This window comes from Galenea microaerophila (assembly GCF_054657255.1).
Window position 1 is genome coordinate 1 of sequence record NZ_BAAHWZ010000004.1, and the last position, 56526, is coordinate 56526.

General features: G+C 37.2%; 64 protein-coding genes (1 of these 64 only partly in view). 45 read left to right on the plus strand and 19 right to left on the minus strand.

Going from position 1 to position 56526, the window contains the following annotated elements; genetic code table 11:
* The 16 genes from ACYQ05_RS08240 to ACYQ05_RS08315 form a co-directional block, all read left to right on the plus strand.
* A partial coding sequence (locus tag ACYQ05_RS08240) for a hypothetical protein (protein ID WP_459820089.1) occupies positions 1–795 on the plus strand: 795 nt, incomplete at its 5' end.
* A 154-nt stretch (positions 796–949) separates the two neighbouring features.
* Positions 950–1384 carry a hypothetical protein gene (locus tag ACYQ05_RS08245; RefSeq protein ID WP_459820090.1) on the plus strand — a complete coding sequence of 145 codons (435 nt, stop codon included), beginning with the start codon at positions 950–952 and terminating at the stop codon, positions 1382–1384.
* Positions 1385–1662: 278 nt separating this feature from the next.
* The gene (locus tag ACYQ05_RS08250; protein ID WP_459820092.1) at positions 1663–2523 is read left to right on the plus strand and encodes a DNA-binding protein; all 861 of its coding nucleotides are present in this window, start codon (positions 1663–1665) and stop codon (positions 2521–2523) included.
* Between the two features lie 22 nt (positions 2524–2545).
* Complete coding sequence (locus tag ACYQ05_RS08255; protein ID WP_459820094.1) at positions 2546–3688, plus strand: tyrosine-type recombinase/integrase; 1143 nt, start codon at positions 2546–2548, stop codon at positions 3686–3688.
* An 85-nt stretch (positions 3689–3773) separates the two neighbouring features.
* Positions 3774–5333: an HD domain-containing protein gene (locus ACYQ05_RS08260; protein WP_459820095.1), complete on the plus strand. Its 1560-nt coding sequence runs from the start codon at positions 3774–3776 to the stop codon at positions 5331–5333.
* 9 nt (positions 5334–5342) lie between these two features.
* The gene (locus ACYQ05_RS08265) at positions 5343–6236 is read left to right on the plus strand and encodes a hypothetical protein (protein ID WP_459820097.1); all 894 of its coding nucleotides are present in this window, start codon (positions 5343–5345) and stop codon (positions 6234–6236) included.
* Between the two features lie 88 nt (positions 6237–6324).
* Positions 6325–6900, plus strand: coding sequence for a hypothetical protein (locus ACYQ05_RS08270; RefSeq protein ID WP_459820099.1), 576 nt, complete (start codon positions 6325–6327; stop codon positions 6898–6900).
* Between the two features lie 59 nt (positions 6901–6959).
* The gene (locus ACYQ05_RS08275; protein WP_459820101.1) at positions 6960–7445 is read left to right on the plus strand and encodes a metal-dependent hydrolase; all 486 of its coding nucleotides are present in this window, start codon (positions 6960–6962) and stop codon (positions 7443–7445) included.
* Entirely contained in the window at positions 7424–7930 is a 507-nt protein-coding gene (locus tag ACYQ05_RS08280; RefSeq protein ID WP_459820103.1) for a hypothetical protein, read from the plus strand. The genes ACYQ05_RS08275 and ACYQ05_RS08280 overlap by 22 nt, the downstream gene beginning before the upstream one ends.
* Before the next feature lie 85 nt (positions 7931–8015).
* Entirely contained in the window at positions 8016–8789 is a 774-nt protein-coding gene (locus ACYQ05_RS08285; protein ID WP_459820105.1) for a thioredoxin fold domain-containing protein, read from the plus strand.
* Between the two features lie 60 nt (positions 8790–8849).
* Positions 8850–9296 (plus strand): hypothetical protein, encoded by a 447-nt coding sequence (locus tag ACYQ05_RS08290; protein ID WP_459820107.1) that lies wholly within the window; start codon positions 8850–8852, stop codon positions 9294–9296.
* A complete protein-coding gene (locus ACYQ05_RS08295; RefSeq protein ID WP_459820109.1) occupies positions 9280–9843 on the plus strand; it encodes a S26 family signal peptidase in 564 nt (187 codons plus the stop codon). Before ACYQ05_RS08290 ends, ACYQ05_RS08295 begins: the two co-directional genes overlap by 17 nt.
* Positions 9813–10799 carry a conjugal transfer protein TraF gene (gene traF / locus ACYQ05_RS08300; RefSeq protein WP_459820111.1) on the plus strand — a complete coding sequence of 329 codons (987 nt, stop codon included), beginning with the start codon at positions 9813–9815 and terminating at the stop codon, positions 10797–10799. The genes ACYQ05_RS08295 and traF overlap by 31 nt, the downstream gene beginning before the upstream one ends.
* Entirely contained in the window at positions 10789–12723 is a 1935-nt protein-coding gene (locus ACYQ05_RS08305) for a DEAD/DEAH box helicase (RefSeq protein WP_459820113.1), read from the plus strand. The genes traF and ACYQ05_RS08305 overlap by 11 nt, the downstream gene beginning before the upstream one ends.
* Before the next feature lie 122 nt (positions 12724–12845).
* Positions 12846–13727 (plus strand): ArdC family protein, encoded by an 882-nt coding sequence (locus tag ACYQ05_RS08310; RefSeq protein WP_459820115.1) that lies wholly within the window; start codon positions 12846–12848, stop codon positions 13725–13727.
* A gap of 500 nt (positions 13728–14227) precedes the next feature.
* Positions 14228–14500 (plus strand): hypothetical protein, encoded by a 273-nt coding sequence (locus ACYQ05_RS08315; RefSeq protein WP_459820116.1) that lies wholly within the window; start codon positions 14228–14230, stop codon positions 14498–14500.
* Positions 14501–14614: 114 nt separating this feature from the next.
* Here ACYQ05_RS08315 and ACYQ05_RS08320 read toward each other — a convergent pair whose 3' ends face one another.
* Positions 14615–14890: a hypothetical protein gene (locus ACYQ05_RS08320; protein WP_459820118.1), complete on the minus strand. Its 276-nt coding sequence runs from the start codon at positions 14888–14890 to the stop codon at positions 14615–14617.
* Positions 14887–16677 (minus strand): type IV secretory system conjugative DNA transfer family protein, encoded by a 1791-nt coding sequence (locus ACYQ05_RS08325; protein ID WP_459820120.1) that lies wholly within the window; start codon positions 16675–16677, stop codon positions 14887–14889. Before ACYQ05_RS08325 ends, ACYQ05_RS08320 begins: the two co-directional genes overlap by 4 nt.
* A gap of 230 nt (positions 16678–16907) precedes the next feature.
* Here ACYQ05_RS08325 and ACYQ05_RS08330 point away from each other — a divergent pair, with 230 nt between their 5' ends.
* Complete coding sequence (locus ACYQ05_RS08330) at positions 16908–17195, plus strand: hypothetical protein (protein ID WP_459820121.1); 288 nt, start codon at positions 16908–16910, stop codon at positions 17193–17195.
* A gap of 158 nt (positions 17196–17353) precedes the next feature.
* A complete protein-coding gene (locus ACYQ05_RS08335; RefSeq protein WP_459820122.1) occupies positions 17354–18190 on the plus strand; it encodes a hypothetical protein in 837 nt (278 codons plus the stop codon).
* 310 nt (positions 18191–18500) lie between these two features.
* Here the strand turns inward: ACYQ05_RS08335 and ACYQ05_RS08340 are convergent, their stop codons facing one another.
* The 10 genes from ACYQ05_RS08340 to ACYQ05_RS08385 all read right to left on the minus strand — a co-directional run bounded on the left by ACYQ05_RS08340 (position 18501) and on the right by ACYQ05_RS08385 (position 27786).
* Entirely contained in the window at positions 18501–21368 is a 2868-nt protein-coding gene (locus tag ACYQ05_RS08340) for a conjugal transfer protein TraG N-terminal domain-containing protein (protein ID WP_459820124.1), read from the minus strand.
* A gap of 7 nt (positions 21369–21375) precedes the next feature.
* On the minus strand, positions 21376–23010 hold the full coding sequence (locus ACYQ05_RS08345; protein WP_459820126.1) for a conjugal transfer protein TraH: 1635 nt from the start codon (positions 23008–23010) through the stop codon (positions 21376–21378).
* A complete protein-coding gene (locus ACYQ05_RS08350) occupies positions 23007–23279 on the minus strand; it encodes a hypothetical protein (protein ID WP_459820128.1) in 273 nt (90 codons plus the stop codon). The genes ACYQ05_RS08345 and ACYQ05_RS08350 overlap by 4 nt, the downstream gene beginning before the upstream one ends.
* A gap of 15 nt (positions 23280–23294) precedes the next feature.
* On the minus strand, positions 23295–24308 hold the full coding sequence (locus ACYQ05_RS08355; protein WP_459820129.1) for a TraU family protein: 1014 nt from the start codon (positions 24306–24308) through the stop codon (positions 23295–23297).
* Positions 24295–24939 carry a hypothetical protein gene (locus ACYQ05_RS08360; protein WP_459820131.1) on the minus strand — a complete coding sequence of 215 codons (645 nt, stop codon included), beginning with the start codon at positions 24937–24939 and terminating at the stop codon, positions 24295–24297. The genes ACYQ05_RS08355 and ACYQ05_RS08360 overlap by 14 nt, the downstream gene beginning before the upstream one ends.
* Positions 24930–25319 carry an OmpA family protein gene (locus tag ACYQ05_RS08365; protein ID WP_459820132.1) on the minus strand — a complete coding sequence of 130 codons (390 nt, stop codon included), beginning with the start codon at positions 25317–25319 and terminating at the stop codon, positions 24930–24932. Before ACYQ05_RS08365 ends, ACYQ05_RS08360 begins: the two co-directional genes overlap by 10 nt.
* A 4-nt stretch (positions 25320–25323) precedes the next feature.
* Entirely contained in the window at positions 25324–25977 is a 654-nt protein-coding gene (locus ACYQ05_RS08370; RefSeq protein WP_459820134.1) for a thioredoxin domain-containing protein, read from the minus strand.
* Positions 25938–26234, minus strand: coding sequence for a hypothetical protein (locus ACYQ05_RS08375; protein ID WP_459820136.1), 297 nt, complete (start codon positions 26232–26234; stop codon positions 25938–25940). Before ACYQ05_RS08375 ends, ACYQ05_RS08370 begins: the two co-directional genes overlap by 40 nt.
* Before the next feature lie 19 nt (positions 26235–26253).
* Complete coding sequence (locus ACYQ05_RS08380) at positions 26254–26670, minus strand: hypothetical protein (protein WP_459820138.1); 417 nt, start codon at positions 26668–26670, stop codon at positions 26254–26256.
* 720 nt (positions 26671–27390) lie between these two features.
* Entirely contained in the window at positions 27391–27786 is a 396-nt protein-coding gene (locus ACYQ05_RS08385; RefSeq protein ID WP_459820140.1) for a hypothetical protein, read from the minus strand.
* 1968 nt (positions 27787–29754) lie between these two features.
* On the opposite strand from ACYQ05_RS08385, the gene ACYQ05_RS08390 reads away from it, so the two are divergent.
* Complete coding sequence (locus tag ACYQ05_RS08390) at positions 29755–30495, plus strand: recombinase RecT (RefSeq protein ID WP_459820142.1); 741 nt, start codon at positions 29755–29757, stop codon at positions 30493–30495.
* The gene (locus ACYQ05_RS08395; RefSeq protein WP_459820144.1) at positions 30492–31373 is read left to right on the plus strand and encodes a lambda-exonuclease family protein; all 882 of its coding nucleotides are present in this window, start codon (positions 30492–30494) and stop codon (positions 31371–31373) included. The genes ACYQ05_RS08390 and ACYQ05_RS08395 overlap by 4 nt, the downstream gene beginning before the upstream one ends.
* Positions 31374–32168: 795 nt before the next feature.
* Here ACYQ05_RS08395 and ACYQ05_RS08400 read toward each other — a convergent pair.
* Both ACYQ05_RS08400 and ACYQ05_RS08405 read right to left on the minus strand, forming a co-directional pair.
* Positions 32169–32486 carry a hypothetical protein gene (locus ACYQ05_RS08400; protein ID WP_459820146.1) on the minus strand — a complete coding sequence of 106 codons (318 nt, stop codon included), beginning with the start codon at positions 32484–32486 and terminating at the stop codon, positions 32169–32171.
* A gap of 63 nt (positions 32487–32549) precedes the next feature.
* Entirely contained in the window at positions 32550–32849 is a 300-nt protein-coding gene (locus ACYQ05_RS08405; RefSeq protein WP_459820148.1) for a hypothetical protein, read from the minus strand.
* Positions 32850–33561: 712 nt separating this feature from the next.
* Here ACYQ05_RS08405 and ACYQ05_RS08410 point away from each other — a divergent pair.
* The 8 genes from ACYQ05_RS08410 (at position 33562) to ACYQ05_RS08445 (ending at position 38483) form a co-directional block, all read left to right on the plus strand.
* Positions 33562–33759 (plus strand): hypothetical protein, encoded by a 198-nt coding sequence (locus ACYQ05_RS08410; RefSeq protein ID WP_459820150.1) that lies wholly within the window; start codon positions 33562–33564, stop codon positions 33757–33759.
* A 163-nt stretch (positions 33760–33922) separates the two neighbouring features.
* Complete coding sequence (locus ACYQ05_RS08415; RefSeq protein ID WP_459820151.1) at positions 33923–34666, plus strand: hypothetical protein; 744 nt, start codon at positions 33923–33925, stop codon at positions 34664–34666.
* 106 nt (positions 34667–34772) lie between these two features.
* Entirely contained in the window at positions 34773–35378 is a 606-nt protein-coding gene (ssb, locus tag ACYQ05_RS08420) for a single-stranded DNA-binding protein (RefSeq protein ID WP_459820153.1), read from the plus strand.
* 91 nt (positions 35379–35469) lie between these two features.
* Positions 35470–35847 (plus strand): DUF3037 domain-containing protein, encoded by a 378-nt coding sequence (locus ACYQ05_RS08425; protein WP_459820154.1) that lies wholly within the window; start codon positions 35470–35472, stop codon positions 35845–35847.
* Positions 35848–36042: 195 nt separating this feature from the next.
* Positions 36043–37050, plus strand: a complete 1008-nt coding sequence (locus tag ACYQ05_RS08430; RefSeq protein WP_459820156.1) for a DUF7146 domain-containing protein — start codon at positions 36043–36045, stop codon at positions 37048–37050.
* A 274-nt stretch (positions 37051–37324) separates the two neighbouring features.
* Positions 37325–37963, plus strand: a complete 639-nt coding sequence (locus ACYQ05_RS08435) for an AAA family ATPase (RefSeq protein ID WP_459820158.1) — start codon at positions 37325–37327, stop codon at positions 37961–37963.
* The gene (locus ACYQ05_RS08440) at positions 37950–38192 is read left to right on the plus strand and encodes a hypothetical protein (RefSeq protein ID WP_459820160.1); all 243 of its coding nucleotides are present in this window, start codon (positions 37950–37952) and stop codon (positions 38190–38192) included. Before ACYQ05_RS08435 ends, ACYQ05_RS08440 begins: the two co-directional genes overlap by 14 nt.
* 18 nt (positions 38193–38210) lie before the next feature.
* Positions 38211–38483: an HU family DNA-binding protein gene (locus ACYQ05_RS08445; RefSeq protein WP_459820161.1), complete on the plus strand. Its 273-nt coding sequence runs from the start codon at positions 38211–38213 to the stop codon at positions 38481–38483.
* Positions 38484–38510: 27 nt separating this feature from the next.
* Here the strand turns inward: ACYQ05_RS08445 and ACYQ05_RS08450 are convergent, their stop codons facing one another.
* Positions 38511–39602 (minus strand): DNA cytosine methyltransferase, encoded by a 1092-nt coding sequence (locus ACYQ05_RS08450; protein ID WP_459820163.1) that lies wholly within the window; start codon positions 39600–39602, stop codon positions 38511–38513.
* Between the two features lie 125 nt (positions 39603–39727).
* Between ACYQ05_RS08450 and ACYQ05_RS08455 the strand changes: the two genes are divergently transcribed.
* Positions 39728–40765, plus strand: coding sequence for a hypothetical protein (locus ACYQ05_RS08455; RefSeq protein ID WP_459820165.1), 1038 nt, complete (start codon positions 39728–39730; stop codon positions 40763–40765).
* 69 nt (positions 40766–40834) lie between these two features.
* Here ACYQ05_RS08455 and ACYQ05_RS08460 read toward each other — a convergent pair whose 3' ends face one another.
* Positions 40835–41122 carry an H-NS histone family protein gene (locus ACYQ05_RS08460; RefSeq protein ID WP_459820167.1) on the minus strand — a complete coding sequence of 96 codons (288 nt, stop codon included), beginning with the start codon at positions 41120–41122 and terminating at the stop codon, positions 40835–40837.
* Between the two features lie 62 nt (positions 41123–41184).
* On the opposite strand from ACYQ05_RS08460, the gene ACYQ05_RS08465 reads away from it, so the two are divergent.
* Both ACYQ05_RS08465 and ACYQ05_RS08470 read left to right on the plus strand, forming a co-directional pair.
* Entirely contained in the window at positions 41185–41874 is a 690-nt protein-coding gene (locus ACYQ05_RS08465) for a DNA/RNA non-specific endonuclease (RefSeq protein ID WP_459820169.1), read from the plus strand.
* Positions 41875–42168: 294 nt separating this feature from the next.
* Positions 42169–42963, plus strand: a complete 795-nt coding sequence (locus ACYQ05_RS08470) for a replication initiation protein (RefSeq protein ID WP_459820171.1) — start codon at positions 42169–42171, stop codon at positions 42961–42963.
* 6 nt (positions 42964–42969) lie between these two features.
* On the opposite strand, the gene ACYQ05_RS08475 is transcribed toward ACYQ05_RS08470, so the two are convergent.
* The 3 genes from ACYQ05_RS08475 to ACYQ05_RS08485 form a co-directional block, all read right to left on the minus strand.
* The gene (locus ACYQ05_RS08475; protein WP_459820173.1) at positions 42970–43116 is read right to left on the minus strand and encodes a hypothetical protein; all 147 of its coding nucleotides are present in this window, start codon (positions 43114–43116) and stop codon (positions 42970–42972) included.
* Complete coding sequence (locus tag ACYQ05_RS08480) at positions 43113–44174, minus strand: hypothetical protein (RefSeq protein ID WP_459820175.1); 1062 nt, start codon at positions 44172–44174, stop codon at positions 43113–43115. The genes ACYQ05_RS08475 and ACYQ05_RS08480 overlap by 4 nt, the downstream gene beginning before the upstream one ends.
* A gap of 329 nt (positions 44175–44503) precedes the next feature.
* Positions 44504–44704 (minus strand): hypothetical protein, encoded by a 201-nt coding sequence (locus ACYQ05_RS08485; RefSeq protein WP_459820177.1) that lies wholly within the window; start codon positions 44702–44704, stop codon positions 44504–44506.
* A 72-nt stretch (positions 44705–44776) separates the two neighbouring features.
* Here ACYQ05_RS08485 and traN point away from each other — a divergent pair, with 72 nt between their 5' ends.
* The 14 genes from traN to ACYQ05_RS08555 all read left to right on the plus strand — a co-directional run.
* Complete coding sequence (gene traN, locus ACYQ05_RS08490; RefSeq protein ID WP_459820179.1) at positions 44777–47134, plus strand: conjugal transfer protein TraN; 2358 nt, start codon at positions 44777–44779, stop codon at positions 47132–47134.
* Positions 47128–47898, plus strand: a complete 771-nt coding sequence (locus ACYQ05_RS08495) for a TrbC family F-type conjugative pilus assembly protein (RefSeq protein ID WP_459820181.1) — start codon at positions 47128–47130, stop codon at positions 47896–47898. Before traN ends, ACYQ05_RS08495 begins: the two co-directional genes overlap by 7 nt.
* 92 nt (positions 47899–47990) lie before the next feature.
* Positions 47991–48308, plus strand: a complete 318-nt coding sequence (locus tag ACYQ05_RS08500) for a hypothetical protein (protein WP_459820183.1) — start codon at positions 47991–47993, stop codon at positions 48306–48308.
* Between the two features lie 2 nt (positions 48309–48310).
* Entirely contained in the window at positions 48311–48604 is a 294-nt protein-coding gene (locus tag ACYQ05_RS08505) for a type IV conjugative transfer system protein TraL (RefSeq protein ID WP_459820185.1), read from the plus strand.
* 92 nt (positions 48605–48696) lie between these two features.
* The gene (locus ACYQ05_RS08510) at positions 48697–49263 is read left to right on the plus strand and encodes a TraE/TraK family type IV conjugative transfer system protein (RefSeq protein ID WP_459820186.1); all 567 of its coding nucleotides are present in this window, start codon (positions 48697–48699) and stop codon (positions 49261–49263) included.
* Positions 49253–49933, plus strand: a complete 681-nt coding sequence (locus tag ACYQ05_RS08515; protein ID WP_459820188.1) for a hypothetical protein — start codon at positions 49253–49255, stop codon at positions 49931–49933. The genes ACYQ05_RS08510 and ACYQ05_RS08515 overlap by 11 nt, the downstream gene beginning before the upstream one ends.
* Positions 49926–51263 carry a TraB/VirB10 family protein gene (locus tag ACYQ05_RS08520; protein WP_459820190.1) on the plus strand — a complete coding sequence of 446 codons (1338 nt, stop codon included), beginning with the start codon at positions 49926–49928 and terminating at the stop codon, positions 51261–51263. Before ACYQ05_RS08515 ends, ACYQ05_RS08520 begins: the two co-directional genes overlap by 8 nt.
* Positions 51256–51657, plus strand: coding sequence for a hypothetical protein (locus ACYQ05_RS08525; protein WP_459820191.1), 402 nt, complete (start codon positions 51256–51258; stop codon positions 51655–51657). Before ACYQ05_RS08520 ends, ACYQ05_RS08525 begins: the two co-directional genes overlap by 8 nt.
* Positions 51650–52234 (plus strand): TraV family lipoprotein, encoded by a 585-nt coding sequence (locus ACYQ05_RS08530; RefSeq protein WP_459820193.1) that lies wholly within the window; start codon positions 51650–51652, stop codon positions 52232–52234. The genes ACYQ05_RS08525 and ACYQ05_RS08530 overlap by 8 nt, the downstream gene beginning before the upstream one ends.
* A 3-nt stretch (positions 52235–52237) precedes the next feature.
* A complete protein-coding gene (locus tag ACYQ05_RS08535) occupies positions 52238–54919 on the plus strand; it encodes a TraG/VirB4 family ATPase (RefSeq protein WP_459820194.1) in 2682 nt (893 codons plus the stop codon).
* A 65-nt stretch (positions 54920–54984) separates the two neighbouring features.
* Positions 54985–55350, plus strand: coding sequence for a hypothetical protein (locus ACYQ05_RS08540; protein WP_459820196.1), 366 nt, complete (start codon positions 54985–54987; stop codon positions 55348–55350).
* Positions 55340–55774, plus strand: a complete 435-nt coding sequence (locus tag ACYQ05_RS08545) for a lytic transglycosylase domain-containing protein (protein ID WP_459820198.1) — start codon at positions 55340–55342, stop codon at positions 55772–55774. Before ACYQ05_RS08540 ends, ACYQ05_RS08545 begins: the two co-directional genes overlap by 11 nt.
* 91 nt (positions 55775–55865) lie before the next feature.
* On the plus strand, positions 55866–56156 hold the full coding sequence (locus ACYQ05_RS08550; RefSeq protein ID WP_459820200.1) for a DUF2274 domain-containing protein: 291 nt from the start codon (positions 55866–55868) through the stop codon (positions 56154–56156).
* 86 nt (positions 56157–56242) lie between these two features.
* Positions 56243–56526 carry part of the coding region annotated (locus tag ACYQ05_RS08555) for a hypothetical protein (RefSeq protein WP_459820202.1) on the plus strand (this coding region is incomplete at its 3' end). The annotated region continues 319 nt past the right edge of the window, so 284 of the 603 annotated nt are shown.

The following is a 56526-nucleotide window of genomic DNA, read 5'->3' on the forward strand; positions in this document are numbered from 1 at the left end:
GCCGGTAAAAATCCTAATATGGGTAAATATCAAGAAACATTGCAAAATAAACAGTCCATATTAGACTGCTCATCAAGACAATTTAGTGAAACTGAATCAAAGGGAAAAACAAGTCTTTGCTCTGACCCTAATCAAGTTGTAAATATTTTTGATAAAGATAATTCAGGGTGTAAAACCATTGAAACCTGCATTAATTCCATAGATATAACTAAAACTCATGAGACTTCATGTGTTATGGCTGTTAATACAGATAAAATAACTCAACATGATACTATTCCTCACCATACGTGCACAAAGCGTAAGGATTATAAGAAACAATGCAAAACTGTAACTGAAATAAAAGTGATAGAAGTACCCACTGATAAATGGCGGTGTGCTCCAAGCGATGCAGGTAAAAGATCGCCAATAAGAAGGTTTTTCCCTTTTTCAATAAACATAACATGTCAGCCCGATGGTAGAATTTATTATAATCAAATATTTTATGCAGATGGTACGCCATATTGGGTCAATTTTAATCAATATCTTGTTTTTGATAAAAATAGTAATGGTTCAATTAAACAATCTCATGGTAGATTATTATTAAAGCCTACTAAAGTAGATCATACAAGTCATTGTTGGTATGGATGTCCTAATAGACTTATGGCCCCTCAATCAGCAGCTTCATCTTCTAGTTTTACTCTTATATTTTATAATTATACTTTTGGTAATTATTATAGATCTACCGGAATTAAAATGATAAGAATGAAGAAAGAAAAAATCATTCAAACTACTTCAACCACTTGTAGCAATGAATAAATAAGCCTCATATGAAAAGCTTTCATAGTGTAAAATTGCTTACCTCCACGCAGCCCCCACATTTCGGGGGTTTTTTATTGGTTTAAATTTTTTTGAAATCAAGCAGATAAAGTGGTATTTTTAACTACATAGACCATTTGACAAGACTTACTTTATGAGCTTTTTAGATACAGCAAACATTAAGTTACACGCTAGAAGGCGTGAGCCGGATCTCGGTATTCTTGATTTGATTGTTGAGAAAATAAACAGTGAAAACAAGGGAAAGCCCTTTTCATCTGAATTTTTAACAACTTTAACAGGCAGTCAACTCAGTTTGAAAGCAGGGCAAAAAGTCATGCTTGAAGACGCAGAGCAAATCTTATCCAACCTTTCTGATAGCAATATTGAATGGTCAACTAAGTTTGGTAAAGGAAAACTATCTGTTCTGAAAGATTTTAAGATTGAAGAAGTCGAACATCCAAAAAAGCGCTTTAAAGCTATTGTGACTATCAGTTCTCAAGTTTTAACAATCATTAACTCTTTTTCAGGTTCTAAAAACATTCCTCACTCTGACGAAGAAGAAAAATTTCAAGAAGCAGAACATTTTTAGCGCAATCCCCCCTTCTTCTCACAAAGATTCATTTCTAACCTATTTTAGATTCGTTTTGAGTCTAAACCTTACCTCTCTTCTCTCTTTTCCTTATAAAAGGTTCGATAACTTTTAATTATCAAAACTATGAAAAAAATAGACAAGCAGTGGCATAATCATCAAATAAGTAAAAATCATCGCGCAAAATTACAACACAAATTGCGAACTTTATCGAACAAACATGTTCGATATTGTTCGTTTACATGTTAAAATATTTACGAAATGGTTAAGGAGCCAATATGACATCTAAAAATAAAACTACAGCTGAAATTCAACAGATTGTTGATCAGGCGCTAGATGAAATGTATGCCGCAGGAGAAAAACCAACAATCCGCTCATTGATTGAGCGTGTTGGAAGAGACGTAATTAGCAGCACGTCCACCGCAAGCAAATACAAAAGAAGTTATGAAGAAAGAAGAAGAGCAAAAGAGCAGCAGATTTTTAACAAAATCGGGTTCAGCCAAGACTTCACAGACGCATTTATAAAAGAAATTAATCGCTTTCAAAAAAATATCGAAAACCAGTGGGAAGAAGCCTTTAATGCCATTCATTCCGACAACATAGAATTGTCTGAAGAGCTTAAGAAAATGGAAGTTTTGCTCAAAGAGGAAAGGGAAAAAGTTTCTCAACAAACTAACGATATAAATGCACTTAAACAGACAATAAAAGAGCAAAAAAGAGACTTTGAATACGCCTTTTCCGAATTAGATAAAAATTTTAACCATCGCCTATCCCTTGCAGAAAAAGGGTTTGAAAATGAAATCACTAATTTCAAAATTAGAAATGAAGAGCTTTCCGACAAGTTAAAAAAATGTGAATTTGAGCTGGAATCTGCAAAAGAAGCGCTGATTAATGCGCAAGTTAAGATGAGTAAGCTCGAGAACATAGAAGCACAAAATGATGTGCTCATAGAAGAAAATAACAAGCTAAAAGGAAAGCTTTCCGAATTAGAAAAAAAATTTTCTTCGGTGTCAAAAGATGCGGAAATTTATCAGCTGCAAATGACGACCATGAAGGAATCGCACGAGAAAGAGTTGCGTTTGAAGGAGCGTGAAATTGAGATGCTGCAAAAAGTCATAAAAAAACTAGAAAAGAAGTAATTTGTTACAAGGGGGATAACTGATGGGCAATCTGATTTTAAATAATGCAGGTAAAAATCATGCGATTTCAACTATTTTGGAGGAGAAACATTCTCCTTCGTTTTCCCTATTAACAGAATCTATTGCGCCGAATACGTTAAGGGCGTATATTTCCGATTTGTCTATGTTTTGCTACTGGCTACTTGATGAAGAAATTCAGTATGACCAAGACAATCAAGTTATACAAAAGACAAACGATGAGATTGCTCAAATTATTTTATCAAGTCACGTTTCTGATAAAACGATTTGTAAGTATCTTGAAGAAGTGGCTTTTAAGTACAAGATTAGCACCATTAAGCGTAAGTTAGCGTCATTTTCGTGGGTTTTCGGGCAATTAAAGATTCCTGACCACACAAAGGCAATCTCGGTTAAGGATACTTATAAAGGGCTAAGAAAGTTGCAATCAAAATATATTGCAGACTTGGTGACTGCTGAAGAAATTAAACAAAGAGGATTGAAAGAACCAAAGAGAACGCCAGAAGATTTATCAAGAAAGCCTGCACTGGGATTTAGAGAGAGTTACTTAATCAAAATTATTCGCTTTATAGATTCTGGTGAACATAATTTTTGTGAAGCTAAGGTTTTACGGGATAAAGCATTGCTAACAGCTTGGTGGGCGGGCGCTTTCCGACGCAGTGAAATTGCTAATTTGCGTTGGGATTATTTAAATTTTTCGGAGCAAGGCGTTGTAATCACCCTACCCTTTTCTAAAACAGACCAAGCAGGAAAAGGGATTTCTAAAGGGATTCATTATGCAAGGCGTCATCCGGAATTATGCGCGACAACTCATTTATTAAATTGGTATCGGTTCCAAAAACATTCAGGGAGTAAATACGTTTTTTATCGTGTCTCACGGAAAAATAAGCTAATTTGGGAACGGGGTCCTCTAACAACTGTGGCGATTGTGCGCATTTTGAGACAGTACCTTAATTTAATTGGTGTAAAGGATAGCCGGCGGTTTTCTGGTCATTCACCTAGACGCGGTTTTGTGAGCGATGCTTATAAAGCAGGCGTTCCCACAAGGGAAATTCAAGAACAAGGGGGGTGGCGTTCTGAAGCAATGTTGAACCTTTACATTGAACAAGAGAGTGTTTTTGACCGCAATGCAACTAAACATCTGCTCTAAGTAGAAAGTAAATTCTTGTTTTTCTAAATTTTTACACTATAAACAAATGCTGAATATTCATTGCTAAAAATACTAGAGACCTATTATGCGGAAAAGTTTGTTGCGAGCTTTTTTAGTGCTGCTCGTTTTTTACTATTTTTTAGGGTTCGGATATTGGTTTTTTTCCAATGATCTGATTGAATCCTCTGCGCGTGCGATAGGCATTAATGAAGAAGTTACTGCCTATAATGCACTAGATGTATCTATCCAAGTCATAAAGCACCAAATCAAAGAATATAGCCTTATTATTCCTTCCCTGTTTGCTGGCTCTATCTTAGTTACATTATTTATAGTGCTCTATTTTAGATTTCGAGCACCACCTAAACATAAAAACGTTGATGGGATTTATTACAGTTTAGGTGAAGTTCCTACGCCTGCATGGCAACTGAAAGCTGAAAAGGCACAACTTGAATTTGAGGATGAAGCTTTATCTGAAAAATTTAATGAGCTTCCTGAAGTTTATCAAAATCTAATTTGTGAAATAGCCTACCTACTTTCCAAACACCAAGATGCCTACATTGGTGATGGGCACGGAAATACCCTCCTAGAACACTCCTTAGAAGTCTTTGAAAAAGCATTGCTTGATGAAAAAAATGATGACCCCTTATTACCTGTCATAGCATTGTCACATGATTTAGGCAAAATATTATCCCACGAAAAAATTGATGGTAAATGGGTTAGAAAAGCTTATCACGATAAACTTTCTGGTCTCATTCTTTCTGGTTTACCTAGCTTCAAACAACTTCCCTTTGAAGAACAAAGCTTGCTGCTTTTAGCTGTTAAATACAGTCACTCAAAAGCAGATATGCCCATTCTTCCTTCTAGTAAAGAACAAGACAGACTCCAACAACTTTTCTTTGAAGCTGTATCAATTGATAAAGAACAAACCAAAGAAGAGAAAGAAGAAGTTAAGAAAAAGCTTTCCCTAGAAGAATTATTTGAGAAAGAGTTTCATAGGATTATTTCTCAAATCCAGTTTCAACAATACGGCTTAGCGAAAGGTGAAAAAGCGGGGGGATGGCGAAACGGAGATTCTATTTTTGTCTTAGAAGTACACGTTAGGCAAGCGATAATTTCATTAGCGGACGCAGATTTAGTGGCTGCTGAAGGGGGCATGCACCGAGCTAAAGGCTCTATCCCCAACCTAACTAAAAAATTCATGGAGTATTGTAAGAAGAAGGGTTGGTTGATAGATGAATACAAAGGAATGGTGGCTAGAAATGGCTTATGGACAATAAAACCAGGAAAAATTGTCTTTAAAGGCGTTTTTTGGCTCAAATTACCGGAGTCAATGCACTTTCTATTACCAGAGAATGCTCCTTATGAGGTTGAGGTCTTAGAACCTACTCATGGAGATTTGAATCAAAAACAGAAGAAAACCGTTAGAAGAAAGCCAAAGTTGAAGCTTGATTTGAAAAAAGCTATTGAGAATGAGAGAAAACAAAATAGTGAAAGCTCAATGAAGGCTGACCAACAAAATGCTTCTGTTGAAGAAAGTAGTATTAATTTAGCGAAAAAAGATGAATCCGAAAAATTATCAGATGAAGAAGAGAAAAAACAGAAAAAAATGCGGGCTGTATCGGCAGCCTTAGGGATTCCTCTATAGGAGGTACTTATGGATGTCAATGTATTAGATAAGGTTTTTAACAGAATAGCCATTTCTATTGGTGGGAGCACTAAAGACGGCAGGAGTTTTCATGTTCCCATTGAAGATATTCATCAGATTATCTGGACGATGTACCTTGAAGGCAAATTTGATGGGTACAAGGGCAAATCAGATGATTTGAAGCACTTTTCTGGCTATGTCCGGAAAGTTGTTAGAAACCATCTAATACAAAGTTCCGAAGGGCGTAATTATAATTTTTGTATAACGGCGCCTTATATGCGAAACAAGAAAAAGAAAGAAGATTCCAGACCTAGTCTATATTGGGATGAAGCAAAGCCTAACAAGGGAACCTTAGGTGGTTCGACTATATCGGTAGTTGATATTGAATATGAAAATGTTTCAGTTGAAGATGACTTCAACCTATCTGAATTAGATGAAGTCCGTGAGTTTCTGCTAACAAAAATCGATGACGCACCACTTTTAAATGCTTTCTTGGTGCTTGGTTTCACGCCTATGGACTTCTTTTTTGATGAGCTATATAAAGAATTTATAAATAAGAATACAGGTAGGTATCCGAGGGAAAGTTACCACTATCAAATCCCTATCCTTCTCACAAAAATCATGAAAGAAGAGGTCGATAAAATCGATCCAGATAACGTCAATTTCCCTATATTTGCTGAAAAGAACCTTAAATCATCCCTAAAAATGATGATTTCCAATGAAAAAGAGTTTATTCGCGACGATGTTGTTGTCTCAATAAGCAACAAGCTTCATAAAGTTAAAGACGCCTTGACCAAAAAAGGGGTAGAGTCCAGAAAAGTGATGCGCTGGATTAGCTGGGCTTACGAATTCCCCGACGAAATCAACAATCAAATCCTTTCTATTAGACAGAAAAATCTGTAATTACCTTCTTTGCCGCAAGATTCGTTTCTCCTGTTCTTTCACTATATGTAGTGAGACCATTTTTTAGACAATTTGACGGGAGAAAAAAATGTATAACGAAGATCTAAGGCAAGAAGAACGCTTGGCTGTATTTGCAGCTAAGCAAAAATACGGAAAAAATCTTTCAATAGAATTAGAAGGAAAAATTAGGGCAAATGCCCGTAAAAATTTCCTTTCTCGATTTGTCTATGGAGGGGTAGTTTCAATACCCCTTCTAAGACAATGCAACTCCACTGAGACACAGGAGGCTAAAAAAGCCGCATCCACTGTCTCGGTGGAAGAAAACTTTGAAGACTTATCTTCTCTCTCAACGGGAGAAGATGAAACTCTAAATCTTGTCGCTAATGAAGAAATTAGTGACAAGATGCAAGAATTAGCCCCCGCCACTTGGGGGCTGATCAATGGGGACTTCACACCAGAAGAAGTCTCCAAAAAAAATGTTTTTGAGGAGATTATTTATCTCCTCTCAAACATTACAGATCTGCCAGGGAAAGAAATTCTTTCCTTGGCAGACGAGGCTGCGGGTTATCTCACTCGTAAGCCTCGGGAAGAAAATAAAAAAAATCCGGCTCCAAAAAAGGAGTCGGAAAAAAATCTAGAAGAGATTAATTATTGTCTCTTCTAAAAATTCAACCAGCCCGTCCTTGTGACGGGTTTTTCATTTAAGTGTGAGTGGTATAGAAAATGATCGGTCGAAATCATATTGTTTTTGGCGCCGGCTCTACTGTTTTAATCGGTAAAGCAATGGGGTTAGATTTTGCTCAAATTGGTGCGATGTTGCCCTTTTCCGTGTTGGGTTCGCTTCTACCTGACATTGATTTGATGCAGTCTCGGTTGAAGAAAAACTGGGTCATTAAGCTGCTTACATTGCCGTTTGTATTGCTTGGTCATAGAACGTGGACTCACAGTATTTTGGCACTATTGATAGTCAGTTTACCTATATTTTTTATGCCCAATGAGATGCTTAAATTGATGTGGGGAGGGATGATTATTGGGTTTGCAAGCCATTTAATCGGTGACTGGATGACACCAAAGGGCGTGCCGCTTTTTTATCCTATGAAGCAATCTTATCGCGCGCCTTTCACTTTTAAATCGGGTGCACTAGTTGAGTATATCGTTGCTTTAATTCCATTGCTTATGAGTGCTTTATGGACTTTTTATCTTCATTGATGGCGGCTTCACCAGACTTTGACTTAAGGGTTATCACTGTCGGCACTGCTTTGTTTGTTTTTCTCTTTACTCGTTACGTGCTTTTTCGTTTACCGCTTAGTTTTTTTTGGGTCACATTGATTGAATTACCCGGTACGATTCTGCATGAATGTTTAGGGCATTACTTGGTCTCTTTGCTATTAAATGGTCGCCCAATCAGATGCTCTGTACTGCCTACAAAATCAGAAGATGGGGGATGGCGATTAGGTTATGTAGTATCGTCAAATATTACTTGGTATAACGCAGTTCCTATTGCTATGGCACCACTAATTATATTTATACCAGCGCTTCTCTTTCCCCCTTCTAACATAGGTTCAGCATTGTTCTGGGGTCTTGTTATGAGCAGTGGAATTCCATCCTTGACTGATTTTAAAGTAGCCTTCAGCAATATTTTTTCAGTGATTTTTTACGGTTTTTTACTCTATTTCCTGTTTTTTTTGCCCTGAAGTCACTATTTTTAAGAAATTAAGAGATTCACTGCACTTTTATGTAGTGGCTCCCCTTTTTATCAATTTTTTAGAGGTACTTTTTATGCGAAAAAAATTTAAGTTGACACCATTTGCTATAGCACTTTTGGCTGCAAATTTGGCTTTCTCTTCTGCACAAGCTCAAGTGAAAACAGATGAACCAAAGCCAATAGAATTAAGCATGGAACAGATGTTAAACCTTCCTTTGAAAGTAAGGTTGCTTTACCAAAAAGGTGAATTAAAAATCTATCATATGGAAAAGCTGTCAGGCTCTCATTTAACAGCCTATGTTGGAAAAATAAATGGAAAACTTGGCGTATTTTATGCAGATGGAGACTACACAATTTTTGGGAATGTTCTAAACACTGAAGGTAAAAATCTAACTGTACAGTATTTAGAAAGATTTGCAGTACCCGTTACCTACAACCTCAACAACTTCAAAGCTAAAGAGATTAAATATGGGCACGGTAAGAAAGAAGTGGTGGTCTTTACTGACCCAATGTGCCCGCACTGTATTAAACGTGTACTTGTGGCGCTTAAAAAAGATAAAACGCTTCAAGATAAATACACTTTCCGTTTTGTAATGGTAGGGTTTGTTACGCCGATTTCAGATGAAATGGCTGAATTTATCTTAAAAGAAACAGACAAAGGTATCCCACTGCCTGACGCATGGGAAAAAGCATTAAAAATGAAAGACAAATTTCATGACCAAGGGAAAGTTCCAGTGATTAAGGAAAACTCCCAAAATGCTGCAAATGCTGGCATTAATCAAGTGCCTACTGTGTTAAGAAAAGACAAGAAAACTGGCAAGTGGGTAGAAGATAAAAGCATTTTCTAAAGCCACTTTCGACTAGTAATTTAAGGGGGGCATCCCCCTTCATTTCATAGGAGAGTATTCATGTTTGAGGGAAAGAAATCTATATTGCTGTTAGTTGGATTAGCACTGTCTGCTGCAACGATTTTTGGCGCTTATATGCTGTTTAATCATACTTATGTCAGTGGAAAACAGATGGTCATTATCGACCCAGTTAAAATTTCCAATGCGCAAAGAGCCTATGCTGCAAAAATCATGATGAAAAAAGGGAAAGACGATATTTCGCCAGATTCATTAGATAAGTTGTTTCAAATCTCAAAACATATGCACGAGATTATCAAAGAGCGCACAAAGGGAAAGATTGTGTTTGTTAAACAAGCCATTGTATCAAGTGATTTACCTGATATTACCGATGAAATCCTGAAGGCTGCCGGCCTTCCCACAAATCCACCTACTATTGATATTGGTAAAGCATTAGAGATGGCGCCTACTATGCTTATGGGAATGATGCCACATGAAAAACAAAAATAATTCGCCAACACTGAAAGAGAGAATAAATAATGTTGCTAGGGGTTTGCTCCCCTATGCCATTATTGCTTTCTTACTAGGCTTGGCATTTGAGCAGACACCTTACCGCATTACTTATAACATTACCCTGAGTGTGCCCAAAGGCTTTTATCTTTATGAGAAAGGTAACCGTAACATTACTTCTCATGAGGATTACGTTGTTTTCCAATACGTAGGTATTCCGCCTTATGTTGGGAAAAATAAGTACGTTGATTTGCGTTGGACGCATTTTATCAAGCAGCCTTTGGGGATGCCGGGGGATAAAATCCTTACTAAAGATTATGTCAATTACCGAATTGACGACGACAAATTAATTGAACTTAATAAAGCCAAAAAAGAGTTGCCTGTGGTGCAGCAGTTTGATGGCTCACCCTTGCCTAAAGACAAATACTTTATGGGTTCGCATAGTGATGTTGGTTTTGATAGTCGATACTTTGGATTAGTAGATAGAAATCAGATAATTGGGAAAGCATGGTTGTTATGGGAAGTCGATTTATCAAAATTGTTTTAAGCGTAGGTGCGGTGATTTGCTTTTCCTTTTCTGCATTTGCTGAAAAAGAAAGTCTAGTTGGTAAGGGCGGGGTTGGCTATTGGTTTTATGAAGAGCCTCCCAAGCCACCCAAAGAAATCAAGGTGAAGAAGAAGAAAAAGAAAGATGAACCTGTTTTTATCATGCAGGATACCCCTAAAAAATTGGAAGACGCCAAAAAAAGGGATTGTGAAAATCATTGGACGCTTGAGTGTGGGTTCCGTACACCTAAAACATTTTCTGAACAAACAAAAATGCGTGATGCGCTTATGAAGGATGCCTACATGCACCCTAATGATGCGCATAAAGTTTTACAGATGCAAAAATATATGCGCTGGATAGTTGATCAATCGATTCAAGCTTCTAAATTGTGGAAATACAATCTAGTTCAAAATCCAGAGTTAGATCCTTCAGTTACCAATCCTATTTCCGCTTATGGTCTAAAACTGATGACTTCTGTCCGTAAGAAGAAAGAGAAAATGGTTTGGGATACCATTAAAGAATGGGGCGGTAAAGTTATCATGTTTACCAAAGAGGATTGTCTGTTTTGTGAGAAGCAGGCTAAGCCTTTTTATTGGTTGAAGGTGAATGATGATGTTGAGGTTCACGGTGCATCCTTAAAGGGAAATTGCCCTTATGGCGTGGTTTCATGCAATAAGGGTCCCAAAGTATTAGCGGCGGCTAGAATGCTCAATGTTAAGGTCGTGCCGTCGATTTATCTATATCTACCCGGTAATGTATGGATTCGGGTTTCAAATGGTTTGGTAACCACAGAGGAGCTGGAAAATCGAATCTATAACTTCTTTATTGCTTGGCGTACAGCGGTATCCAAAGGGTTAAAATCCTCAAATTCTGCTCAACCACCAATGGACTTTACTACACCTAAAGATATGCAAGAATTTCAAAAATTGCTTATGAAAACAGACCATGATAAATGATATTGTTTATGACGGGCGGCGTGTTTGGGTTTCCAACAAGATTTCGCCCGAAATCAAAAAGGCATTTAAGCAATATTCCACCAAGTATAAGTTTTACTATCATCCTAAGGCTAAGCGCTGGGTTTTTGTTCAAAGTAAAGCGAGAGAAGCCCTTTTAGCCATCTCCAAACATTTAAAAATCGATGAAAATAAGACTTTGCAGTCAATCAAGAGTGCTAGATACTCGTTTGAATTTGCTAAGTTCTTAACCTTTGATATTTATCCGATAAAGAATGACCCTGATAAATTAGTTGTATTCTGCCCTTTTGACTGGGCGAGCGCGTACTTTTTTAGAACAATTTCAGGAATCTTTGATAAAAGCAACAATGCTTGGATTGTAGAGACAGATATAGAGTCTCTTGTTGAAGATTTGCATGAAGAGAATAAGATTCCGCTGGAATTTATCCGGTTTTATAGCACCACAGAGCTTTTTGTTGATACAGATTCAATAAAAAATCTGTTTAAAACTAAAGCTAACTTGGAGTTTGAAAGTGGTGAAAAGGTCATTGAGAGACAGCAGAAAGAATTTGGGACTATTTCAGCAACGATTCTGAATGCAATTCAGGACATCCAGAAAAGAGAGTATGATGCAGAGCCTGTTAATGCTTTTCTAAAGAAAATTGGCGCTCTTCAACACCAAGTAGAAGGTTGTCATTTTATCCTTTCACGTACAAGTTGCTTGCTTGCCGACGACATGGGACTTGGTAAGACGCTGCAAGCCGTTGTCGCCGGTCACTTTATACCTGGAATAAAGGTCGTACTTTGCCCAAAATCTTTAAAGCTAAACTGGGGAAATGAGATTAAAAAATGGACTCAATCTGATAATTTTTATGTATGCCCCAATCGTTCAGTTTCAATACCTGAAGGCAAAGAGTGGTATATCTTTAATTATGAGCTTTCTGACAAGCTTATAGAGTTTTTAGAAGAGAAGAATATTAAAGAGGTTTCGTGTGCCTTTTTTGATGAAGCTCATGAGTTGAAGAATCCTAAATCCATTAAATCAAGAAATTCATTCAAATTGGGTGCTAAAGCTGCAAATCGAGTTCTTATCACTGGTACCCCTATTCTCAATCGTTTAAATGAGTTACATACGCTTCTCATGCTATCTGGTCATGAATTAGGGAAGGTGCCAAGAAAAGAGTTTTTGGAAATTTACAATACCTCAATGAAAAGCGCTCGTATGCTTAAAAGTCTGTTAGATGGCTCATGGATGATTCGACGTGAGAAAGATATTCTAGGGGCAAGTTTACCCGGAAAAACTGAACAGATAATTCCTTTGCAGATTGAGAATACGGATATAGCAAAATACAACGAGATTCTTAAAGACCCAAATTCTAATGCTATAGTTAAATTTAACCACTTGCGGCGCTTGATTGAAGACATAAAGGTTAATTTTATTTGTAATCAGATTGAACAAATTTACAACAACCACAAGGTGCTCATTTTCTGCGAATATAAAGAAACCATTGACCGCTTTTCTGAATTCTTTGAAGCCAAAGGCATTGAGTACGTTACTTATTTTGGGCAGATGAGCAGCAAGAAACGTGAAGCAGCCGTAAATGCCATTCAGCAAGGCAGTGCTAGAGTCTTTATAGGTACCACAAGGGCAGCAGGTGTTGGCATCACTTTAACAGAAGCAGATCACGTGTTTTTTGCATCATTGCCGTGGACACAAGCCTTAAAAGAACAAGCAGAAGATCGGGCAAACCGTATTGGACAAAAGAATCTAGTAAAAATTATTACCCCTATCGTTCAAGGCACCATTGACGAACATCTTAAGAAAATTATTGATAACAAGAAGACACTAAGTGAATGTGTTATCAAGAATGACCTATCCCCTGACGTGAAGACTTTGATTATGAAGTCTGAAATCTTAAAAGGCTAGCTTGGACAAAAGCTTGTAGCCTTCTTCTCTTCTAGCTATCCCTTCTCTATCTTTTTTCCTCGTTTTCTCACTATATGAAGTGAGAACATTTTTTTTGAGAACTTTTAACGAGGAGAAATATTATGGCTAAGGCTACTACAAGAGAAGTTTTTAAACAAATTGTGGAAGAAATCGTAGGATTGATGGAGAAAGATAAATTAAATTGGTCGAAACCTTTTAAAGAAGTCTTTCATCAAAATCCTATATCTGGCTCCGTTTATAGGGGCGTTAATCCTTTTCTCTTATCTTATTCCGCTCATAAAAACGGTTTTGAAAGCCCTTATTGGGCTACCTTTAACCAAATAAAAAAAGCGGGCGCCAAGATAAAAAGGGGTGCACAATCTACTCCCCTCTTTTTCTACGCAAAGATGGAAAAAGAGGATAAAGAAACAGGGGAAGTTAAAACTTTTCCTGTTTTTAAAATGTATCGGGTGTTTAATTTTGACCAGATTGAGGGGGATTTAAAGACCCCAAAAGATGTAAAAATTAAAGACTTCGAAAAATTAGGTAATAAATTTTACCGAGAAGATGTAGAAACACTTGTCTCAAACACGGGGGCTAAAATTAAAAATGCGCCCGATGGGGCAAGTTATTCTCCATCTTTGGACATTATTTTTTTACCTGATGCAAAACAATTCGTGAATGAGTATGGCTATTACGCCACACTCTTACACGAATTGGTCCATTGGAGCGGACACCACTCACGATTAAATCGTGAAGGGATTACTGACCTATCCGCTACTTTTGGATCCAAAGCATATGCGTTCGAGGAGTTGATCGCAGAGTTAGGATCTGTATTCCTATGTTCGCATCTAGGATTAAAAAAGGGTGGCGTTGATGAAAATCACGCCGTTTATTTGAAATCGTGGACGCGAATGCTTAAAGAAGAGCCAATGGCTCTTTGGAAAGCCGCATCAAAGGCTCAAGAGGCATTTGACTACCTCATGAGCCTTGATTCAGATTAGTCTGAATCAATAATTCAACAGCCCGCCTTCTTGGCGGGTTTTTTCATTAAAAAAAGTTTCTTTTCCAGAAAGCTTACCAAAAAGCCAATCGCACTCCCCTTCAAACACTTAAAAATAAAGGGATTTGAGAATTTTTTTCGATTCGGAATGACCTGTTCTTTATAAGAAAAACCTATCAAAATCACGTTTTCTAGCCCTTTTCACTATTAATAGCGAGACCATTTGACGTAGTCAATCAGTCTCTCACGCAAGAAAGCGGGAAAATCCTTTAATCCCGTGAGCAGCCTAATAATAATAGGCGACGCTCCTTGTTGTGAGGTTTGATTGGCAATGAGTATTCAGCGCCCCATCCTCTTGGATGGGGTTTTTTTATGCCTTTCTTTCTGCCTTTCCTAGACTGCGGTCAAAATTTTTCGAGATTTGATTTTTTTATCTTTGGTGCACTATAAGAAGTGAGAACATTTTGTCTCGAGATCATTTTTAATACAGGAGAAAAAAAGATGTATAAGAAAACTCATGATGTTGTCTATAATGCAGGAACAAAAGAAGAAGCCAACTGGATAAAGGTTGGGAATATGTTATCGGATGGCGAGAGCATTCGATTAAAGTTGGACGTTGTTCCTACAAACTTTAATGGTTGGCTCTTGACATTCCCCGTCAAAAAAGACGGGGAAAAAAGTCTAGAAAACCAACATAGCCAAGACAATTCTACTTTGGACAATAAATTGTCCGAAAAAGAACGTCTAATACAACAACTCTCAGAGTTGTTGTAAATTCAACCAACCCGTCATTTTTGGCGGGTTTTTTATTATGGGCAAGAAAATTTTAATAATCGTTTCTTCAGTTAAGATTTAAACAGGCAAGAATTGATGTATCACCGCCTACAATCAATCTATCCCACCCCTTCTATTAATCTCTTTAATCCGTTCTTCTGGCAAAATTTTATGACGAGGATTTGTTAGATGATAGAAAAAGTCCCTATGTGCTACCAAAATATGCCGGATGACAAACATGACCCAAATAAAGGCTTGTTTAAAAATTTCCGTTAGCAACGTAAATACAGATTCAAACAGTGGCTTTAATACATGGTCAAGACCAGGCAATTTACCAAGAATGATGATTGCTAAAGCCGCTATGATGATCCATAGCACTATGGTACTCATGTTGTTTTCGCTCCGTTTTCTTTGTAAACATGATCATTTTTCATACCAATGCTACCGTAAAGTAAATTGGTATATTTTTTAGCATAGTTAAGGGCAAGAGTCCCTGCAGGTAAGCGAACCTGCCTTTTATACGGGTAAAAGACATACTTCTCTCTCTCTTTTCCTTTAACTTCGGTGATAGGCGTTTTTATCTCCGGAACTTGAATGTGGTACATTCTGGGACCGATTGTTAAGATACATTCCCCAAAACCTAATCCCATGAGTTTATCTAGACTTATTTTTTCTGCTTCTTGTTCCCGCCATGATTCGCCCATACCGTCACCGTCAACAGCATTAAATTGCGGATTAGGTTTTAATGCGACAGTGCTTTCTGCATTGCTTTCATTTTGTGAATGGGAGTAAACAAACGTTTTGCCTTTTCCAAACGATTCGGAAACCTCTTGCGCAGATTTTTTGGAACCAAATTTAAAATAGGCTTTGCACCAGTTGTTTTGCATCAATATATCTGCAAATTCTGGGCTCGCTTCAGATAGGTTACCTAATGACTGAAAACCCGGCATTAAGATAATATTTGCAGACCTCGCCTGCTCAAACAGCCTACTGGCTGATGATGGAATAATGTAGCTACCAAACTCATCTGCAAAGATAAGAAATTTAGGATTGGGTCGTTCTTGTTTTGGAAGTTGTTGTATGTTGTAAACAGCTGCCCTTAGGTCAGATAGTATCATCTTGGCGGCATTTAAAGCCGCAACGTCTTTGGACATTGTGGGAAGCATGACGTATAGGACTTTGTTGTTTTTGATAATATCTGTTAGGTCAATTTCTGGGGTGTAGGTGTTAAATATTTGTCCGAATTTTCCTTGAGCGAATTGAGCAATCCTACCAGCCATGCCACCGAGTGCATCTTTTAATTTTGTGGTATCTACTTCATGCACCCATTTGTCATCTACTTTCTTTTTAACTCTATATTTATCTAAAAATACATCCAGTGCCATGCGTTCTGGGCTTGGAGGGAGTCTTCTTAACAAATCTTCAATCGCTTTAGAAGATTGCAGCAGTATTGTTAAATCGTTGAAGTCACAGCGTGTATTAATTGCATTCATTGCACCAAAAAGAACCGTAAGTGCATGGTTAGCCGTTTGGCGATAGTGGTCTGCACCGGGATTATTTTCAGCAGAGGGGGCGATATTCATTACACGAGAAGCTTTGTCGTCCGCATCCCCTTCTAACAATGGATTATAGGTATTTGAGTGTTGAGGGTCGTCTAGATTCAGGATATAAAGGTCATCTTCACGACCAATCGATTTCATCATGTATCCCAAGGCATCACGTGTATCAACATCCAGCTTTGCGTCTATAAATATAGCACCACCGCCTTTTACAATTTGTTGATGAATGAAAACCATACCAAGGTTTGTTTTACCTACACCAGAAGCCCCTATAAGCGCCATATGACGGTTTAAAAATTGATAAGGGATGACAACCGGCTTTTGCTTGTCTTTTGTGTAGCCGGCAATTAATCCATCTTGTCCTTCATAAACAGGTGCAGATGGCAAAATAAAGCCTTCTGATTTCGTGGCATCTACTTTATCGTACTTCTCTATTATTCTGGGTAAGGTTAGCACTCCAGCTCCTATAGCCGCTGAAATTGCGCCTGCTATAGGTGCATATGGCATGCCGGCAAAATATGGCATGGTTGAAGCCACACCCATTCCTATCATACTTAAACCGATTGCATCTAATGGTCCTGCTAATGGCTTAATCAAAGGTACGTTATCTAGTTCCAATTTTTTTCCTCGATGGTTTGGTGACTTTATATGAATGCAAAACTATTTTATATTTTAAAATCAATAACTTACGTTTAGATTGTTTCTTCCTTCAACTTTCATAGTGAAAAAATCAAAAAAAATTTAGAAAATTTGCGTTTTTTTGTCCATTTTTCGGAAGCGTTGCACTTATATATTGTGAAGATGCAAAATCTTTTTGTGAATTTAACAACTATTGGAGGTAAAAACCTATGTCACTACATACTAAAGCAAGCGAAGCTCTAAACTCATGTGTACAAGAATATAATTTGCCAATTGTAATTCGTGAGTGGAATAAAGAAGCAACTGAAACATCAGAAGCAGAAGTGTCAGGAGAGGATTTTGTGAAAATCCCAGAAGACGTTGCTGAACCACCTGCTTTCTTGGTTTCATTGGACGGTCAAAGATTTGCGGGATTTGAAACAGAAGAAGTTTTGGAGCTTGACCGTAGAGAACTAGCAAAAGAAATCCTAACTCGTATTCATGCTTTGAACGAATAATCTTTTCTATGAAAGTCCCCTGTCCTTTAGGGGCAGGGATTTATTGAAAGTTATTTGTTTGAAGGAGGTGAGCATGGATTGTTAAAAATTTGATATAGTGTCAGCAAAATATACTTTGGGTTTGTTGGCACTATATAAATAAAAAGGAGGAACCTAATATGCGTGCACCAACAGAAAAAATGACCAACTATGCTTTGGACATCGCCAAAGTCAGTCCTGAACACTTAACCTCTTCTATCCTTAGTAATTTTGACGCAACATACGATTATATTCGTCGGAATAAACACCACCTTAAGAAATCGAAAGTACCCCCTCAAAAGATTTTAACTGGTCTCTATAAGCAAAATTATTTAGATGACAATCGAAGCCTTTGGAGGCGGTTATTTACCCTTCCTGCTTTGATGATTTGGGCACTTTCAATTTATGCCATGTATCACTTTGAATGGCATACAGGTAAGGTTTATCTTATTTTGTCACTAGCCTTACTTGCTCATTGGGCAAGTTTTAGAATTGAAAGCTATCCAACTTGGTTTGTGGTAAATAAAGGCGTATGGAAAAGCTTTTTTACAATTCGCTCTGCGGTTGCTTGGCTAGCCTTTATTCCCGCCCTTCTCACAATCCCAATGACTCTACCTATGAAGGCATTGGTATCAACGATATTTCTTTATTTACAGTGGAAAACATTTAGGTTGGAGACTGTGCCACCGTATTATTTGGAGAAGAATATCGATTTTTGGTATAGATATTTGCCAATGAAAATGTTGGTTGCTTGGATTGTGCTTATTGGGCTTATGTTTTACTTTGAGATATTTTTCCCATTTTTAGTTATAGGCATCATCTTAAACATAAGATTATATAAAAGTAGGTCAGGATATAAAGATTCTGATTCAAGCTCTGTTTTTGATTCTGGTTTTGTTACAGATGGCGGATTTGATGTTCCTACTCCTGGAGATATAGACGCTAAATCATTGATGGTATATGAGAATAAATTTTGATATTTATAAATATATATAAATGGTTATGTCTTTTGATAACAAGAGGCATAACCCTATCAATCAAATATAACCATTCTTAAAATAACTGTAATCTTCATAAACTTCACTAAGAAAGTGACTCATTCTAAATCCTCTTCATCCAGCATAACCAATATGCCATTAACTACATCTTTATAGATTACTCCATTGCAATTAAATTCAAGCCATTGACCGCAATGTTCACACTGGAAAGGCTTAGTGTCGGCGTAATCACGTGATTCAAAGTGTTCTTCACAATTTGGGCATATCATTTTTTTGTTACCTTCAATAGCTATTTATTAAAGCCAAACATATTCTTTAGAGAACTTATTAAATCTAACGCTTTATTATTTGCCTCTAATTGTGCCCTTGAAACTTTTGAAGCAGGTGAATGATTATCATATTGTTGTTGAAGTTTTTCTAACAAAGCTTGTGCATCATTTATATCTTGTTTCGTCCAAACGGTATTTCCAATATTCTTCTGTTCTAGATATTCATGTAATTGTTTTATTTCATGTTTGATTAATTCACTTTGTTTCTGTGCTAACTCGATGTCGTTATTTGCTTGCATGGCAGCTTGATGCGCATCATGTTTGACCTCTCCTCCATGTTTTTGTATATAGTTTTCGACTCCATCAAGTAAACCGTTCAATGCTAGTTGTTCTTCTTTAATATGTCTATTCACTGTTTGTGTTAAATCACTATTACCTTCAGTGAATTCTTTTATTGTTCTTAATCTTTGTTGCAATGTTTCTTGCGATTGGTTCATCTCGGCTATAGCTTGCAATGCTTCAGCATCACTCTTAATTACCCCGCCTGAATAACCTGCCACAATTTGTTCATCTCTTGAAGTAGCCTCAATCCTTTCATAATTTGTTGCAATATTTTCATATTGCTTTGCAGCGCTGGTGTAGCTGTTTGCTAGCTCCTGATTTTCACCTTTAACACTATTTGCCAATGCGCTAAATACTTTAGACATTAATTTAGCATATTGACCTTGTTGAGAATCCGACGTATTTTCTGCACGGCTCTTTAATTCATTAAAGGTTATGGTTTTCTGTTCTCCATTTTTATCTATATATTGAATAGATATTCCATCAGCTAATGATACATGTCCCCCAGTACCTCCAGCTTCTGCACCTAATTGAATTTTCACCTCTCCTCTCAAATCATTATTTGCTGACCTAAGTAGATTACGCAAGCTATTAAGTCCACTGCCAGCTTGTGTATTTGTTCCTGTAGTATTGGATGCACCAACGCCATCAGTAGTGCCTTCAGAGCCAGTTGTTTGTTCCCCTCCTGCCATAGTTTGAAGGGTTTGATTCATCCACTTCTCGTTATATTGTTTTAGTTTATTTGTTGATTTTTCAATTGCTTCTTGAGCAGCTGTTTTCACTTGTGTTGCTATTTTATGTGTTTCGCCTACCTCTCTATTCACCTGCGCTTTTAGAGCATTACTAACTACCTGACCATGATTAAGGTAATGTGCTGCTGATACTCCACCTTGATGTGCACCTACGCCCATATTCCCTACAACAGTCCTCATTGCTGACATTTCTTGATCTAATGTAGTATTATGGGCTTTCACTTCACCATAAGATTTATTTCCTGTAGCGGAGATTTCTGCTGCTTTATTCGCAAAACTTGTTCCGATATTACCTGAAATAAAGCTAGTGAACGCATAACCACCCCTAATGATTGCCCATGAAATCATTGGAGTTGCAGCGGCTAATGCTGATGCAGCCAAGATAAAGTTATTGGTTCGAGCATCTATGAATGAAGTATTTATGAAGTTATAACCCAAATCGGCTACGCCAGCTAAATTACCTTGTGAGTAGAGCTGAATAACGTAATTGATTACACCTAAAGTAGGCTCCCAAAGAGATAGCCATACTAAGATTAACCCATAGTTTATTGCCATTTTTAATCCACCGGGTAAAAACATAGCAACAAAAATTATCGGTGTAAGCCCAAAAATAAACGCCTGTAAAACAGAATAGAAGTAACCAGCAAAGTCAGAGAAAAGAATGGCAGTTGTTGCCCATGAGCTTTTTTGAGATTGTTCCGCTTGAGCGATTGCGAATCCCATATTTGCAGAATCATCACCTGTTTGCGCCGACATAGCCATGATGGAAGGCTTTAATGAATTAATGGCAGCTGCTTGTTCAAGTGATCTTGTTGAGTCATATGAAGTGGTATTAAAAACAAACTTCTGAGCAGCATTTAAAGTGTTAGCTAACCATGTATCAGATGCAGCTACCCCAGCCTGATTTTTAAACCAGTCCGGTGTGGCTGTTTTTATGTATCTACTGATATACTCAAAAGCACCTTTAGCATTTACTTGACTATAAGTTTTTGAGGTAACTACTGTTGCGTTTGTTCCTTCTGGAATACCATCTTCCGTGCAGGGAACGACGGCACCTGTTGGTCTATTTCCAGTATAGACTACTGTAAACAAAGATGGATTTACTTTTGAAAAAGTCCCATTAGTACCAAACAAATCTGATGAATTTAATACCTCTCCTGAACTGATTAATCCTGATGAAATACTTGGTATAACACAATCGTCATAGAACCGATTGATTGTTGTTTTTAGGTAGGGTGAAGTGATTTCAAGTTTTGTTGAACTGGAAATAATCTCATTACCTATATTAAAAGAGCCGCCGGATGACACAGACAATGAAGACGGCAATGTAAAGTGTTTTTCAATTAATTCGGTTAAATTGTGCCCCATAGTTGTGATAACGGATGCTGGCAATGCAACAATTGCGGGCACATCAGTTATTTGTTCAACATCATTAAAGACGGGATCGTAAACCGTTACGTTAGACTTCTCCTTCAAACCAAACGAAGACATAGCTGTAACACTAACCAGAATCACCCCTATCTTCTTACCATCTACGGTTCCAGCAGCACTTAAGGTTGCAGCAACTAATGTGGAAAATGCAGCAACAAAAACCACCAAAGTCATAAATGATGATTCTTCCATCATCCCTTTTGATGCTTCAATAAGCCCTGCAATAACGTTAGCATTTCCGAACGCATAAACTGTCCAAGAAGAGTTACTTCCCCCTGGATTTATATCAGCGTGCGCTAAAAAAGGCAGTCCTATTAATGCTACTAGGAGACAAGTTTTAAAGATATTCTTCATATTAAACATTTATCTACTACCGACCTTGTGCAACTCTTCTTGCCACCATTTGAGAAAATGCTAAAGTACCAATAGAACTTTGATAAGCTGCATCTCTCACAATTACTTTATGAATATTGTTTAACTGCGCCATCATCTCTTCTTGTACTTGATAAGACGTTTGAATAACTTCTTGGCTTTTTTCCATAAATTTAGCTATAGATTCAAAAACTTTATTAATTTCTGCTTTTGCTTGAGATAATTCTGCATGTGATTTACCATTTTCATCAATATCTGTCACTGTTGAAAACCAAGAATTAACAATCCCTTCTGCAATCAAAATAGCAATCACTCGTGAATATTCGTTTACCAATTGTTTAGCCACTGAAGGATAGACAGCAGCAATACTAACCATCTTATAAACAGGTAAAGGTGAAATCTGAATAAGCTCTATTTGTTTTGCTGTTAATCTTTTTCCTTTACTAATACGATCAACTGCACCTAAAAGCAATTCATTAACTCTATTTAAAAGTCCATACTCTGTAATTAAAGGAGTATTATAAGCAGGGAATACTTTCATAGCAGTTACTAATATAGTTTTAGGTGCATCACACATTTTAAAAACGCCATTTTTTGATTTTGGCGTATTAGGTATTGTTCTTTGACCTGTAGCTGAGTCATAACATAGGATATATTGTTGACCTTCAATATTTTTAGCTGCGTCTTTATAAAGTTCTTCAAGTTTTGTGTTTTCTGGATTCTTATAATTAGAAGGGTTGTATCCAAACAATAAAAGATCAACAAGCGCGTCACCTCTATTTAACTGTGGTGGCTGTACATCAAGAGTTTCAACCTTTTGACTTGATGGATTAATGCTGTTTGAAGAGTAGCCTCCTATCGTCATAAAAAGCTCTTTGATATAGGTTGAAGAAAAGCCCATATCAGTTAATGTCATCCAAGTTTTGTTTCCGACAAAGTCTGCATATTTCGCTGCGGCTGTGTTTTGGTCTCCTTGCCCATTTATCCATTGAGAAATTTTTGTAAAACTATCTTTTACACTAGAACAACCTTTGGTAAATGCAGATAAAAATCCATCACTTGCACCAGAACCAGAATATTCTGTTGAACACATAGATTTTGCTGCGCGTTGTGTCATATTTCCATCTGGATGAAGCTTGCCAAACATTCCACTAACTAATTTAGTCGCTGCTTGGCAACTGTCTAAAGACATAGAAGTCGCCATTTGTGATAAATCTTGCATTGTGGCTAATACGTCTGCACAAATTGGGCAGAATAATCTAATACCTTGCTGAATCACTAAACCAGAAGAGTTTGAAAGGATTTGATTAATAAATTGACCTATCTGCTCCCCATTAATATAAGAGAAACCGCCAAATGTCATATCAACACCTGAACATCCAGCGGTAAATGATGGAGGCGAAATAGAAAATAGATTAACATTACCTTTGGGCACACGAATTCTTAAACTTCCCCCATAGAAATTTGTCCTAACTCCAGTTTCAAACCGTCCACCATCTGAAATAGAAACTGACGTACTACCAATCAAAGAATCAAAAGCATCATCAACCGAGCTATCAGAAGATGCTGCATTTACAGTTACAGTTGTCCAGCTCAACACAACTAATAAGATGAATTTGTTTGCTATTCTCATTTTTCTTTCTCTTCTCTATTTCGCTTCCTAAAATAGTGAATAACAACTAAAAAAATCACAAAAATTGCAAAAAATTCCATCATGTAGCTGTTACTTCCAGAAGTTTTGCTGTCTGTAACCTTTGTTTCTTTCACTTCAATTGACGTAAGATGCTTATGCACATCTGGGTTTATAGGCTTTTCAACCGGCTTTGGTGAATCAACTACTTTCTTTTCCGGATGAAGCGCCTGATACTGTTTGAAGGAGCGAATAGGTGCAGGTAATGACATTTCTTTTTTGAAGGTTTAAGGTCTAATACAACACTGCGTTCCAATAAACAACAGATAGCCACTATCCCCTTTCATTTGATAGTTTAGAGGCGGGAAATAGCCCCATTTAACAGCTGGTGCCCCAATGTAAATTGGTTTCCCTGATTGATATTTAGGATAGACTGGAGCTACACGTACTTGAGTCTTCATAAAAATAGGATTAAACGTTGAGAAGCATTTAGCTGCCGGACCCAAAGTCGTTCGCCATGTTCCTAACCTAGCGCTTCTTGCTAGAAATTTTGCAAGTACTAAACCATTTGATTGTTGCGCTGATGAGTTTGTATTTGGATTTCCTGAAAATGGATACATTGAACCCCAACCCCCTGCACACCAAAACAAGGCATCTTGGGGATAATAGGTCATAGCACTTACTGCATCTATTGCACAAGCTGCTTGAGCAATTGGATTGGCGAATAGCACTGATTCTGGAGAGAGTACATTGCTCCATAGATCTGATTGCCAAACTGGGTCAATTTCAGTTAAATACCCCATAGAAAATCCATTGGAACTTGCTTGACAGACGGCATCTGTAAATAAATCTAATATTGCAAACAATGGATATTCCATCCAATGGATTTGTTCTCTGTTAGAACTATTTTTAGCGCCTGCACCCCTTCCTGTTTTCCCTGAACCCGTCATAGTGTCAAATCCCGATAAAAGCTTTACGCCACCTAAGGTATGCATACAACCGGGTACTTTGGTTGATTCCACTAGATATAAAGGCTCATGATAGGTTACGCCAATTCCAGGAACTACCGTAGGTAAAACATGAGAAGGACACATACAAATCGCATCTTCATGTAATGTTGGAGGATTACTTCCCCCACCAATACTCACACCTGCAAAAGTAATGGGAAAAATATCAGATAGATTTGCCTTCCAAGGCTGAAAAAACTCTCCCTTACAAGTTGATCCGCTTACTGATATTGCATGACTTTGCATTAAAACCAATATTGAAGCGGCAAAAAGTACTGTCTTAATCCATCTCATCCCAAACATCCTCAAAATGTTTCAATGTAAGGGTATTCATTTCACCCAAAGCAATGTTCATCCCCTTCACTCCTACTAACACAGGATAGCGCTTAAGTTGAAACTTCTCTACTATCCAAGGATAGGCATAAAAAATAGGCTTGTTTAACTTGTCCGCTAACCTTGCAATATCACCACCTACTGCAACCAAATAGACTTGGTTAGGATGCTTACTCTCTGCATCTAAAGCTAACTTCAATTGGTCTTCGTTAGAAGGATCAAAGAAAAACATCTTGGTTCGGGGGCGAGCATATTTAAGTGGATTCAGTTTTTGTCCTTTACGCCCAAGAATAACCGTCCTTCCATCTATAGTGGGGGCAGTTATGTTTTCTTTAAGCACAATAGTAGGATCAACAAGGCGGAATTTATCTTTTTTAGCTAGCTCTAAATCCGCATAAGGCATGTTGTGAAGTTTTTTCTTCTGGTCTTCTGCTATTTTTTTATTAACTTCCTTCCAATCTTTCTTCTGCATCTGCAAAGTTATGATGGCGAGCATGTTAGGTTCTTTTATCTCAAAAATCGTTCCCCTAACCCCCAAATCATAAGCCATCACGTTCAAAGGAAATAATAGAAAAAAGATAATTATTCGCATGGTTCTCCTTCAATCACCACTGCCCTACCATAGGTTTTTGATTCTCCACCTGCATATGCAAAAGCTTTTATTCCCGTTGAACGGATACTTGTAGCAATATTGACTGCTCTTAATGCAGACAACATCTTATTTATATACTCCTTTCCTACCGGACTGGCATATCCAGTCACCCTATAACAAAGGTTTTTATCTAAAGATGGAATCACTTCATAGGTTTGCGCTTTATTATTCGCAAAATGCAAAATAATTTTTTTTGGCTTTTTTACTTTTAGCACTTTAAGCTCTTTAGCTTCGATTTGTTTAACCTTGATAACTTGATGCTTCTCTATAAGTACTGAATTCTCAACCATAGGGGGAACATCTACAGGAATCCCTATCATTTCTTTATCTCTCCTTTAAAAAATTAATTACTGAATCCGTATAAACCTGACTGTTGTTATTCCATCTCCACTCTGCAATTCTTTTTCCGTTTGGTGTTTCTGCAACGATATAAGGGACATAAACAATGTTGTAATATTTAAATTCTGTCACGGCATCTATAAAAGCAGAACGAGGGGCGAATTTATTGTAATAATCCTTTATTTTTTGATAATCCAGCTTTACCCCTTGTAACATCACCCATTGATATACACTGTCAAAAGAACTCAAATCTGCTTTGGTTTTAAACCCTAATGAAATCGCCGAAGCAATTCTAAGTGTTGTCGTTCTATCTAAAAAGTTTTTGCTGGTATAAAAGAAGCGTACTGCGGGTGTGGGATAAAGATTGTTATTAGCAACTTCTACAGGAAGAACAGGCTTCAATTGAAAATCAATATAGCTCTTTCCTTGCAAAAAAGGCAAAACCGCATCAAGTGTAGTTTGGCAATAAGGACATCCAAAATCTATGAACATCTTCATCACTATAGGGTCTTTGCTTTGTTGGGCAAAAGAATCTTTACTTGGTTGAGCAAATGCCCTACCTGACGCTAAAAAAAGCGCACCAATCAAACCCTTTTTAATCACTTCTCTTCTTGTCTGTAATCTTGTAAAGCTTTCCATTGCTGATACTCTTTCTTATAAAACAAGCTCCAAAGGGTATAACGACAGGTATAGTCCGTTTTATCTACTGCGTTCTGTACACTTTTTGCCCATGGCTTATGTACTATTTCCATCACTGCTACTCCAGCACCACCTACCCATTGAATAGGTTTACAGCCTCTTTCAAAGCGTTCACTAGGATCAGCTGGCAATACAGACCAAATGATGAAGAGGATTAAACCGATGGTCGAAAAGAAACCCGACAAGATTCTAAACATAAGTCTTTCCCTTAAATTTTCATGTATGCCCTAAATTCTCGTCTATAGATAGTGATTTCTTCTCTAAAAAAAGACCGAAATTAATAACTGGTTCTAAGAGAATATTCTTACGCAGCTCTACTTCGCTCAAGAAAAGACTAGGAATCCAAAAAGCTACTAACAACCAATTTGCAATATTGCGGTGCTGCTTCACACTAATATGAAACTTAATCTCATTCTCTTTGTTTCCCATAATAAAAGCGCAATCTGCTTTCGTTTTATATGCTATTCCCTTATCTCGACAAAACTCTAGAAACGCATCCGCTATTACTTGAGACAGTTTGTTCACCATCTTCACCCTACACGCTTGATCGGACAAAATAGCCTTCTTAATCTTTGGGCTGTCTAACTCAAACGTCATCTCAAACTCAATCTCTTTTTTAGCTAAGTTGTACACTCAAAACTCCTTCTCTTTTTTTATTCATTTATTTTCTTTATCGCAAACCATAGTGTTCAAATTTTAAAAAATCTCATTCTTCATCTAAGAAATTCCCTATTTTGGTTTTTCGTTTCACTTATTACATCCTTCATCAAGAAACGAAACCATGAAAAGATACTCTTTGGTAAAACGGATTTTTCACCAATACGAAGACAGAAACCAAACCATCCAGTAACCACTCCCTTACAATTACAAACAAATGCAGCATAATAAAGCCAAAATCTAATCTCATGGAGGATGGGGTATTCTCCATACTCTTTCGACATGAATTCATTACATATGGCTTAAATAGACACCTTCAACTACTATAAAGTGCATTGACTTTCTTATTTGTAGCTCAAGGTTAAAATGGATGAATAGAACTTGGATGGAAAAATTTTCTTTCGAGAATAGACTTCTATATCTAAAGAAACCCGCAACCCTTGTCTTTTTTCCTGATGAAACCTCAACCTAAAACAGGATTTGCTTTAACTCTTACTTGGATTCCAAATTGTCAGTCTTCAATTCAAAACTCAATGGAGTAACCCAAGAAACCAGCAACCAACAAAACGACACTATCTAACTACAAAATGGGCACGCTCGGCATGATTACTTATTATATCGTTAGAATGGTTGTGCGGATGAATCAAAACTAGCCCTTTTCTACCTCTAACAAACATCAACTTTTAACGTTCTCTCCTAACTAATTTTTCTCATCATCTCAAGCAGTCTCTTGTGCAAAAGAATGAACTCTTTCTTGTACTTAATAAGTAACTTTGCCTCTAAAACTAGCTCTTTAACTCTCTCATAATTCCGTTCAAACTCTCCTTTCCTTCTCAAATATCTAACTGGATTCTTACCTTCCTTTAAAGTAAAAGTCAGCAGCAATGGATTATCCCTTGTGCCACTTTTATAACGCTGAATTCTCCATCTAGCATGCGGACAACCTGCACACTTACGACCACAATCATACAAATCAAGAATGATTGTTCCATCGCCACCAGACTGCAAATCCCTCAACTCTTGAGATATTTCCTTTAGCCGGTCATTAATCATTTTTACTGCTAAATCGCCATGCTTGAACTCTGTTCTCATAGTCTCTCTCTCCTTCTAACAACCCTTTATAGTGAATCTCAAATTGAATAATTTATCCTCAAATAAACTCCAATCCCCCCTACATATAAACACTAACATCCCTCTAATTCTTTAACCCAACTAACTTTCTCACACCTCTAAACGCTCTGTATTCTCTACCTAAAACACCCTAACTTTACCCTACCCTAACGTTACACTCATTCACCTATCCAGCACTTACCTTCTCCCCTAACTTTACGCTTTAACACCACCAAACCCTCACTCAACAAACCCTAACCCTCCCTAACTACCAATCCAAACGTGCCCTTAATAACCCCTCTAAACGCTCGCAATACACCCATCCATACCCTCCCTTATCTAACTTCCAAACACTCTCTTATATGCACTATCACGTTCTCTATAAACTAACTTCCCTAACCCTCTCTAACCCCTCTAACACTAACTTTTCACTATGCCTCTAACCCTTCTCTTTACTCTTTACCTTCTCTAATTAAGCGCTTCACGTTCTCTAAAACCAGATTCAACTATCATGCAAAATCCATACAATCTTTCTGCCTTGGCATGCCTTTTACAGTGCAAGACTCAATAGCACAGACAAATCATAAAATTTTTCTCGATAGCAAATTTTTATGTTCCCTTATAAACTCCACAAAAAAATACAAGGCATCAATTTTTCATCACTGCATGGTTTCACAGAAAAAAACGCCATTTCTCAATCGACCCAACAGCCTTACTGACCATCATTCACCCTTCAAACAAAATAGCTCTACTACATGAAGTGATGACACCATCAAAACTCAATATTGTGATGTTTTAGTCAAAAACTTTCTATGGTGCAAATAGCTTCTTCCATAAAAGTCTTATCCTTCTATCTAACGCTTACACTCTGTTCTCTAACGTACCCTTATTACCTAACTCTTCTAACTCTTAACGTTCTCATACTCTCTAATCCTAACGTTACTCAAACACCTTACGTTACTCAAACACCTAACATTTCTCTCATTCCATTACGTTACGCTAAAGCTAATGTTTCTCTAACCCTTACGTTACCCTAATTCTTTACGCAAACTATCCTCTCTATCCTTTCTCTAATACTAACCTTCTCTATATACTCTAACCCTTCCCTCCTCCCCTATACCCTTTAACCTTACTCTAACCTCTAACTCAACTCTTATTCCTTACCCTAACCCACCCCTTCCCTTATCTTCTCTATTACTAATGTGCTCTAACCCCTCATTCTCCACACTTCCCCCCTTCAAACAAACCCTCTCTAACCCCTCTTTAATCTTACGCTTTCTACCTCTCAACTCTTTCTATTCTTCTCTAATCTTAACCTCTCTTTTTGATAGCTTTTAACTCCTACAAACACTTATCTATCTTTTTGCTTTAACTTTCCTTATTCCACTAACTATCTCTAATTTGCGCTAACTATCCATATATATTTAAAAAATTTTCCCCGAGCTCTATTAAAGCAGGGCTTTCAGTCCAATAATCCTTACGGACGTAGCGTAGCAACATTAATATAAACCGTTACTTACATATCGTATAGATACCGTATGGAACTTAATATAAGACTCAAAAATTCAATCAAAGCCTAAAGGTCTGTTTGAAGAGATGAAGTATGGTGGGGGCGGCGGCACACGGTTTCAGCTTCATTAAGATTAAAAGGCAAAGCCAATAAAAACAAAGCGGCAGAATCGGCGTAGCCCTTCATAAAGGAATACAAAAAGGGAGCGGGCATTTTCAAATTGCGTGTTTAGGTCAGCACATACAAAAAGATTCTTAAAAGATTTCGCGGGCAATCCCTTCATTCCCCCTTAAAACAAATCCCTTGAAACGACTCAAAAAAATTAAATTTTTTTCTCTTTTTTTTCAAAATTTTAAGCAATTAAGAACCTTGATGCACTTTTATTTAGTGAGGGCGGCAATGATGCTACCTTTTCATTATAGGATTACAGGAGGTCAAAAATGAAAATTATCGAAAACTTAGCAAAAGGTTTACAAGTAAAACCTAAAGAGTTGGAAGATATTCTTATTAAAACCGTTTTCCCAAGCGGTGTTAAAAAAGAAGAGTTTTTAAGCTTTCTTATTGTTGCGGACAAATACAACTTGAACCCGTTATTAAAAGAGATATATGCGTTCCCCTCAAAAGGAGGGATACAACCCATAGTCAGCATTGACGGCTGGCTAAAAATCATCAACACTCATCCCGAATTCAACGGGATGGAAGTAAAAGAACAATTTGTAAACAATAATTTGTTTTCAACCACGTGCAAAATCTTTAAAAAGAATGTAGAGCAACCCATAGAAATTACGGAGTATTTAGAGGAATGCTATAGAGAAACACCCGTTTGGCGAAAATGGCCGGCGCGAATGTTGCGCCATAAGGCGGTCATACAGGCAGCGCGCTATGCGTTTGGTTTATCAGGCATCATCGACCCCGATGAAGCCGAAAGAATAAAAGAGATTGAGGGAGAAATAGAAAATCCCAATCAAAACGTAACTCCAAAAATTGAAAAACAAGTTGAGTATTGTTCTCAAGAAAAATTTAACAAAAACAAAAATGCCTGGAAAGGCATTGTTGAAAGTGGTCAAAGAAGCGCTGATGAATTAATAGCTATCTTAAATACCAAAACAAAGCTCACGGATGCAATGGTAAACGAAATCAAATCATGGGAAACGGTAGAAATTGAAGGAGAAGTAGCATGAGCATGCAAGTTTTGAACGTCCTACAAGGAACAGAAGAGTGGCTGGAAGTAAGAAAAAATTACTTTACAGCATCAGAAGCCCCCGCAATGATGGGGGTGAGCAAATATATGACCCGAGAAAAACTTTTAAAAGCAAAAAAATTTGGTGATGAAGAAGTTTCATCATACACAAAGAAATTATTTGAAAAAGGTCATGCCGCAGAAGAGACGGCAAGACCAATTGCCGAACAAATTATCGGGGAAACTCTATACCCGATTACAGGCACAAAAGAGGTTGACGGATTAAAGCTTTTAGCTTCGTTCGATGGAATCAACCTAACGGCTGATACCATATGGGAACATAAGCTGTTTAATCAGGAATTAGCCGAACAAATAAAAAATGGTGAAATCCATCCACAATACAAAATTCAAATTGCGCATCAATTTTTAGTTTCAGGTGCCAAAAAATGCTTGTTTATGGCAAGCGACGGCACTAAAGAGAACATAGCATATGCTTGGCTGGAAGCCGACGAATTGATGACAGAAGATGTTGTAAACAGCCTAATCAATGGCTGGAAAAAATTTCAAAAAGACCTTGAGGCATATGAAATGCCTAAGGAGGTTCCAGCCGAAAGCTGGCTGGAAGAGAAGTTTACAATATGGCAGCAGCTAAAAAGTCAAAAAGAAGCCATTGAGGAACAGTTGAAAACCATTGAGCAAGAAATGAAAAATTATGCCCAAAGTCACCACGCTGAATGCGTGAAAGGGCAAAATTTCAAAATATCATTGGTGCGACGAAAAGGCGCCATTGATTACAAGAAAATCCCAATTCTCAAAGATATTGACTTAGAGAAGTATCGGAAAAAGGATTCAGAGTTTTACACAATCAAGCCGCTATAATTTTTTCTCCTGTAACCCTTGCCCCCCATGCGGGGGCTTTTTTTATTACGGACTAATTTTCCCACCTTCTCACAATTCCCTAACTTACCCTTATTCTAATTTTCATGCTTGCTTTCGCCGCTAACCTTCCTCTATCTATCCTCTCGCTTACTTTCACTGCTAATGTTCTTTACTAATATTCTCTCTTTCATTTTCTCTTGCTAACTTACGCTGTTACTTGTTCTTATCTGCCGTTTACCCCTAACTTGCCTTCTCTAATGCTAACCCTCTTCTCATAACATTCAATAACCCTAATATTGCACTAATATAGATTCATTTTGACGCTAATTTAACTCTTTTATAAATTTACTTTTAATCTACTCTAGTACAATATCAACCCTATACCTACTCTTACCATTATCAAACTTATAGCGCTTTTCTGTCAAAAGAAAAGGGGTGCAAAACCTAACCGTTGAAGCCAGCGTAAAAATCAAGAAAAGAGCGGAAAGATGGAACGGGGAATCTTTACCTATGGGTAAAATATTGAAAAAAATTAAACTCACCTACTCTTTTTCTAATCCATTATGACTCTATTCCCGCTCTACTACTAATCTAATTTGAATCCATTTCAACTTCATTTTAACTCAACTTCTGCGCTTCCTTCCCTTCCCCTATCTTCCTTACACTCAAATTTTTGCGCCGGCGCTTATTTTTCTCTTTTTATCCTTATTTTTCTTATCTCTCTCGTCCAATGTTCTCTAATTTTTCTAACTTTACTCTTTACTCTCTCTTTCTCTTATTATCCATCCTCTTTCTTCACGCTCTACCCGGCTCGTGGCTATAATGCTGCCCTCTTCTCTCTTCCTCTTCTACTTCTCGAATCAAATCATCCGCAACTGGGTCTTGTTTACCACCCCTCTTTAAATGTTCCATATACCAAGAAAACATCAATTCTGATACTCTATCTTCCGAACTTTCTCTAAAATATTCAATCGGAATATTACTTTCCTCACAAATCTTCTCTATTACCGACCAATCAAAGGATACACTTCCATCCGATTCTCGCCCTAACTTCAAATCCGAAAAATCTAAATTCTCCGGTATCGCTATTTTTAACATTACAACCTGATTCATCTTTTCTCCTCAAAATTCCCCACTTTATCTCCCCTTCCCACAACCACTTTCAAAATTTCTCTACTATAAGATTCCCGGTGTATGACTATAATACTGACCTTTACTGTTCTCTAAAATTAACTCTTTTATTTGATTCTCCATCAATTCATTTTTATCGCCACCCCTTCTCAAATGTTCAATATAAAAAGCTAAAATAACTTTAGATACTAAATCTGCCGGCGGTCTTTTCAAATCTTCATCTGTTAGCTTACTTTTTCTAATTATCTTCTCTACCACTTCATGATTAAACTGGATGCTCCCATCTGGTCTCAAAGCTAACTCTAAGTCTGAAAATTTAAACTTATGCGGTATTCTTACTTTCATCTTTACTCCTCCCTAAGCTTTCCAGAATCCATCTATCTACTTAATCATTCTCTCTTTTTTCATACTCAATTTTACTCTAATACTTTCCCTTAAACCACATAATCAATCTCTTTTTACTCTTATTTAGATTCTTTTTTACTCTGTTTTAACTCTGTTTTAACTCTGTTTCTAACCCTCTCTTGATTACTTTCTCGTCCCTTCTCTCAAGAACCTTCTCTCTGCCCTCTCCTTCTAACAACACTAATTCGACTCTAGTTCAAATCTAACTCATAACTAACCTATTCTTACTTTAATTCCACTCTATTTTCACACTATCCCTAATCCATTCTTACTTACTCAACCCCCTCTAACTCCCTACGCAACAATAACTTTACTCTATCTCCAATACAAGCAAATTTAATTCTGTTACAGATTCATTCTTACTCTAAATCAACTCTATTTCAAATCTTAACCTAACCTGAAACAAACCTATATCACACCAACCATAGATTGTTAGAAGATGGGAAAGTATGGCCGGCGGGCGGCACCTACAAACCAATTTCGTTCACCATTAATAAAAAAAATTTAAATGCTTAAAAAAAGTACCATTTAAATAGAAAAAGATTGGGTTTTTACGGTTTAATAATAACTAGGTTAAAAACTATTGTTATTTTTAATAGCAATTAGTTTTATTGGACGTAAAGTCCGAGTTTTCATAAAAAGGAGAAAACAAATGAAAATCATAAAAATATATTATCAAGAATTTAAAAATATTATCTTTGAAATTGATTACATAGAAGAATGCGATTCAAACATCGGAGTTGCTTTGGAATTTTCTTTTAAATTGCAAGCGGATGCAGAAAGTAAAGATTATAAATTTATTTTTACTATAAGGTTAAAATACCTAAAAAATAGGCAGATGCGTGAATAGTAAAAAATTCTAATTTTTTTGTAAAATCGAAAAAAGTGCATCTTTTTTGAGAAGAGATGCACTTATATATTATAGAGGCGGCAATAATGCAGTGCCTTGAGAGCAGTTAGCTCGACCGGGTGCAGACTCCGGGTTTTAGTCTGTGTTATAGAGGAGTAAGGAAATGGTTAAATTCAAAGTAACTTTAGAAGAATTAAAAAATTCGGTTTTCATAATAAGAGATATAGAAGAAGAAGATTCTGATTATGGGTTGGATGCTTGCGAACATGATAAATTTGAAAGGTGGGTTCGCTATAGAGTCCAGTTTATTAATAAAAAAGAAAACGAGCAGGACTTAATTTTTTCCTTTGACGTAGTAGCAGAGTCAAAAAGTCACAGCTACAGAGAATCATACGATTTCAAAATAGATATAGCGCATGAACCTTACTTTGAATCCAACTTTATTGTCGTCGATGAAGACGGCGATGAATTGAATTTTGGATTAGTCGAAATTCTAGAGGTGGCAAAAGAAGTAGAGCATTGGGAAGAAAGAATAAAAGAATTGTTGCCCAAGCCAGAAGAGGCAGAAGTGTTAGAAGAAGATGAGAAGGGAACAGATATGGATTTTGAAGAATTTATTTTAGAAAGGGATAGTGCCCCTGACTTGAAATTTGTCGGAAATAAAGTTGCTGAAGTAGTAACTGATGAAAACTCCGCAAGATGGCTTGAATTAGCATTATACAAAACTAAAGGTGGGCAATTTATTTGTCAAAAGATCGAGAAAACTCGTTGGTTGGGTGAAGTTGATCACTATTATGTGCAAATTTGCGCAACAGAAGACGAAGTTAAGCAATACTTTGGGCAAGGTAGATATTCCAAAGAATTGTACAGGAAGGCTGAAATAGAAAACGTAGAATTTATTGAATAGTTTTAGCTAAAAGTGCATCTTTTTTAAAAGGAGATGCACTTATATATATATGAAGGCGACAATTAGTCGCCGAGATCCCCAAAAAATTAAGTGCGAGGTATATAAAATGCGTGGAGTAAACAAAGTTATCTTAGTGGGCACTTTAGGTCGTGACCCAGAAATCAAATATACCGCCAATGGCATGGCGGTCGCTAACTTAAGCGTGGCGACTTCGGAACAGTGGACAGATAAAAACAGTGGTCAAAAACAAGAGAAGACCGAATGGCACCGTGTGGTCATTTTTGGCAAATTAGCGGAAATAGCCGACCAATATTTGCGTAAAGGTTCGCAGGTTTATTTGGAAGGCAAGTTACAAACGCGGAAATGGCAAGAACAAAACACAGGTCAAGATCGTTACTCAACTGAAGTCGTCCTTGATGGATTTAATGGAAAAATGGAGATGTTAGGAGGCAATCGTCAAGAAGGTGATGCAGCCTTTGATAATGGGAATTCTAATGCACCCGCTATGGGCATGAATGGTGGGCAAAATATGGAACAGGCGCCTGCTCAAAATGTGAAAGGCGGTTTTGGCGGTCAAGCATCTATGCCTAACCAAACTAACCAACAAACCCAACAATTTAATGCGCCACAGCCTTCATCACAAAGTTCACAACAACCGGCTCCGGATTTTAATGATTTTGATGATTTTGATTCGGACAATATACCTTTTTAACCTTGCTAGTTACCCATTGTAAGGTTTAAATAAGCCTGCTTTAGCGGGCTTATAATTTTTAGGCTATAAATGTAAATTTTTGGCAAATATCATGTTTAGTCTCAAAAAGAATACTAAAAAACAGAATCTAATACGCTGTCATTGGGCATTGATTCAAATTTCCCCCAATGTTGCGACGCAAGAACGTATAAATGTTGGCGTGGCTCTAATTGATCAAGATGGAGTTGTGTACGTACGCTTAGCAAAGGATTTATCAAAACTCAAATGTCTTTACAAAAAAATAGACGTCAAATTCTTTGAAGAGTGCTTGTCATATTTACAATTCATAATGCACGGCGCGCGAGTGGAATCACTGCAAGAATTAAATGTGTTTGAAGGCATCTATTTTAGCGACTTAAATACAGCTAAAGGTGAAAGACACGAACAGATTCTCTCACACCTTTTTGAACAGATGGTCGCATTAGGCTAAAGACAACTTACTTACTCTAACAAGCTTTCCTTTCTCGATTACACCTACTACCACGATAGAATCGTATATTCCTCACATTTTCCGCGCCGTTTCCCTACTTCACACAAAACCATTTAATCTAAAAATTTTTCCTCCCTGCTTCACTATATAACAATGAGAACATTTAATTTTTAAAGAAGTGGTCAAGGAGGCGCTATGAACTTCAAAGAAGCAAACGAGCGGCTTCTTGGCCGCTATGATCAATTCGCCTTGGCATTTGCACCGCAACTTGCCGAGGCGTTGCGTAAACCGGGTAGGAAGGTAACCTGCCCGGTTTACGGGGAAAAAAACAAGTTCAATGTACACAAAGGATTCGCCACTAATGGGAAGTGGTATTCCTACATTGAACCAGAACAGCCTCACGGCGTTTTTAATTTGCTGGCTTGGGTAACCGGAGCCACAAAGAAAGAGATACTGGATTTTGCCGTCCATTATCTTGATGGCATCGCCCCTCTTTCTCCTAAAGAAATTGCGCAAAAGAAAGCGCAAGAAAAGAGGGAGAAAGAAGAGCGGCGCAAAGAAAACGCCGCAAGGCTTAACAAAATCTGGCGTGAAGCTATAAAAGGCTGCACGCCGGAAATTGAGACCTATTTAAGGCATTGGCGGGGGATAAACAACTTAATTCCCCCTCAAAATGTCTTATTTCATCCTTCTCTTTTTTACTCCAATGGAGAAGAGAAGGGTGAAAGCCCGTGCCTGCTTGTCCGAATGGATACTCCAGAAGGGCAAGCAGCGACACTCCATCGAATCTACTTGGAAGAGGGGACTTTCAAAAAGTCCTCATTAGGGAAGCGGATGCTTCCCCCAAGTAGGGAAGTAATGGGATCGGCTGCAAGGCTGTATCCCATTCGACAGGATGGCGTGCTGGGGATTGCGGAAGGGGTTGAAACTGCAATTGCAGTGACCTCAAAGCTAAAAATCCCCACATGGGCAGCTTTATCTGCTCCTATGTTGGGTGGCTTCATCCCTCCAAAGGGGGTGAAAAAGCTCATCATATGGGCGGATAAAGACCGGTCGGGTACCGGCCAACATTACGCAGAGCTCCTTAAAGAGCGAATGCGTACTATTGATATTAAGGCGGAAATTATGCTTCCGCCCAAACCGGTTCCTGAAGGAAAAAAAGGCATCGATTGGCTAGATGTTTTATATCCAGCTGATCGATAATAATTCAACCGACCCGCTCCTTGAGCGGGTTTTTTCTTTCTCAAACTCAAACACACCTTTTCCGTCCCCTTCAAACAATTTCTCATGCACTATCTCATTATTTTGCTAACATGGATAAACTCATTTTAGGTTTGTTTTAGATTCTTTTTAACTTTATTATGACTTCGTAACAGATTCATAAAAAATTTATTTAAAATTTCTTTCAAATCAGTTTTTACTTTTATATAATTTGTCAAAACAAGCTATTATGAATACATAATCAGTCGAGGAAAAAATGATCATACATGTAGGGAATCAGAAAGGGGGGTGCGGTAAATCCACCTTAGCTGTCAATATTGCGGCCGAGTTGTCTCGTCGTGGCAAAGATGTAATTCTTGTTGATGCGGATCGTCAGGAAACGTCCAGTTTCTGGGCGCTAGAACGTCAAGAAAGAGATTTACCTAAAGTGAGCCATGTACAACTTTACGAAAACATTTATGAGTCGGTCAAAGACTTGGCGAAAAGATATGAATATCTAATCATAGATAGTGCAGGCAGGGATAGTCGCGAATTGCGAACCGGCATGGTTGCGTCCGATATACTTTTAACACCTTTCCGGCCTAGTCAACCGGATCTCGATGTCCTTCAAAAGTTTTCAAAGGTTGTTCAAGAAGCAAAAGACTTTAATCCTTCGCTGAAAGTCTATTCTCTTTTTAACCTAGCACCCACAAATCCGCAAATCAAAGAGGTGGAAGAGGCAGAAGAGTACATGTCTCTTTTTCCTGATTTTCAACTCTTGAATACAGTTATCCGTGACAGAAAGGTTTATAGGGATGCCATGAGTTATGGTATGTCGGTTGTCGAAATGGATAATGAAAAAGCAAAACAAGAAATAAAATCATTAATAGGAGAAATTTTAGATGGTAGTTCCTAAGAAGAAAATTGAAAACTGGGCTGCAAATGCGGATAAAACACCCAACAAAGCCTCAAATGAAGCTTCTAGTCAAACTGAAAAAGAGCAAATAGTTAAGAAAATGGGTATCTCTTTTTCTGAAGAAGAGTACCTATTACTTAAGGAAGCTGCTACAAAGTCTAAACGTAGTATGCAGAATTTCATTCGCTATGCCGTAGAAAAAACGGCTAAAGAAGAATTAAACAATTAATCTAAAGGAGGATCATAAATGTCAAAAGAAACTTTAATTAATGAAATTATTATTAATTCTGACATGACCAAAAAACAAGCTGAAGAAGCACTTAAGGCAGTTACAACAGCAATTAAAGGTTGTCTTGAAAAAGGGGAGGAGGTTTCTCTTCTCGGATTCGGTAAGTTTGAGGTTAAACAATACGCTGAAAGAAAAGGTAGGAACCCTAATAGTGGTGAAGAGATTACAATTCCAGCTAAAAAAGGCGTTAGATTCAAACCTGGAAAGGCTTTAAAAGAAGCCGTAGCTTAATCAAAAAAGCCCCGTAAGGGGCTTTGCTCATACGTTTTTGATATTCAGTGCTGAAATTATCTTTCGAGCAATATGTCGAATCACATTCACAGGCACTGCATTACCAAATTGTTTATAAAGTTGTGTGTCTGATACCCCAGCTTTTCTAGCAGCATGAACAAGCTCATCTGGAAAACCTTGTAATCTTGCCGCTTCTAACGGTGTAAGCTTTCTTGGATTTTTCCCTTTTTGCTCAATAAGAATTTCTGAACCGTCTTTATAATAACGTGCAGAGATCGTATTGGTGTATTCTGATTCTGCATTAAATAATCCATAACCAAAACCATTGCCTTTAGCTTTGTGCATCTCTTTTCTGCGTTGATGACCTTCCCAAAGTTTATCGGAGATAGTGTATTTTGAATCTACTTCCTTCTCAAGAATATCACCAAGTTTGATAGTTTTAGGAATGGGTTCTGGGAAAGAAAAGCGTTTATAATCCTCTTCATTTAAAAAGCCTACTAAATAAATACGCTCTCTGTTTTGAGGTAAATTAAAATCCTTTGCCGCAAGGACTTTATCAGTCACAAAATAACCGATTGCTTCTAAGTTATCTTTAATAACCTTAAAAGTACGCCCTTTATCATGACCTTTTAAGCCTTTGACATTCTCAAGAAGGAAAGCTCTTGGCATTTTGCATCGAATAATTTTCTCTATCTCAAAAAATAGCGTTCCACGAGTATCATTAAAGCCTTTTCTATGCCCAGCTTGACTAAAAGGTTGACATGGAAACCCAGCTAACAAAATGTCGAAATCTGGTATCTCACAAGGCGTTATTTGTGTAATGTCTCCAGCAGGCATTTCATGAAAGTAAGATTGATAGGTTAGCTGCGCATACTTATCTATTTCAGAGCTAAAAACACATTCGCCATTAAGTTCATCGAATGGGATTCTCAATCCACCGACCCCACTAAATAGATCAACAAACTTAAATAGATAATTCTGTTCTAATGAGTTCTCCTTACGAAGGCTTTCTGATAAAGATCGCGATACAAATTCTTGAATTGACTCGTCCTTTTCAGCGCATTTTATTCTTAAATCCTTATGTACATTTTCTGGCAATTTTATGTGTATTTGCTTCATACATGGCACTCTTATATATCTTAGGTATATTATTTTACCCTGTATCATTTTAATAATAAAGATAAATTTGATTCCATAAAGAATTTGGACTATCTTTCCAACTATTCTTTAGTGGGAAAAAATCGATGAAAAAGTTTGGTAATATTAAGATTGAAGATCCAGCTAATGTTACTAATCCATTTGACACTACTGATGTTAAAAACCTAACTATATGGAATAACTTTCTTTTCCCGTTGTACAAAGAATGTTATCGCATGCTTGGCAATTCTCAGTCTAACGTTATCCCTCAGATTGATTATGACGTCTTAAAACACGGTACAACTACCTTTAAAGGTCTTACTCACATTGTTTCTACCTTCAGTAATTCTGACCGTACTCAACTAAATAAATACAACAAAGGAGTTGTAACTTCTAGTGACTGGAATAAAGACCCCGAACGTTCAGCCTTCACTATTTTCTTGAATATCTTTCCTGAATTTTCGCATTTAATACAGAACATCAATATCAAAACCGAATTGGCAATTAAAGCAGCAGAATTAGATAAAGGCGAAAAGGTTAATGCAACTAATTTTATGGACTTTAAGCGCTATCTTGACCGAATAAATCGTAATCGTTGGACTAGAGAAATGAACACAAGCGAAAAGCAAGGTGGCGTGTCTATTTTAGGTTCAACATCAGAGAAGTTGCTAGAATTATCAATGGATTCACTCATTGATGGCGTAAATTTCTTTAAGGTGAACAATGATCGAGTAAACTCTTATGGTGACTTCATATTAATGTGTCTTCCAAATAATTTGTGGCTATCTGTTAAATCTAATTATGCAAGAGAACGTCTTCTTGCTTCTGGTTATACAACTGATATTGTTGGAGTAGGCTATTTCACCGAAGCTAAAGAATTTACATCCACTAGTAAAATTCGTAACTTTCAACGTGTAGGATTTCTAGCTATGTATATTCCTGATGCTCCAATTTCTGAAGCACAAATAGAAAATAATACAAGCACTTATGATGAAGTAATCGAGGATTACAAGTTAAAAGGTAAAGAATTGCCGAAAAACATTAATGGCACACCATTTATTCGGAAACTATCTTCAATTGGAGAAGATATGGCGTCACTTTTACAAGAGTCCAATATTTCAAAAAGACTTGTCTTAGATTTGTAAACAAAGCAAACCTAGAAAACCCTATTGCGAGAGCAGATTAAGGCTTCTAGGTTATCCAAAATCAACCTGTTAAATTTCTACCCAATTCTCAGGAAAATCAACCGGTCTGCGACCACGTCCAGTCCATGTTTTACCAGTTTCTTTATGGCGATATTTGGGTGCTACTTTTGATTTTCTACCTTGTTTACAGAACATGCTTGGGTCTATCTCAAACCCTTCAATCAATCTTTTTATTACATTGATAACTTGTGCTTGCTCTTCCGCTCTTGTTTCTTCAAGCTCTTGTTTAAGTTTTAAGTATTTTGAATTGTTGATATACTCATCTTCCAACAAGTCTAAAATGTCTAAATCTGACATGAATACTCCTTGACAATTAATAAAAATCTTTTATATTTTAACTATTTCAAAAAGGAATGCAAATGAAATATATAATTTTCTTTACGTTAAGTTTTTTAATGATTCCCTTTAACTGTTCTGCTTATGATTATGCTAAACAATTTATTAATCCTAAGTCATGTGATCAAATTCTTGATAAAAAATATTACAAATCCTGTTACAACTATAAGATGAAAGGTATCCTAGCTACTGCATATACTTTGGACGGCCAACTAGTAAACCAAAAAAATATAAAAAAACGTTTACGTTGGTACACTGATAAAGAAATTCCAAAACAATTCAGAAGTGAACCAAGTGACTATTCTCATTCAGGATGGGATCGGGGTCATAGTGCACCTGATGCAGATTTTGATTTTTCTTATAAAGCTTTAAAAGCTGTATATGCTATCTCTAATGCTACACCTCAAGCACCTTACCTGAACCGTCATCTATGGGCTAAAGCAGAAAAATATGAACGGTATGTTGCGCATAAACTTGGTAAGGTCAAAGTTGTAAACGTCATCCAATATGCTTGGAATCCCCGTAGAATTGGCGTTAATCAAATTGCTGTGCCTTCTTCATACTATAAAATCATCTATAACGATAAAGGCTTTGAAAGATGCTTTATGTTTAAAAATTCTCTTCTTAAAACAGATAAAACCAAACTCAAGCAACATGAAGTAGATTGTCAAACTATCCCTTCTCCTAACAAAAACCTTAGAAAAATTAGGTGAAAAATTTCGTTATGTTTTTGGTACTGGATAGATGGTGAACATATTTTCAGTTTTAAATATTTTTAAATCTTTTTAGGCTTCTGCATCCCCCTATTTATAAGGGCTGTAGCCTTTTTATGCCCCTAAATTTACACCCAAACGCCCCTAAATTTACACCTAACCCCCCCTAAATTTACATCTAAGTGCCCCTAAATTTACACCTAAACGCCCCTAAATTTACACTTAAATGCCCCAACTTGTTTTTTTCTAGGGGCTATATTATGATGACCCTATATGTTAAAAGGAAGGGACAAAATGACAATAGCAAAAATCATGTCAAACTTAAACACTAAAATTACCTCAAAGGGAGAATTTGAAGAAAATAAAGAATCTGATGAAAAGAATACTTGTCTAGCGAGAAATTTAGAGAAAAGCGCAGAAGGGGCTAACGTCAAAATGTCGAATGCTCTTGTTAGTGCAATCCATGGTTTAAACTTAAGTGAAAGAAGACTTATTTTTTTGGGAATGGCGCTTTTAGAAAAGGGAGATGAAATTCAAATCAGTGCAAAGGAGTATGCAGAAGTCTTTGGGCTTGATAAAGCAAATGCCTACAAACAAATATCAGATGCTTGTAATAAGCTCTTTGAGCGTGAAATACGTTTTTTAGACGGACGAAAAACTACAAGGTATAGATGGGTTCAGTGTACTTCTTATCATGAAGGTGAAGGATGGTGCACGCTTAAATTTACAGATATAGTCTGTAAGAATATCAAAGGTCTTCAAACTCAATACACGCGCTATGCTCTAGCTAAAGCTGGCAATCTTAAAAGCATTTACTCTTGGCGTTTAATGGAAAGATTTTTACAATATGGTAATTCAAAAAAAGACTATAAAGGTTGGTGGCAAATATCTATTGTTGAACTCTGTGAATTTCTAGAATTATCCGATTTTTATTTGGAATGGCGAAGACTACGGGAGAAAATCCTTATACCTGCTACTAACGAGCTGATGAAAAAAGATAACTGGGTAATAACATTCACTCCTCTAAAAACTGGACGAAAAACAACCCATGTTAAATTTGATTTTAAACAAGATAAAAAAATTAAATGAATGACTTCAACTTATTAAGTCAATAGAGAGAATCTGTTTTAAAGCGCAGCTGTTTTCTTTCCCCGCTTGCTCCGTTATTAATTCTCTAGAAATCGTAGATTTCTTTTTTATGTGGGGGAAAAATTCCACCACCTTGATTTGCGGTTGTTTCATGCTGCTTCCTTCTTGTTTAGCGCCCATCTTGTCAGATTGATTATCTGACTTATCTCAAATCCTATAGGGGTTCGCCATACGTTGTCTTTGACTATCTTTAACGCATGATTTATCAAATAGAAAGTAGATCCTTCTTTTTGGCTTAAGTGACCAAAGCGTATCGCCCAAACTATTTCATTGAATATCCTATCCCTAGTCTCTGGGGCAAGTAAGTTCCCATTAATTTTGAGCTTGTCTAATCTTGTCTTAAGCGCTTTTATATCTTGAGCTCTTATGAATCGCGCTGTTTTAGCCTGTTTAGGCTGATTCTTTTTAGGTTCAATGATGCTCTCTGAAACGGTTTCTTTTTTCTCTTTATTTGTCGATATTGTTTGCATCTGTCGCTCTATGGATTCTATTTTGTCATGTATATCAGCTATATCATCACAAACCTTTATTTCTTCCTCTGTCATCTTCCTTTTAATATCAATCTTTTGACCTGGTTTTTGATCTGTTAGCTTGTAATACAAATCCAATTTTTCTTGGTGGATTTTGCGCAAAACTTGAAGCTGATTCTTTAGCTTTTCTAGTTTTGTTTCAGTGTCTGAAGAGTGAGTGGTTTGGGCGGACTGATTTTGTTCTTGAAGAGGGGTATCTGGGGTTTCTTGTGTTGATTGTTTTTGAAGGGAGGTGGTTTTTGTTTGTCTGCGGTAAGTGATTTTTTCTTTGATTTCTTTTTCTGGAACGATTATTTCATAACATGTGCCGTTCTTAGTTTCCTTAATAATATTAAGGATACCTAATTCCTTAAATTTTTTAATGGCAGATGCAATTGTTTTCTTGTCGCATCCTCCAACTTCCCTAGCTAAAGATGCGAAACTAAACGTTACTTGTAATGCTTTTTGAGTCTTATGAATTGATTTAAGAATAGCTTTACTGATGATTCGCTCAATGAGGAGTCTTTGACCTAGCGAAAAATTAAATTCATCTAGCCAAAGCGTAAGACTTTTGGGGATTACATAGAAAACATCAATTGATAAAAGTGCTCTGATTTCTTGTGCGGTTAAGGTTTCTTTCATTTTTCACCTCCTTTAAGGAGATGACTTACCACCGACAATCAAATTTTTTTGATAATACTTGATTTTTTCAAAAAAAATGTTGATAATAACAACTCAATAACGTTGTTTTATTCGGTAGCAAGTCATTTCCGAGTCCTTGCCTAATAAAACATCTCCGCCCTGATGCGCCAACATCAGGGCTTTTTTTTACCTTTTATATTCTCAAACTGCTTGTTTTTGTCTGTTTAAGCAGAACCTTGAAGAATATTTTTGCAATCCTACCACAAAATGGCTTGATTTCCTACGTTTTTTTCAAAGTTGCCTTTTTTGGCATCTGACATCCTTTTCATTTATTGTGGCGTGCCTGATGCGCCGTATGGGCTAGATTTGTTTGAGGTTTCGATATTTGGGTTGAACTCATTCATCCATTCATAGAAAACTGACTTGCAGAATTGAGAAAATTCCATCTTGTCTTCCAAGCTTGAAGCTGAATAGGCATGCAACAAATCATCTAAATTTATAGCTAAAAACTCTTTGTATTCCTCGTTCATTTCTTCATACTTCCTTTCTTTCTTAAATGTGTCGTCCTATATAGTGCATCTTTTTTTATTTTCTGAATCACTATGGAAACCAAAAGAAGAAATGAAGATATATTTGATGAGGATAAAAGATTGAGACGCTTAGCTTTGGTTTTGCTAACAGTGTTTTCTGTAACTGGATTTACTGAAGAGACTTGCAACAAGGTTTCGAGTACTTGCACGGATAATTCATGCCGAACTATAAATGGGGTGGCAGTTTGTTTTTCAAATTCACCCAATAAGCCAGCTGGTGCGCATATTATCTCTGGGAATTGTTGGAATACGGTCACAAAGTATGATTGTTATGATAGTAATGCTTCTAACACTTGTGAGTCAGCTCCAATAAAAGGATGTATTTTAGCTACCAATAAGTGTTCTAAAACCAATTCTTCTGGTCAGTGTATCGAAAATACTCAACAGTACGTTTGCACAAAACAAAAATCGACAACCTATACTCCTACAACTCCAAGCTCCAACTGTGTAGTCAATCCATCTACTAAAGTTTGTAACTTGAAAATTGGCAGTTACTGTGTGGATGAAAATAAAGATTGGACTTGTTCAGTTTCTCAATCTGATTGTAATACAGATCCCAAGTGTAAAAAGGTTTCAGAAACTTGTATTGAAACTGAAAACGGAATTTGCACCACAATTAAGCAGGAATACACTTGCACAGAAACAGAATCACAATGTACCCAGTATCAAACAACTAACTCATGTACCAATATCACCTTAACAGAGCCCGCCGTTGATTCTCCCGCCCAAGATGGTTCATTTAATAAAGCTGTAGGTGCTTCCAATCTTATTGAGCAAATTAAAAATAATTCTTCTGGCAATCCTTTACGAGTTTTCCCAGGTTCTGAAATGCACTGTACCGAGAATGATTATTGCGGGTCAACTGGAACTTGTTGTTGTCATAAAGATGCAGATAAACACGGTAACTTCTTGGGCATGATTAAATGTTCTGATTCGGAGCAGGAACTTTACGCTAAAAGGAAAAAAGGTTTAGATGTTTATTTGGCAAGTGGATGTGTTGATGGAATAGGAGATCCTTTCGGGGATGGCTGTATGTACTGCACTGCAAAAAGGTGGTGGTACTGTACTTTCGATAACAAGTTAGCTAAAGAGGTGCAGGTGCAGGGCAGAAGACAGTTAGCCCAGCTTGCGAGTCAAGGTTATGGGGATGCAGTAAAGAAACACTTTAATTTTAGCTTTTACGGTTCAGGTAACAGATGGGTTGATATGGGAACTGTAAATGGTAATCGCATTTGGCGTTATCAATACGACACTTCGTGCAACTCAATCAGCCCCCCTTCCAACATGAATTGTCCTGCGATTCTTACAACTTATTTTGCAGTTTGTGATAACAATGGTTGTTCTTCTCCGAATGTTCCGCCACCACAAAAACAATCAGATGATCGGTTGAATATCGTTTCTGTTAATCCTTTGAATACTAAACTGACTACTTTATCTAAAAACGTCGTTGCAAATGGCGGTTGTGATTCCAATGGTAACTGTTCCTATGATATTTCTGCTTGGAAAGGCGGTTACTTTAAGACAGACCTTGCTTTTTATTTGAGTAATCCAACAGGTGCTGGTAGCTGGAGTGATCCAGTACAAATTCGAGACTTGGATATTTCTGCTTATACCTATGGGCAAAATGAAGATGCAAAACAACTAAAACTTCGTTATAGACCCCAAAATTCTAGCAAATATATCACGCAAACTTTGCCATTATCTATTGATCCAACGCCAGTAACATACATACCTAGCACTTCTATTCGGATTTATGGTTCATGTGATAAGGACTCGAATTATTGTTCATATACGCTTATTTCTCCTTTGGGTGCTTATGCTAAACCATTTTTAATTGACCGAGATAAAAGTGGTTGTTCTACTTCTGTAACGGCTGATTGTTCAGGCTTTACTATTGAACAGCTTTCTTTACTAGATTTTTCTAAGATGGATTTATCTAGTTTAGTAAGTGACCTAACTCCTCAAACACCAAATCAAACGGAAATGCAGCAGATTGCACAAAAACAAGTTGATAACAATCAAGTTAATTCTTCAACAGAAACAGGGGACATTGTCGCTTGGATTGATAAAGGTAATTGTATCAATTCATGTACAGTCAATCTATCAACTGTTCAGAACTGGCTGCCTGCTAACATAAAAGTAAAACAGGTTTCTATCGCTTGGGGTGATGGGGGAACCAATAGCGGAACCTATATTTACAATTTTAGTCATAACTACTCAAGAATTGGCAATTTTACGATTCAAGTGCACTTTACTTTAGAGAACGGGGATAAGCATTACGCTGAACTAAATGTTCAAGTAAAAGATAAATATGACCCGCCAACAACAGGTGCTACTCATGTTAGTTTGGAGGCTAAACCTTTATGGTAAAAAAAGTTTTAATCTGTTCACTTCTATTCTTTTCATTGTCTGCTACAGCAGATAATCAGAAGCCTGAATACGCAGGACAGAACTTAATGTTGAGTCCAATGGAAAGGGGATTTGATGCAGAGAAATATAAAAAAATGTTCTCGAATTCTCTTCCAAAATCTGAAAAGTTTGTTGAACCTCAACTGAAAAAATGGAAACAAAAATTTACTGCTGAAGCGGAAAAACCGAACGTTTATATCTTGATTTCTTCTTCAATGCCTATGGAGTTAATCCGTGCTTATGCGCTAGATGCAATAACCTACAACGCGCGATTAATTTATAAAGGAATAGACCCGAATCATCGTCTAATGTGGTTCGCAAAGCGCTACATTTTGCCTTTGAGAGGGAAAAAATTAGCGCCAACTGTTGATATTAATCCCGTCCCTTTTTCTCTTTGGAAAGTGGATTCAGTGCCTACTATTGTCTTTTCTAAAAAGGAGCCTATCTGTGGAGAAACATTTGACGCAGGTGGCTTTAAAGATTGTAAACCTGCACCTGAAAACACTTATTGGAAAATGTCTGGAGCCGTAGATGTGACTTGGGCTTTAAGGCAATTTAAAGACGAGGGGGCGCCAATTCCTGAAGGTTTTATACGTGATGGCGGAAAGATTAAAACTGCAAATCCACTCGATAAAGACTCTTATTCTGCCATGCTAACTATCATTGGTAACATGGGAAGCAACACTAAAGTTGACCCATTATCCGCTTGGGATTTCAAAAAATAGTCAATTTTTTTTATTTTTTTTATTTCTTGTCACTATTAAGAATTGGTAGCACTTTGGTGCCAACTTTGTTTTTTTTTAGGAGGAACATTTAAATGAAAAAATTGCTATCTTTCGTAACTTTGGGTGTGGCTTCTTTAGCCTCTTCTTCGGTATTCGCAAATACAGGTTATACCGCAGCGAGTAGTGATCCTTTCGCGGATTTTATGACCACTGTAGATGATTGGGCGAGTGGTCCATATGGTGTAGGTGTAGGTATTGCATCTATTCTAGTAGGCTCTGCAATTGCAGTTGGTAAAAATAGTCCAATGCCAGCACTAGCAGGGATTGGTACCGCAGCATTTGTTAAATGGGGACCAGGTGCAGTTAAAGGTCTAGTTACCGGTGCAACACTTTTAGGTTATGGTGGTTAAAAATGGGCGATAGCTCACGTTCGATCCCAACACGAGCAGATAATGTTGTCCCTATTCTTTTTTGGGAGCCAACAGAGTTTATTCTGATGGTATCCATATTGGGATTCTCTTTTTTGATCAATATGGTGATAGTAGGATTAATAATCGTATTTATTTTTATGAAAATCATGAAAGTTATGAGGCGCGGTAGTAAGAGAGGTGCTTCTCAACATGCGCTTTGGGCTTTTGGTTTGAATATTGATCCTATCCTTAAAAAAAGGTTCCCCAAACCTTATGAGAACGAGTTTATAAGCTAGTTTTTACAAATTTAGCATCGGTAGGATTCCGCCCTTTTGGGCGGTTCCATATAAAAGAAAATTTTAGGCAAAAATTTTAATAGGTAGATTTTATGGCACACTCAAGCTTACTTATCAATACATCTAAGTCCAAAAAGGCTTGGCAATTTAGCTCCATAGTCTTAGCCGTAGTTTGTCTTTTTTTGGGATATGCCCTTATAAAGAATTCCAATAATACGAAAGTAGTTATCCTTCCGTATTCCGCAATCAATCAAAATAAACCAGTATCTGTAACAGGCAAAATAAAGCAAGATGCAGCTTATTTATCATTATTGGCAGATGCTGATTTGTCTCTTCTTCTCAACTGGACACCTAAAACAATTGATCAAAGATTCGAGCTTTTAAAAACGAGATTGTCGCCCTTGGCGCTTTCTCAAAATCAGCAAAAACTGGAAAAAGATATAGATTTTTACAAGACTAATAACATTTCTGAAGTGTTTTTTGCCACAAAGAAATCGTTTCAACCACCTAATAAAGTAATCGTTTCAGGTGTTTTAACACGGTTCGCTGGCGGTAAACCCTTAAAACCTATTAATGCAAAGTATAAGTTGACTTACTCTCATGTAACTGGGGGTATTTATGTGATTGACTCTATTGAGGTGTTAGAAGATGAGAAGTAAGTTTTTATTAGCCTTAAGTGTCCTATTTATTTCTATCTCAAGCTCCGTTTGGGCAGAGGTACACGGTGTTTCTGTAGGGACGTACAATGTATTTAATACTGATTCTAAAATCTTGAAGTTGGTATTTCCGCCGTCTGCACCGATAGATGGCAAGCCTATTTTTAGTAAAGATCAGAAAACCTTCATGCTTCGCTTTAAGGAGAGTGCGGATGGTAAAAGAATTGATGGAGTAGTTGAAACGGAAACGGGTAGTTATACATTATCTTTACTTCCATCTAAAAACCTATCTCCCCAAGTGGTTCGCATTACAGGGCTTAAGAATCCTTTGCCAGAAGTTAAAAATAATACCAACCCAAACGCTGAATTTATTCCAGTGTTGGCATCTATTGCTCAAGGGGAAACCCCGAAAAGTTATCAAGAGAAGAAAGTTAATGAGATTATAGATTATGGTGATTTTTTAGCTTATCCCGTGAAGGCCTACTCAAATAATGAATTCGATGTTGTTAAGTATAAACTGGTACTTAAAAAGCATGTGAAATCACCAATTACCTTGGATGCAAGTCAGTTTTACCGGCAAGGTATTAGAGCTTCAATGCCTATGAGTAACTTAACAATTTCTAAAAACCATCCGGCCTATATTGTGTTAGTAAGTGAGGTGGTAGATGGCTAAAACAAAAGTTAAAACAAACTCCCAGAAAAAATCGGCAATTGAAAGAAAGTGGATATTTTTACTGGTAGGATTTGTATTTGTCGTTATTTTCTTAAGTGGTATTTTTGGTGAAAAGCCAAAGCCTAAAGAGAATAATGCGCCGATCATTGATTTATCACCAGAAGACTTGGATAAAAAAACCATTTCTGAGAAATTACAATCAGAAATCGATGTTTTAAGATCCAAAACAAATTCATTAGAACAGTCATTAAAGGAGCAAAAGCAGCAGCTATCTCGTCTTGAAAAAGATCAGAGAGAATCTTCACAAATGACGCAAAAAAACTTTAGAGAAATAAATAGGCGGTTGATCGATTTAGGGCAGAAGTTGGGTAGCATTCAGAAGCAAAAAGTTCAAATGCCAACGCCTCCGACCGTAAAGAAACCAATCAGTCAAAATCCGCCTCCTCCTCCTACACTTGCGGATGTAAAAAAACAGCATGATTTAAATTTACCTTCATTGCCGCCCAAAGCCATTGGGCTAGACAATATGAGGGAAGTTACCCAACCTTCTAACAAAAAGGCTGAATCTGTAAAAGCTGAATCAGAAGGTATTTATAGTCCTAAAAAAGAGGAAACACGAAATATTTTCCAACCTGAACAAACTGACACAGAGATTATTGAAAAGCCAAATAACTATGCAGGCTATTTAACACAAGGTTTTGTGCCCGGTGCGCTTCTAACAGGTGTTTATGCAAATACAGCATCTGTTTCTAAAAAGAATCCTGCGCCGGTCTTAATGCGCATTCAAAGTGATGCATTTTTAGCTGGCGATGCTCGATATAAATTGACAGGGTGCTTCTTAACAGGGGGTGCTTACGGTGATTTATATGACGAAAGGGTAAAAATTCGATTAGATACTTTATCTTGTATAGATAAAAAAACAGGGCATTTGTTAGAAGCTAAGGTTAGAGGCTTTGTAAACGATTCTGACGGCTACTTTGGCTTAAGAGGCAAATTAATTAACAAACGAGGTGCGATTTTAGCCAAAACATTGTTAGCTGGATTTGCTCAAGGTTTAGCGGAAGCAGGGCAAGGTGCATCAACGGTAACGGGTGTTTCTGCACTCACTGGGTTAAGTGTAGAACAAACCGCACAGTCTGCTGCTCTTAATGGCGTATCGGTAAGCGCAGGTAAGCTTGCCGACTTCTGGTTGAAAGAGGCTGAACAGATGTTTCCAGTTTTACAGGTAGGAGCAGGTCGAAAAATCACGATTGTCTTTGTGAAAGGTCAACAATTGCTTTGGAAAGATTACAAATCAACAACGGTTAAAGAGGTGAAAAACAATGGATAAAATCAACGTAAAGAATCTTCTAAAAAGTTCTGGTATGAAGGGTGTCATTGGATTTGCATTGGGTATGGCTGTCACAATGTATTTTGAGACTTCTTATTTCCAGAACCAAGAACAAAAAATTGTTGGAGAGGTACAAAAAATCCAAACAAAAGTCGAGCATGTGACACAGTCGGATGTTGATCAGGCGCTTAAACAGGCTCAAAAAGACTTCCCAAATACTCAATGGAATTATGCAAAGGTTTCTGATGTTCATCATGGAATCATTGAGCTTCACCCCAAAGGTGATAAGACGCCTTTCCTATATGACCCTATCCGAAAAATCTATTTTATTGGTCTAGTGATTAATCCGAAAAATAAAACTGCAAAAATCGCTGGGGGTAAGGTAAATGAATAAGACAATCAGCTTTTTACTGACTTCTGGCGTCTCTTTTTTGCTTATTGGATGTTCTTCATCTCCGGTATTTGATTGCCCTATGGGTAAGTCATGTGCGCCAATAGAGAAGGTTTATAAGTCGGCAAAAAATGATAAAAGTGTTGAAGGGTGGTCAACGTATAAAAAAAAATCTGATGAAAGTGAACAATCTTCATCAAATAATTTATGTGTAGATGATGAAGATGAATGTTTAACAAAGACAGAAAAACCTAAAGAAAAAAAATCAGTAGTTAAAGAGGCGTTATTGTCTCCTAAGCTTAAAGATGCGTTAAATGGGGCAGTTTATCACCCAGCAAAGCCATATCAAATCTGGTTGGCGCCCTTCAAGGATAAACACGGAATTTTATACTCCGGTAATTATGTTTGGATTACAACCCCTGCTTATTGGACGTATGCGGGTGTAAAAGTGCCATCGGCTAATGCTCAATGGAAAGAATCTGAAAAATTAGCGCCTGCTTATATCCAGAATTACACGCCTCCTTCTAACCCCTTACAGCAAGCAGCTGATGCTTTAAATAATAAGCAAGTAAGGAAATAAAAGATGATTAATACTGAAGGTTTAAAAGAAGCGGTAGCTCAAAAAGGTAAAAAGTTTATACATGATGCTATTAATTGGCTGAAGGTTGATCCACCATTAGACGAATCTACCCCCTATAAACTTTTGGAGGAGTTTTCAGAAAGACAATCTTTGCTATCGACTCTTTATTATCGAGATATAAGTAAAAATGGCTTGATTACCTTTGACGATGGTAAAGAAATCCGATTGGGCTTCATGCTTGAATTTATGCCGTTTCTGGTTGTAGGCACAGATGCTGAACTGCAAATGGAAACAATTATTTCAAGCGTAAAGGTGCCTGATGCAGTCATGCAGTTTGGCGTTTTGTCTCATAATTTTGTTTCCCCTACTCTAGTACGTTGGCAAAGAGCTAAAAAGAAATCTGGTGACCCAATGATTGATAAGATTGCGGATTTCCGGAAAAATTATTTTTTAGCCGCAGCCTATAAAACAAATTTAATATCGGGTACGCCATCCCATCCCAAAGAACATTCTTTCCTTCTTACAGTCACCTTTCCATACAAAGGGGATATTCATGATGAATATGAATGGCAAGAATTTCATAATATGGTACTCAATCAAAGAGACTCTGTTTTAGGGGTATTACAAGGTGCGAAATTACCTGCTTTTGCATTAGAAAGAGAGCATATTAAGTTTTATTTGCGCATTATGTTAAACCCTCATATTCCAGCGGATAAATTGGCTCGTGTACCCTATGATGAAGTAGGTGTGACTGATTTGGTTATGAAAAATAATCGGTTGACTGTAGATGAAGAAGGGATTTTAGAATTTTCAGAATCGGATGCAAAAAAGGAAAAAAAGGCTGTTTTGTGTATGACGCTTGATGGTTACCCAAAATCAACCTATTTACCGGGTACCGCTAAATTATTAGGTGACTTTAAAAGCGCTCATGAGAATATTCCTGATCCTTTTTGGATGTATCTAAACATTAGGATTTTAGATTCAGGTAAGGCTAAAGAGAAACTTGAAATTAAATTGGCGGGAGTGACACGACAATTGGTTTCTGATTCTCCTGCATACAAAGCATTAATGTCTCATCTTTTTGAGCAGCGTGATCAGTTACAAGGGCTCGTCGATTTAGCAAATGATGGTGCCTCATTGGTCACAACCTATATGGGGATGAATGTTTTTACCCAAAAAGAGAATGCGGCTAACTTATCAAAATCCATTTCAGGTATGTGGGCAGGTCATGGCTATCGAGGTAGCCAAGAGACGTTTATTTCCTTCCCTATTTGGTTTAGTTCCCTTCCTGGTCTCTTTTTCCCCAAAGCTGATCCTACAAACTTTAAAGGCTTACAAAGATCTTCCACTATGACCACAACCCATGCTTCCAGACTTCCGCCCGTTCAAGGTGACTGGAAAGGCACTAACCCAGAGAATGGGGGATTATTGATGACCGCAAGAAGGGGACAAATGGCTACCTTTAACATTATGGATAAGGCTGCTGTCCCTAACTATAACTTTGCGATTGTTGCCGCTTCTGGTATGGGTAAAAGTTTCGTTGCCCAAGAGATTGTTTCAGACTTTTTGTCAAAAGGTGGAATGGCGTTTGTCATAGATGCAGGTCGTTCATACTATGAAATGTGTGAGCTGTTAAATGGTGTGAACCTAGTATTTAATCCTAAAGAAGCCTTTGATATTAACCCATTCGCCCAAATTAAAGATGAAGTCGAATTAAAAGTAATGTTGGAGAATCTTAAAGAGTTGTTGGCATATATGGCTTGGCCACAATCTGTAGATTCTAAGATTCCCGATTGGGAGTATGTTTTACTTTCTCAAGCAATTGAAGAGTGTTGGCACGAAAAGAAAGAAAAAACGATTATACGTGATATTAGAGACTGGTTAGCTAGTCATGAAGACAAGCGGGCACACGATATTGCAGATCAATTGCGCCCATACGCTGAAGGGACGTTTGCACACTGGTTTGATGGAACAGGTAAGAAGATTAATTTAAATAACCGATTTGTGGTGATTGAGCTGGATGATTTGAAGTCTCAAGGGGCTTTTAGGGATGTTGTTTTAACAATGATGATGCAGAGAATTGCAGACATTATGTATAAAACAAAAGATCCTAGCCAACCTAAACTCATGCTTATTGACGAGGCTTGGGATTTGCTGGCATCTAACCAAGCGGCAGGATTTATCAACCGAGCTTATCGGACGTACCGTAAGTTTGGAGGCTCCGCAGGTGTTATTACTCAATCGTTCGGTGATTTTAAAATGTCAGAAGCAGCAAAAGCGGCTTGGGATAACAGTTCTTGGCTCTTTGCTTTGGGACAAAAAGCAGAATCGTTGCAGGCTGCATTTAATGAAAAACTATTGGTTGTGGATGACTTTACTAAGGATTTATTGAGCACGGTTCATACTATACCCGGTAAGTATTCAGAAATTTTTGTGCGCGCAGGTGACAGTGGACAAGGTGTCTATCGCTTTATTGTAGATAGATATACGTATTGGCTTTACACTTCTAATGGTGAAGAAAAAGCTAAGCGTAAACAGATGTTTGATAAGATAAAAAGTGAAAATCCAGATATGACCTATCAGGAAGCTATGGCAAAAGCCATCGCTACATTAGCGGACATGGACTATAAAGAATCGATCGGCAAATCACCAAGGGAGATAGTAAAAGAGTTAGGAATTGATTAGTTTTTTATTTTGAAATCACTATAGTTGTTGAAACTTTTTTAATAGACAATTTAGAGGTACTATTTATGTTGAACAAATTTATCTTACAAGGAACCATTGAAGATATTGACGCAAGAGAAACTGGTAACGCTATGATTTGGATTAAAACATCCAAAAAAGAAGAGGCAGAAATTACAAATGCTGCTATCCCTTCATGGTACACATCTATTATTCCAGTTAGATTCTCAAAGGAAACTTGGAACAATATTCTCAACCATAGAGCTAAAAAACTTGGTAAAAAACCGCATGAATTGAAAGATGAAGAAATCTTTTTGCCGGGTGTTGTTTATAACCTTGAAGGCTCAATTCAAGGTATTAAAAGATTAGTAGAAGGTAAGCCTTTCTATACCGCTGAAATCATAGGAGCTAGAATTTTTTCAGATGATGATTGATTTTCCTCCGGCGATACATGAGTGTGTAGCAGAGGCATCTCAACGTTATGAAATCCCCACTGCACTGTTATATTCAGTGATAAAAGTAGAGGGGGGTAAAGCAGGTACTATTTCTAAAAACAGAAATGGTACCGAAGATTTAGGTTGGGCACAGATCAACACTGTTTGGTTACCAACATTAAAAAAATATGGTATTTCAAAACAGCACTTGCTTTATGACCCGTGCGTAAATATAGGTATTTCTGCATGGATACTAAGACAAAACTACGCTCGTTATTACAATTGGGTGGATGCTATTTCAGCTTATAACGCAGGCTATAAACTCAAATACGGGCGTAAATATGCAAAAAAAGTCATTATGACATGGCATAAATTAAACAATAAATACAAGATGAAAAGCTACACATATTCAATGAATCCATAACAATTTGTTACGAGGTGGGAATGAATCAGCCTTCCCCTTCCCACAGTTCTTAAGGAGTATTACAAAGGACATATAATTTTTAGGAGTACCAATGAGTATTAAACTGAATTTATCAAAAAAAGAAAAAAATGTTCGCAAATCTATCGCTTTTAAAGAGACCCAAGCTAAATTATTAGATAAGTATATGAAATATCTTGATAGCATGGGGTATGAAGCAGACGTCAGTCAAATTGTTGGTCAAGTGGTAGAGAGGTTTCTAACATCTGATAAAGATTTTAAAGCTTGGCTGAAGAAAAAAGAGAAAGAAGAAAAAAATAAAGAAGATTCCAACGTTCAAGAACAAGAAGAAACTAACGAGTCCTACGAGCCTTATAACCATTAAATTTATCTCCTAAGCGAGCCCCCATAATGGGGGTTTTTTTATTTTCAAAACACTATTAAAACCAGTACATGATTAGATATTGGTTTATGAAAAAGACATTTTTTAATCTTATTGTTTGTAGTTTGTTTATTGCTTTCACTAGCATTGCATTTGCTTTATCCCCACAAGAAATGGCGAGGGGTGCTTTAAGTAACCTTAATTCAACTAACAGTTCGGTAGTTCAAGACACGTTAGGGGTATCAGGTGGCTCAAAGGGCAATGCTGGTAAAGGAAGTGGTGGGCTTGATATTACACGCACCTCAACAGGGGATATTCCTTGCCCAACATCTGATACAGAAAAAGGCAATGGTAATGTAGGGGGTGTGTCTTT

Excerpts from the sequence above, each read along its gene's own strand:
- ACYQ05_RS08245 (WP_459820090.1), top strand. The coding sequence starts at position 950 with ATGAGCTTTTTAGATACAGCAAACATTAAGTTACACGCTAGAAGGCGT.
- ACYQ05_RS08250 (WP_459820092.1), top strand. The coding sequence starts at position 1,663 with ATGACATCTAAAAATAAAACTACAGCTGAAATTCAACAGATTGTTGAT.
- ACYQ05_RS08255 (WP_459820094.1), top strand. The coding sequence starts at position 2,546 with ATGGGCAATCTGATTTTAAATAATGCAGGTAAAAATCATGCGATTTCA.
- ACYQ05_RS08260 (WP_459820095.1), top strand. The coding sequence starts at position 3,774 with ATGCGGAAAAGTTTGTTGCGAGCTTTTTTAGTGCTGCTCGTTTTTTAC.
- ACYQ05_RS08265 (WP_459820097.1), top strand. The coding sequence starts at position 5,343 with ATGGATGTCAATGTATTAGATAAGGTTTTTAACAGAATAGCCATTTCT.
- ACYQ05_RS08270 (WP_459820099.1), top strand. The coding sequence starts at position 6,325 with ATGTATAACGAAGATCTAAGGCAAGAAGAACGCTTGGCTGTATTTGCA.
- ACYQ05_RS08275 (WP_459820101.1), top strand. The coding sequence starts at position 6,960 with ATGATCGGTCGAAATCATATTGTTTTTGGCGCCGGCTCTACTGTTTTA.
- ACYQ05_RS08280 (WP_459820103.1), top strand. The coding sequence starts at position 7,424 with ATGGACTTTTTATCTTCATTGATGGCGGCTTCACCAGACTTTGACTTA.
- ACYQ05_RS08285 (WP_459820105.1), top strand. The coding sequence starts at position 8,016 with ATGCGAAAAAAATTTAAGTTGACACCATTTGCTATAGCACTTTTGGCT.
- ACYQ05_RS08290 (WP_459820107.1), top strand. The coding sequence starts at position 8,850 with ATGTTTGAGGGAAAGAAATCTATATTGCTGTTAGTTGGATTAGCACTG.
- ACYQ05_RS08295 (WP_459820109.1), top strand. The coding sequence starts at position 9,280 with ATGAAAAACAAAAATAATTCGCCAACACTGAAAGAGAGAATAAATAAT.
- traF (WP_459820111.1), top strand. The coding sequence starts at position 9,813 with ATGGGAAGTCGATTTATCAAAATTGTTTTAAGCGTAGGTGCGGTGATT.
- ACYQ05_RS08305 (WP_459820113.1), top strand. The coding sequence starts at position 10,789 with ATGATAAATGATATTGTTTATGACGGGCGGCGTGTTTGGGTTTCCAAC.
- ACYQ05_RS08310 (WP_459820115.1), top strand. The coding sequence starts at position 12,846 with ATGGCTAAGGCTACTACAAGAGAAGTTTTTAAACAAATTGTGGAAGAA.
- ACYQ05_RS08315 (WP_459820116.1), top strand. The coding sequence starts at position 14,228 with ATGTATAAGAAAACTCATGATGTTGTCTATAATGCAGGAACAAAAGAA.
- ACYQ05_RS08320 (WP_459820118.1), bottom strand. The coding sequence starts at position 14,890 with ATGAGTACCATAGTGCTATGGATCATCATAGCGGCTTTAGCAATCATC.
- ACYQ05_RS08330 (WP_459820121.1), top strand. The coding sequence starts at position 16,908 with ATGTCACTACATACTAAAGCAAGCGAAGCTCTAAACTCATGTGTACAA.
- ACYQ05_RS08335 (WP_459820122.1), top strand. The coding sequence starts at position 17,354 with ATGCGTGCACCAACAGAAAAAATGACCAACTATGCTTTGGACATCGCC.
- ACYQ05_RS08340 (WP_459820124.1), bottom strand. The coding sequence starts at position 21,368 with ATGTTTAATATGAAGAATATCTTTAAAACTTGTCTCCTAGTAGCATTA.
- ACYQ05_RS08345 (WP_459820126.1), bottom strand. The coding sequence starts at position 23,010 with ATGAGAATAGCAAACAAATTCATCTTATTAGTTGTGTTGAGCTGGACA.
- ACYQ05_RS08350 (WP_459820128.1), bottom strand. The coding sequence starts at position 23,279 with ATGTCATTACCTGCACCTATTCGCTCCTTCAAACAGTATCAGGCGCTT.
- ACYQ05_RS08355 (WP_459820129.1), bottom strand. The coding sequence starts at position 24,308 with ATGAGATGGATTAAGACAGTACTTTTTGCCGCTTCAATATTGGTTTTA.
- ACYQ05_RS08360 (WP_459820131.1), bottom strand. The coding sequence starts at position 24,939 with ATGCGAATAATTATCTTTTTTCTATTATTTCCTTTGAACGTGATGGCT.
- ACYQ05_RS08365 (WP_459820132.1), bottom strand. The coding sequence starts at position 25,319 with ATGATAGGGATTCCTGTAGATGTTCCCCCTATGGTTGAGAATTCAGTA.
- ACYQ05_RS08370 (WP_459820134.1), bottom strand. The coding sequence starts at position 25,977 with ATGGAAAGCTTTACAAGATTACAGACAAGAAGAGAAGTGATTAAAAAG.
- ACYQ05_RS08375 (WP_459820136.1), bottom strand. The coding sequence starts at position 26,234 with ATGTTTAGAATCTTGTCGGGTTTCTTTTCGACCATCGGTTTAATCCTC.
- ACYQ05_RS08385 (WP_459820140.1), bottom strand. The coding sequence starts at position 27,786 with ATGAGAACAGAGTTCAAGCATGGCGATTTAGCAGTAAAAATGATTAAT.
- ACYQ05_RS08390 (WP_459820142.1), top strand. The coding sequence starts at position 29,755 with ATGAAAATTATCGAAAACTTAGCAAAAGGTTTACAAGTAAAACCTAAA.
- ACYQ05_RS08395 (WP_459820144.1), top strand. The coding sequence starts at position 30,492 with ATGAGCATGCAAGTTTTGAACGTCCTACAAGGAACAGAAGAGTGGCTG.
- ACYQ05_RS08400 (WP_459820146.1), bottom strand. The coding sequence starts at position 32,486 with ATGAATCAGGTTGTAATGTTAAAAATAGCGATACCGGAGAATTTAGAT.
- ACYQ05_RS08405 (WP_459820148.1), bottom strand. The coding sequence starts at position 32,849 with ATGAAAGTAAGAATACCGCATAAGTTTAAATTTTCAGACTTAGAGTTA.
- ACYQ05_RS08410 (WP_459820150.1), top strand. The coding sequence starts at position 33,562 with ATGAAAATCATAAAAATATATTATCAAGAATTTAAAAATATTATCTTT.
- ACYQ05_RS08415 (WP_459820151.1), top strand. The coding sequence starts at position 33,923 with ATGGTTAAATTCAAAGTAACTTTAGAAGAATTAAAAAATTCGGTTTTC.
- ssb (WP_459820153.1), top strand. The coding sequence starts at position 34,773 with ATGCGTGGAGTAAACAAAGTTATCTTAGTGGGCACTTTAGGTCGTGAC.
- ACYQ05_RS08425 (WP_459820154.1), top strand. The coding sequence starts at position 35,470 with ATGTTTAGTCTCAAAAAGAATACTAAAAAACAGAATCTAATACGCTGT.
- ACYQ05_RS08430 (WP_459820156.1), top strand. The coding sequence starts at position 36,043 with ATGAACTTCAAAGAAGCAAACGAGCGGCTTCTTGGCCGCTATGATCAA.
- ACYQ05_RS08435 (WP_459820158.1), top strand. The coding sequence starts at position 37,325 with ATGATCATACATGTAGGGAATCAGAAAGGGGGGTGCGGTAAATCCACC.
- ACYQ05_RS08440 (WP_459820160.1), top strand. The coding sequence starts at position 37,950 with ATGGTAGTTCCTAAGAAGAAAATTGAAAACTGGGCTGCAAATGCGGAT.
- ACYQ05_RS08445 (WP_459820161.1), top strand. The coding sequence starts at position 38,211 with ATGTCAAAAGAAACTTTAATTAATGAAATTATTATTAATTCTGACATG.
- ACYQ05_RS08450 (WP_459820163.1), bottom strand. The coding sequence starts at position 39,602 with ATGAAGCAAATACACATAAAATTGCCAGAAAATGTACATAAGGATTTA.
- ACYQ05_RS08455 (WP_459820165.1), top strand. The coding sequence starts at position 39,728 with ATGAAAAAGTTTGGTAATATTAAGATTGAAGATCCAGCTAATGTTACT.
- ACYQ05_RS08460 (WP_459820167.1), bottom strand. The coding sequence starts at position 41,122 with ATGTCAGATTTAGACATTTTAGACTTGTTGGAAGATGAGTATATCAAC.
- ACYQ05_RS08465 (WP_459820169.1), top strand. The coding sequence starts at position 41,185 with ATGAAATATATAATTTTCTTTACGTTAAGTTTTTTAATGATTCCCTTT.
- ACYQ05_RS08470 (WP_459820171.1), top strand. The coding sequence starts at position 42,169 with ATGACAATAGCAAAAATCATGTCAAACTTAAACACTAAAATTACCTCA.
- ACYQ05_RS08475 (WP_459820173.1), bottom strand. The coding sequence starts at position 43,116 with ATGAAACAACCGCAAATCAAGGTGGTGGAATTTTTCCCCCACATAAAA.
- ACYQ05_RS08480 (WP_459820175.1), bottom strand. The coding sequence starts at position 44,174 with ATGAAAGAAACCTTAACCGCACAAGAAATCAGAGCACTTTTATCAATT.
- ACYQ05_RS08485 (WP_459820177.1), bottom strand. The coding sequence starts at position 44,704 with ATGAACGAGGAATACAAAGAGTTTTTAGCTATAAATTTAGATGATTTG.
- traN (WP_459820179.1), top strand. The coding sequence starts at position 44,777 with ATGGAAACCAAAAGAAGAAATGAAGATATATTTGATGAGGATAAAAGA.
- ACYQ05_RS08495 (WP_459820181.1), top strand. The coding sequence starts at position 47,128 with ATGGTAAAAAAAGTTTTAATCTGTTCACTTCTATTCTTTTCATTGTCT.
- ACYQ05_RS08500 (WP_459820183.1), top strand. The coding sequence starts at position 47,991 with ATGAAAAAATTGCTATCTTTCGTAACTTTGGGTGTGGCTTCTTTAGCC.
- ACYQ05_RS08505 (WP_459820185.1), top strand. The coding sequence starts at position 48,311 with ATGGGCGATAGCTCACGTTCGATCCCAACACGAGCAGATAATGTTGTC.
- ACYQ05_RS08510 (WP_459820186.1), top strand. The coding sequence starts at position 48,697 with ATGGCACACTCAAGCTTACTTATCAATACATCTAAGTCCAAAAAGGCT.
- ACYQ05_RS08515 (WP_459820188.1), top strand. The coding sequence starts at position 49,253 with ATGAGAAGTAAGTTTTTATTAGCCTTAAGTGTCCTATTTATTTCTATC.
- ACYQ05_RS08520 (WP_459820190.1), top strand. The coding sequence starts at position 49,926 with ATGGCTAAAACAAAAGTTAAAACAAACTCCCAGAAAAAATCGGCAATT.
- ACYQ05_RS08525 (WP_459820191.1), top strand. The coding sequence starts at position 51,256 with ATGGATAAAATCAACGTAAAGAATCTTCTAAAAAGTTCTGGTATGAAG.
- ACYQ05_RS08530 (WP_459820193.1), top strand. The coding sequence starts at position 51,650 with ATGAATAAGACAATCAGCTTTTTACTGACTTCTGGCGTCTCTTTTTTG.
- ACYQ05_RS08535 (WP_459820194.1), top strand. The coding sequence starts at position 52,238 with ATGATTAATACTGAAGGTTTAAAAGAAGCGGTAGCTCAAAAAGGTAAA.
- ACYQ05_RS08540 (WP_459820196.1), top strand. The coding sequence starts at position 54,985 with ATGTTGAACAAATTTATCTTACAAGGAACCATTGAAGATATTGACGCA.
- ACYQ05_RS08545 (WP_459820198.1), top strand. The coding sequence starts at position 55,340 with ATGATGATTGATTTTCCTCCGGCGATACATGAGTGTGTAGCAGAGGCA.
- ACYQ05_RS08550 (WP_459820200.1), top strand. The coding sequence starts at position 55,866 with ATGAGTATTAAACTGAATTTATCAAAAAAAGAAAAAAATGTTCGCAAA.